Consider the following 57,671-nt stretch of genomic DNA (forward strand, 5'->3'; position numbering starts at 1 on the left):
CGTTACCGCAGAAACGGATATGCACACAAAATCAGGGCGCCGGCACCCAGGGTCAGGCCATTGGCGATATGCCGTTGCCGGGCATCCTGTGCGGCGCACAGCGCCAGCCAGATCACCATGACAAAGCTCTGCATTCGGTAAAAAACGTCCGTTTTGCCTGAATGATTCTATGCTGACATTACTCAGTGTTGGTCAGGGTAGACACACTCATGAAAGCCAGCCTCCCCCACAAACAAAAAGGCGCCGCCATCCCGCTCCCGAACCTGCCGGCGACCCTCACGGCCAGTACGAGCCTGCAATTTTGAGTGCCGGCGACAAAAAACTCTTCGGGCGCCTGCTCAACCGCCATCCGCCCCCACCACCGGAGCCGCAAGAGACATTGCGGGTGCACAGTTTCGGCTTGCAGATGCAACTCGATGCCGAGGGGCGTGTCGTTCATCTGAGCGGTCCGCTGCGGCACCTGCTGACTCAGCAAAGTCCCGGAACGCAGGCACCGCATCTGCTCGAATTCCTGTTGCCCCACAGCAGCCTCGTCATCGAAGGTACGCCGGAGGACTGGCAGGGACAAACCCTGGACCTGGACTTCTACAGCCTCCACGGTCCGCCACTGCATTTGCGCGGCTGGGTGCAACCCTTGGCCGATGCCTGGTTGTTGCAGATGCTCGACATCGGCGACTTGCTGCTTGAGCGCCGACAATCGCGCAACCGCGAACAATGCCAGGTGCTGGCGATGCAAATCACCGAGCAGTTGCGCCTGTGCAGCCTGACACGCCTGCCCGAAATGTTCGGCGAACAACTGCAAAGCCTGGCCCAGCGTTTTCAGATTCCGTGCATTGCCCTGGCCTTGCTCGATGAGCAGGGACAGGGTTGGCAGATTCACCAACACTACGCAGCCCTCGATGCACCGCAACTGTGGCAAAACGGCCAACGCCTGGGCACAGGGCTGGACAGTTTGAGCGGCTCGACGCCGCAGCACCTGACCCTGCGCGAACACCCGCGCCTGCAAAAGACCTTCGGCAATACCAATGGCTTCGCCGTGCCCTATCACGATGCGCAAGGGGTGGTTGCCTGGTTGCTGTGCGGTTTCTATACGGCGCACCAACGCGCCCCCGATGTCACTGAGCGCGACTGGCTGCAAATCACCGCTGCGCTCGCCAGCCCCTTGCTCGAACGCCTGCGCGAGCACCGGCATCATCTGCAACTGGAACGCCTGGAATCGCTGCAAGCATTGCTGGGCACAGGCTGGTGGGAAGTTTTCAGCGACAGCGACGAGTTGCAATTGGCACCTTCGCTGGCCACGACCCTGAACCTTGGAGCAACACGTTTATCCGTGCAGGACTTGCTCGACAAGGTGTATCCCAATGACCGCGAAGAGCTGCGCATCCGCCTGCAAGACTTGCAGGCGTCGGGCATGCCGCTGCTGTTGTGCGTGCGCCTGTATCGCCCCGACGGTGCGCCCGAACCGATCTGGTATCGCCTGCAAGGCCAGGCCCTGGGCGTGGGGAAAAAACGTCGGCTGGTGGGCTTCATGCTCGACATCAGCGACATCAAGACCCAGGAACAGAGCGCTGCCGCTGCCCATGCACGCCTGGACAATCTGATCGCCAACTCACCGGCGGTGATTTACGTACAGCGCTATGTCGAAGGTGCGTTGCAACCGGTGTTCTTCAGCGACAGCCTGCTGCCGCTGCTTGGCTGGACCCTCGCCGACTGCGCGCCCGGGACACTGGTGGAGCGGGTGCATCCCGACGACCGCTTGCAGTATTTCGAGCGCACGCGGCAGTTACTGCGTGAAGGCTCGGTGCGCGCCCGCTATCGGATGCGCGACAGTCATGGCGACTATCACTGGCTGCTGGATGAAGCGAAGTTGTTGCGCGACGACCTCGGCTTGCCGGTGGAAGCCGTGGGCCTGTGGCTGGACGTCACCGAAGCGACCCTGGCCACCGAACAGGTCAGACAGCGTGAGGAACGCTATCGGATGCTGGTGGAAGACTCGCCGGCGATGATCTGCCGCTACCAGCCGGACCTGACCCTGACCTTCGGCAATCGTCAGCTGGCCACTTATCTGGAACTGGCGCCCGAGCAACTGCCGGGGGTGAACCTGGGCAGCTGGATGTCCGAGGAACAACGCAATGCGTTCACCCAACGGCTGAACCTGCTGAGCCCCGAGTTTCCGGTCAGTACCGCCGAGATCAACCTGCAGCTGCCCGGCCGCGAACACGCCTGGTGGGGCTGGTCCGATCGCGGGGTATTCGATGAACAGGGCCGGTTGCTCGAAGTTCAGGCCGTGGGACGCGACAACACCGAGATGCGGCGCTCGCAGCAGCAGCTCACGCAAAGCGCGAAAATGGCCACCCTCGGTGAAATGGCCACCGGCCTGGCCCATGAGATCAACCAGCCGTTGAACGTGATGCGCATGGCCATCGTCAATGTGCTCAAGCGTCTCAACAACGGCGACGCACAGGTCGATTACCTGATCGACAAACTCACCCGCATCGACTCCCAGGTGCAGCGCGCCGCGCGGGTGGTGGATCACATGCGGGTGTTCGGCCGCCGCTCGGAAATCGAGCAGCAACCGTTCAACCCGACCCAGGCCATCGAAGGCACGCTGTCGCTGTTGTCCGAGGGCATGCGCAGCGAAGGCGTCGACCTGCGCATCCGCGAGACCGGTTTTGAAGTGCAGGTGCGCGGCTACGTCGATCAGCTTGAACAGGTGCTGATCAACCTGATGGTCAACGCCCGGGACGCGCTGCTCGGCAAGCGCGAAACCCGGCCCGGGTTCAATCCGTGGATTTCGCTGCACGCCGAACGGGATACGCACTGGGTACGCCTGTGGGTCGAGGACAACGGCGGCGGTATCGATCCGCGTTTGCTGGAGCGGATTTTCGAGCCGTTCTTCACCACCAAACCGGCAGGCGTCGGCACCGGCCTGGGGCTCTCGGTGAGCTACGGCATCGTCGAAAACATGGGAGGCAGACTGAGTGTCAGTAACTCCACCGAGGGTGCGCGTTTCTGCATCGAACTGCCGATTGTGCTGCCGGATCAGATCACCAGTGACAACTGAGGTTGGCACCCACCTCGACTTTGCTCATCTCGATCCCCAGGCTCGCCAGCGTCGAGCATAAAAAACCCCTGTGGGTACACAGGGGTCGAGGGGGGCTGGCTGATTCTAGGAGGCGTGAGGTGGATAGTTGGCCAAGATCCGCGTGACCGTTTCCCAGATGGCATCGCGACGATCCGTCGGGTTCGGCGTGCGGCTGAGTAACTGTTCGTCACTGCCGCGCCAAACCAGTTTGCCGTCCTTGCCATCGAGCATGTCGATCTGGATGGTTGCTACCTTGTAGCTGACATTGCGGGTTTCGTTATACATCGGGGCGCCGTAGTAGCCATGCCATGGGTAGCCCCAGCCGCCGTAATTGGTGGTCACCTGTTGTTGCCGCTCTTCGACAATCAGGTAGGTCTGCACATTCAAATCGCCCTTGGCGCCTGCAGCGGCCGGGCGCAAACCGCGCTGATCCAGTTGATCGGCAACCGCCTGACGGATGCGCTGTTCGGTCAGGTCGCTCTTGATTCGTGGATCATCGGGACGGTATTGCAGGGCGGGTTCTTTCCACGTCCAGCTGCGATAGGCAGCAAAATCGCGGCTGGCGTCGAAGTCATGATTGACCTGGTTGGCGGCGCAGGCACTGAGCAGCGCGGCCACTGCCAGTAAAGCAAAACGGCGGAACATGGTGATTCTCCGGTCGAAGGCATGATCCTGTGAAATGCTTCTTATCTACAAGAAGCTAACTAGGAGGATACGCCGACATTGCCCTTTCCACAGCCTCCCGTATCGCGTCGACCCGCTCGCTCTCGCTGCCCCGGTTGCCGGTTTCAGCGCTCGAGCTCCATACCGGCTGGCCGCTCCTGGCGTCAAACATATCCACCTGAACGACCACGACCTGTTCCGAATAGGTGCGCACAATCGGCACGCTACCGTACATGCCGTATCCCGGCCCGTAGCCGCCGTAACCGCCGTAGTAACCGTAATCGTCCCGGACCTGGCGCAAGCGGGTTTCCAGGCGCAGGTCGGCGCTGACAAACAGGTCGGCCGGGCGATTGTCGTGCAACGGGCGCAAGCCGCGTTGATCCAGCGCATTGCTGACCGCTTCGGCGACCTGCGCCGAGTCGGCCCAGGCAGTGCCCGGTGGCAGGTGCCCGTCGAGCCAGGCCCAGCTGCGGTAGCGTCCATAGTCACGCGGTGCTGCCGGGTAAGCGCTGCGGTCAAAGGTGTTGGCCGCCTGGGGCGGTGCCGGTGGCAAAGGGTTGGACGTGGCGACATAGGGGTTGCTGCCCTGACAGGCGGCCAGTCCCAGGCAGAACATCAGCACACCTGAATGACTTTTCATTTCGTGCTCCGATCAGACAGGCCGACAGATCCAGTGCAAGTAACGCCCAAGCCCGGCAAAGCTCGGATGACGACGGTGGGCCAGTTCCATTTCCAGCAGGTCCACCAGCTCGGCGCGGGCCTGGAATTCCACCGGCATGTAATCGTGAAAAACCCGCACTCCACTCTCTGATTCGACCCGCCACAGGCCTTCAAGTTGCGCCGCCAGCTCGCGTGGATCAAGGGGTTGCTGCGGGGTCAGGCTCTGCTTTTCGCCGGCCATGTCGTTCTTGCGCATCTTGCGGAAATGGCCCTTGAGCAAGTTGCGATAAATCAGTGCATCGCGGTTGTAAAACGCCAGGGACAGCCAGCCATCCGCCTTGGTCAGCTGATGCAGCACCGGCAGGATGGCGTGGGGCTCGGCCAGCCATTCCAGCACGGCGTGGCACAGTACCAGGTCGTAGGGTTCGGTGAGCTGCCCGAGCAGCTCCTGCCAGGGTGCCTGTATGAACGTGGCGCTCTGCCCGGCTTCGGCAAAACGCTGGCGGGCCCCTTCGAGCATCGGTTCGGCAGGCTCGGCGAGGGTCACCTGATGGCCACGCTGGGCCAGCCACAACGACATGTGGCCAAGGCCGGCGCCGATGTCCAGAACGCGCAGCGGCCGGTCGGGCAGGATTTCGGCCAGATCGGCCTGCAACACCGCCAGACGGATCGCGCCTTTGGCCCCGCCGTAGATTTTTTCGGCAAAACGGGTCGCCAGTTGATCGAAATGACGGTCGCTCATCAGCTGAACCTCCGTTCGCTGTCCGCCAGCTTGCTACGCACCACGGCCTCCATGTCCAGGCCCAGCTCGCTGCACAACAGCAACAGATAAAGCACGATGTCACCGACCTCCTGCCCGGCGTGGGCGAGTTTGTCCGCCGGCAACTGGCGTGACTGGTCTTCGGTCAGCCACTGGAAAATTTCCACCAGTTCGGACATTTCCACACTCGCGGCCATGGCGAGGTTTTTCGGGCTGTGAAATTGCCGCCAGTCATTGCGGTCACGGATGGCGTGCAGGCGTTCGGTCAGTTCAACAAGGTTCATCGGGCTCTCCTGAAGACGTATAGCTTCGGGGGGATGACCGAGGATGGCAAGTGACAACGTTTTTCGGGTGGGAGCAAGCCCGCTCCCACAGGTACTGTGCAACCCTCTATGCTTGTGGGAACTCGGCAGCATGATCGACAGCCCAAGACTCGATTCTCTTTAATCAGGACTCCCACTCCATGCAGGTAGAAGGTTTTTCCGAATGGCTCGGCCAGGTACTGGGCTCGATCATCCGCTTCATCGTTGATGGCCTCAGTGGGCTGTTCAATCTGTTGGGCAACGCCAGCAGCAATTTTGTCGAAGGTTTGTCCCAGGCGCTGGGCATGGATGCCTCGATCGTCAGCATCGTGACCCTGATCCTCGGGCTGATCCTGCTGTGGTCGGCGATCCGCGCATTTCTCAATGCTTCGTTCATCATGGGGATCATCTGGTTGGTGCTGGGGCTTTGGTTACTCAGCTGGATCATTCACTGACCCCACAATTGATCGCGGCTTGCTCTCGATGTACCGCTACAATGCCCGCTCCTTCAAGGAGCCTGCATGTCCAACCTGACCGCCGACTGGCGCGACCGCCCTACCCATCGCCGGGTCTGGGCGCTCGCCGCGCCGATGATTCTTTCGAACATTTCCGTACCGCTGGTGGCACTGGTCGACAGCACCGTCATCGGTCACCTGCCCCACGCCCATCAACTCGGCGCCGTCGCGGTCGGGGCCAGTCTGTATACCTTCCTTGCCTGGGCCATGGGTTTTCTGCGCATGGGCTCCACCGGGTTCGCCGCCCAAGCCGCCGGGCGCGGGGATGGTGCGGCCTTGCGGCAAATTCTGTTGCAAGGCCTGTTGCTCGCCATCGGCCTGGCCGTGGTGTTGGGTGCCGTGGGCGTACCGTTGAGCGGGGTCGCGTTGCACCTCATGCAACCGTCGGCGGAGCTCGATCAACTGACCCGCGAGTTCTTCCACACCCGCCTGTTTGGCCTGCCGGCGGCGCTCGCCAGTTATGCCTTGGTCGGTTGGTTTCTCGGCACCCAGAATGCCCGCGCGCCGCTGGCGATTTTGCTGAGCACCAACCTGGTCAACATTGCCCTGAACCTGTGGTTCGTCCTCGGCCTGGAATGGGGCGTGGTGGGAGCTGCCCGGGCCTCGGTGATTGCCGAATGGACCGGTGCACTGATCGGTTTGCTGATGACCCGCAAAGCCCTGCGTGCCTACCCCGGGCATATCGTCTGGGCGGCATTGGCGCTGTGGCAGAGCTGGCGGCCATTGCTGGCGGTCAACCGCGACATCTTCATCCGCAGCCTGGCGCTGCAATCGGTGTTTTTCCTGATCACGGTGCAAGGCGCGCGGCTGGGCGACGCCACGGTCGCGGCCAATGCCTTGCTGCTCAATGGTCTGCTGCTCACCGCCCACGCCCTCGATGGCCTGGCCCACGCCGTCGAAGCCCTGTGCGGACATGCACTCGGCGCCCGCGACCGCGATGCCCTGCGCCGTTCATTGGTGGTGGCTGGCGGCTGGTCTTTGCTGGCGAGCCTGGGCTTTGCGGCGCTATTTCTGTTCGCCGGGCATTTGTTCATCGAGATGCAGACGGATATTCAGAGTGTGCGCGACACCGCGTTCATCTACCTGCCCTACCTTGCCGTATTGCCGCTGATTGCCGTCTGGAGTTACCTGCTCGACGGCCTGTTCATCGGCGCCACCCGCGCCAGGGAAATGCGCGACGGCATGCTGCTGACCGTGGCGCTGGTGCTGCCTTTCGGCTGGGCGCTGCAAGGCGGGGGCAATCATGGCCTGTGGATAACCTTTCTATTGTTCATGCTGCTGCGCAGTCTGACCCTCGGCGTGATCGCCTGGCGCCTGCGCCGTCACGATGGCTGGTTTGCCGGCAGCACTCACTGAACGGGCGCCAGTCCACGCAACGGACGGGACAACGTGGCCAGCATCAGGGAGGGTCGTTCTGCCACCGGTGACGCAGGCTATCGAGGCGTTCCTGTTGAGTCCTGCCCGGCAATGGCTGCACGGGCACGGCGTCGGGATACTGCAAGCGTAGCCATATCCAGCCATCAAGCACCGGGCGCTCGCTGAAACCCAGCGCCACCCCCTCCTGCACATGGGCCGACAGGCGGGAGAAATCGACACCGGTGGATTGGCTCCAGCGCCAGGCATGCTGCTCGAGCAGGCAGGTTTGCAGTGTTCTCTGTTGCCCGGCGCTGAGGCTCTCCTCGACTGCCAACGGGCTGACTGCCAGCCCCGGGTTGGACAAGCGTTGCCAGCCCTCACACCCCATCGCGCGATCCGCCCAAGTGCCGCCGAACCAGCGCAATTGGTTGATGGGGCCTAGCCAGCGACTCAGTTCATCCGCATCACAGGCATCAAAAAAATAGCTGGCCGTGATCGGGTTGTAGTAGCTCAAAAGGGCCCGGTACTGGCCAAGCGTGACCGTGAGCATGCGCCGCAAATGCGCCAGCAACGACGAAGCGCTGGCCTCGCTGACCATCAGCAACCCGGGCCAACGCTGCCCGTCGACGATGCATAAATCGGCCAGTACCGGGCAGGTGCGCAGATCAACCAGGACCGGTCCCTGTTCATGCAGCGCATGCCACTGCGTACCTTCGAACAGCCTGGACCACCAGGCTTGCGCAAACATCTGCCGCAGTGTGACGCCCGCCTGGGGCGTGCCCGGTACATCCAGCAACAGCCACTGCGGTGGTGCCTCGGGCGTGCGTGTCACGATCATGCTCCAGAGCTCTGACCAGGCTGTGTCGCCAGACGACAGGTACACAACGCCTGTGCACAGTGATTGAAGCTGCCACCGCCGGGCAGCAGGCACAACACCAGCAATGGCTCTCCCGACCGCAACCATTGCTCCAGGCCCTCGTCATGGGTGCAGGTGGCCTGGGGGGCATCGGTGTCCGTCACCTCGGTCGTTGCCGACACATGCAGCAACCCGGTTATCTGCGGTTGATCGGGATCGCCCTCGACAAAACTCACCACCAGCTCAGTCCCTTCCTGCAATGGCGAGAACGTTTCGGCCTGCAACGACCTGGCCAGGGGTAACCAGCAATGACTGGGCGCTGCCCCTTCGCCCTGATAAAGCCAGTCGAATTGCACCGGTACCACTCTTGCCGGGTCGGGGCTTGGTTCATCGACCTCGACGACCCACGCCCGTTGCAGACTATGCATCTGTGGTTTGACTGCCGCACAGGGCGGCTCGAAGGGTGCAGGCCAGTGCAGGGCACGGACCTGATTGTGGTAGGGCGTCGCCGCATCCTGGCTGCCCCAATGTTCAACGTGGGTCACCAGCCAGAGTCGATTGCAATCGGCAACCGGATGACCGGACAGAGGTATCAGCCAACCGCTGCGCAAGGTCGCCAGGTCTGTCCGGCATTCGGCACATTGGGCTGCAGTTCCATCGCAGCGCTGACGTTCGAACTGCCGCACCGCCGGCCAATCGCCCTCGCTCCGGAACACCGCCGGTTCGCCGGTTGGAAAACGCCGCTGATCATCCCCAAACACCACAGAGTGTCCGCAGGACCGGTGTTCGAAGTAGTAGTGAAGCCGTTCCTGGGCGCACAGTCGCTGGACAAACTGCAGGTCTGATTCTCGATATTGCGTGCAAAAATCCCTGGGCAGGTATTCGCCGCTCAGCTCCAGGCGTCGATCTTTGCCAGTAATGCCATGCTCCTTGAGCACCTGGTCGAGGATTTGCGGCACCGAACGGCCGCTGAAGATTCGTTGGCTGAAGCGCTGGGCCAGGCAAGCCAGTTTTGGCCCCAGGCGCACCTGGCAGAGTCGGGGGCCCGAGGCATGATCGCGCTGGACGAGTTCATGCAATTGTCCATGCACGTGACTTCCAGCTGGCCCGAAATGCAAGGAGGCCGGGCGGTACAGCAAACTGGCAAGGTCAAGCACCGGGTCATCGATCAGCAGCTCCAGGTCGAACACGAACGGCTCGCTGATGGCTTCTCTGCCGGTAAAGGCCAGGACCTCAAAGGAGTCGGGCAGACCTGCTACATCCAGACGAAATGACGGTTCGCTGGCTGGCTTGAACATCGGCGTTTCTCTACAGGAGGGGCGGCCGGGGATTCTCGCCGAGAGACATGGCCGAGTAGAGTGCCGAAGTACAACTTAGGAAATGACCTACGCGAAAAGAAGACCAAATGTGTTGGGTTGTCGAAGATGCTGGAAATTTCGCCTGGAACAAGAGAATTGCCGCACCAGGTCATCTGAAATTTCCGCAGCAAACGGAAAAATTTCAGACAACCTGATCAGCGTGGCGCTTACCTCAGGAAGACAGGTAAGACGAACGGGTCAGCCCCAGACGCAAGGCATCGAGGAACTGCGTGCGCTCGGTTGCGCTGATGCGGGCACTGGCGCACTTGTCGCGGTAGTGGGTCATCAGCTCCTCCGGCGACAGGTGCACGTAACGCAGCATGTCTTCGATGGTGTCGTGGGTTTCGATACCGGCGTGGTACACGCTGCCGTCGGCGTTCTGGTAGATGTTCACCGAGTCGGTGTCACCGAACAGGTTGTGCATGTCGCCAAGGATTTCCTGATAGGCGCCGACCAGGAACACACCCAGCAAATAGTCTTCACCTTCGTTCAGCGCGTGCACCGGCAGGCTGGTTTCGATGCTCTGCTCGTCGACATACTGGTTGATCTTGCCGTCGGAGTCGCAAGTCAGGTCCTGCAACACCGCACGGCGCAGCGGCTCTTCGTCGAGGCGATGCAACGGGATGATCGGCAGGACCTGGTCGATGGCCCAGGTGTCCGGCAGGCTCTGGAACACCGAGAAGTTGCAGATGTATTTGTCCGCCAGCTTGTCGTTGAGTTCGTCCAGCACCTGACGGTGAGAACGCTGGCGCGCCTTCAGCGAGTTGTGCAGGCGACGACACACCGCGAAGTAGCATTGCTCGGCCAGGGCTTTCTCGGCCAGGGTCAGCTTGCCGTCGGCATACTGGGCAGCGACATCGCTCATGTAGTGCGTTGCGCGCCAGTAGGTTTCGGTGACCATCTCGATGTCGGTCGGACCCAGCAGGTCCACCAGCCACTGTACGGTTTCCGGCAGTGCTTCCTTGTTCTCGATCTGCGGAACGTCGTCGTTGTGTTTCTCGACGTCGGTCACTTGCACCACCAGCATGGCGTGGTGGGCGGTCAGGGAGCGGCCGCTTTCGGAGAAGATGTTCGGGTGCGGCAGACTCTGCGCATCGCAGAATTCCTTGAGCATCCCGACCACGACACCGGCGTAATCGTCCATGTCGTAGTTGATCGAACTGGCGTTACGCGAATGCGTACCGTCGTAATCCACACCCAGGCCACCGCCAACGTCGATGTGGTCCACCGGCAGGCCGAGGTTGCGCAACTCGCCGTAGTAACGGATCGCTTCCTTGAAGCCGTGCTGGTAGTCAGCGAGGTTGGCGATCTGCGAGCCCATGTGGAAGTGCAGCAGGCGGATGCCCTGGTCCAGGCTGGCCGCACGGAAACGCTCGACCACCGACAGCAGTTGCGCCGCCGACAGACCGAACTTGGATTTCTCGCCGCCGGTGTCCGCCCACTTGCTCGACGCCAGGGACGACAGGCGTACGCGCAGGCCGACCTGAGGCTTGACCTTGAGCGAGGCCGCTTCTTCGATTACCAGACCGACTTCGGATTCTTTCTCGATCACGATGAACACGTTGTGGCCGAGCTTCTGGCCCATCAGCGCCAGGCGGATGAATTCGCGGTCCTTGTACCCGTTGCAGACGATGGTGCCACCCTTCGGCGCCAGTGCCAGCACTGCCAGCAGTTCGGGCTTGGACCCTGCTTCCAGACCGATGGAAACGTTCTGGGTGGCGATGATGTTCTCGATCACCGCTTCCTGCTGGTTCACCTTGATCGGGTACAGCGCGGTGTACTTGCTCTGATATTCCAGACGCTCGATGTTGGCGTCGAACGCGCCGGTCAGTTGACGCACGCGGTCCTGCAGAATGTCCGGGAAGCGGACCAGCAACGGCAAGGACAGGCCGCTTTTGCGCAGCTGGTCGACTTGCTCGAACAGGTCGATAGGCGAACTGCTCGGACCGTTCGGACGAACTTCGACGCGACCGGCGTCATTGATCGCGAAATACCCGGCCCCCCAATGGCGAATCCCGTAAACACTGCGGCTGTCCGCAACTGTCCATTGGCTGCCATCGTCTTTGCGTGTGCGTCGTACGGACATCGAAGTCCCCTATAAAGAAGTCATAGTGCGTCGCCTGGATTCAGGCCGGCGCAGTCTAAAGAATGAAAATGACGGTTCGTCAACGAGGCAATAGACCCCGCCGACCGCAGTGAGTTTAGAAACCGGTCATGAACAGGCTCTGTGAAAACCATGTAGCTGACGCCAGGCCTGAATGCCATCAGGACCGGATCAAACCGAGGGTGGTTTTCACAGAGGCTGCTAGCCGCCGGATTTCTTCGCTTTGAAACCGAGCTTGATCAGTTCTGCCAAGAGTAGCTCGACATGATCGCCCTGGATTTCGATGACACCGTCTTTCAACGCCCCACCGGTACCGCAACGTTTCTTCAACGTCGTGCCCAGTTCCTTGAGCGCATCTTCAGCCAATGGCACGCCGGTGATGGTGGTCACCGTCTTGCCGCCACGGCCCTTGCTTTCGCGACGCACGCGCGCAATGCCGTCGCCGGCCGGGATAACGGTCTGTTTGCAGATGCAGGCGTCCACCGGTTTACTGCATTCCGGGCAATGACGACCTGCGTCGGTGGAAAATACCAGGCCGCCCAGGGCGGCGAAGGATGCGGCTTTTTTGGCCACCGGCAATCCTCTTTGGAGGACAAAGACTGGTCGCAGCATCTGGGAAGTGCCATCGACCGCGAAGCCCCACTCAGGCAGGGGCAGCGCTACTGAAACGGTACGACATTGCTGAAACGCTACGACTTACGAACGATGACGTCTTCTGTAGGAGCTGGCTTGCCAGCGATGGACGTCAACGATAACGCGCGGCATCAGGCAGCACACGTCGTCCATGCGTTTTTCGCGAGCAGGCTCGCTCCTACAACAACCAGCAATACCGGTTCAGTTTAAAAAGGTCGCGCAGTGTAACGACAAAAACACCGATTGCTAAGAGCCAATCGGCGCCAATTTATAGCCTTTTTGCGACGTCTTGCCCGCGAGACCTCAGATAGCGCTTCAATGCTGCCAAAGAGTCCGGGCAGTAAGGCTTTTCCTCGATTTCCCGCAGCACGTCTTCAATCGGCAAAAAGCGTGCTTCGAGCACCTCTTCCGGTTGCAGGATCAACGGGCCGTCCCACACCGCCGAGAACGCCGAACACCACAGGCGATTGCCAGTGTCTTCGAAGAAAAAATGGTCATGGGCGGTCAGCTCCACGCCACTCACTCCCAGTTCTTCCTCCAGTTCCCGGGCCGCCGACTCGGCGTAGGTTTCACTGGCGAGCACCATGCCACCCGCCGCCACGTCCCAGTAACCGGGATAGATCGCCTTGCTCAGCGTGCGGCGATGCACGCACAGCTCGCCAGCGGAATTGAACAGCATAATGTAGGTGCCGCGCCCGATCAGCCCGCGCTCGCGCAGGTCGGCACGGACCAGGGCGCCGAGCAGGTTGTCCTGCTCGTCGACCCAGGCGATCTGTTCGGCATCGGACGCCGCGCGGTGCGCGGCTTCCCTGGCGTTATCGACCATGACTCAGCCCTGATTGAGCAATTGACGCAAATCGATCACCGCGGCGTTGGCCCGGGAAATGTAGTTGGCCATGACCAGCGAGTGGTTGGCCAGTACGCCAAAGCCACTGCCATTAAGGATCATCGGGCTCCACACAGGCTCCTGCGACGCCTCCAGCTCACGAATGATCTGGCGCACGCTGACCGTGGCGTTCTTCTTGGCCAGCACATCGGCGAAGTCGACTTCGATGGCACGCAACAGGTGCGACAGAGCCCAGGCCTGGCCGCGGGCTTCGTAGAACACGTTGTCGATCTGCAGCCACGGGGTTTCGACGATCTCTTCGTCGACCTGAGGCGCCACACCGGGTGCAACGACTTCTGTTTTCAACGCTGTGTTGAGCTTGACCCGGCCAACGCTGGCCGATAGTCGTTGCGACAGCGACCCCAGACGCGTCCCGACGTCACCCAGCCAGTTGTTCAGGTTGTCGGCACGGGCATAGAACAGTGCGGTCTTCTGATTCGGATCGGACAGGCGCGCCTGATAACGGCTCAGGGAATTGATGCCTTCCTGGTACTCGGACTCACTGGACGGCAGCACCCAGCTCTTGTTGTCGAAGTTGAAGCGCGGCTCGGCCTTGGCCAGGTCGGCGTCCTCAGCGGACTGCGACTGCGAGCGGGCGAAGTCTTTACGCAATGCACGGCTCAGGTCGCGGACCTGCACCAGCACGCCGTATTCCCAACTCGGCATGTTGTCCATCCACAGGCCTGGCGGGAATCGGTCGTTGGAAATATAGCCGCCCGGCTTGGTCAGCAAAGTGCCGGCGACGGTCTTGAGGGTTTCCACCGTGGTGTAGCCGACCACCATCTGCTTGCCTTCTTTCTCGGCCGCCAGTTGAGCGGTTTGCTGGACCGGGAACAACGCCGGTTCCTGGCTCCAGTACCAGCCCAGAACACTCGCCACCAACAGGTAGATGCCCAGCAAAGTGGCCAGCGCCCGGCTGAACAACAGCCCCCCCAGATAACTACGGGCCTCCGACTTCGGTTCAGCGGCACGTTCAGGCGCACTGCCCGTGCGGTTCTTCCAGTCCAGCATGGCGATATCCTTTCAATCTCTTGGGTTCGACGGTTCGACCACAACCATACAACAACGTGCCTTGGCCCGGCACCCGCCATTGCATTGAAGGAGAAAATTACCGAGCTCGGGATGAAAAGTGTTCCTGTCCACCCGAGGACGCTGCCGCCCTCGAAGTTCACCTAATGGTTCGGATTGCCCCCATAAGGGAATCCCCTACCCCCTGAACCCCAAAAAACCGAACCGACCAGCACTCGAAAAAAATCATCAATGGCCGAATGCCTGTCACTCGCCAATGGCCACCCCACACCCGTCAAGTGCCCTGATTAATGCACTTCGCCCTCCGTACACCGCGACTTCAAAGGCCAGAACCAGACCGACCGGTCATAAACTGAATGGGGTCACATTGCAGATTATTGACGTACAGCACTCATGTAATGGAAAAGTGGTGCTAGCATAGAGCCATCAGTCGACCTCAGTGTGCGCCCTAACTAGTAGTCAGGATATGACCGAGCCAGAAGACCCCAGCCGCGAGCGCCTCAAGCACCACTTTGCCCAGCGGGTAATTCATCAGGCTCGTCAGATTCTTGAGATATGGCAGCGCCTGCAACGCAGTGAGTGGTCCACCGCCGACCTATCGGAACTGAGCGAGGCCAACCTGCGTCTGCTGCGTTTCGCCGAGCGTTTCGAGCAACCGGAACACACGCAACTGGCACACCATATCGGTCGGTCCCTGGAGGCGGTCGATGCCAACCGCGGACGCCTGAGCAGCGGCCTGATCACCGACCTCAATCGCTTGATGCAGCGCCTGTCACGCACCGGCCTGCGCCATGGCGACCAACTCGATCAAACCTTCCTGCCACCACTGCGCAAGCCCATCTATGTGATGTTGCAGGACCACGACCGCGCCGAGCGCCTGGCCAAGCAACTGGAGTTTTTCGGGCTCAGCGCCCAGTCCCTGGACAGCGTAGACGCGTTTCGCTCATCGATGGTTGAGCGCTCGCCGGCGGCGATTGTCATGGACGTGGATTTCAGTGGCCCCGGCGTCGGCCTGAAGCTGGCCGCCGAAGCCCAGGAAGGCCTGGAACAGCGTTTGCCGCTGCTATTTTTCAGCCTGCACGAAACCGACACCCCGACCCGCCTGGCCGCCGTGCGTGCCGGTGGGCAGGAGTTCCTCACCGGCACCCTCGAAGCGTCGAGCCTGCTGGAGAAAATCGAAGTCCTGACCTGTGTAGCCCAGTACGAACCTTATAAAGTGCTGATCATCGACGACTCCCGCGCCCAGGCCCTGCACACCGAGCGCCTGCTCAACAGCGCAGGGATCGTTACCCGGACGTTGATCGAGCCGATCCAGGCCATGGCCGAACTGGCGGATTTCCAGCCGGACCTGATCATCCTCGACATGTACATGCCGGCCTGCACCGGTACGGAACTGGCCAAGGTGATCCGCCATAACGACCGTTACGTCAGCGTACCGATCATTTACCTGTCGGCGGAAGACGACCTGGACAAACAGCTCGACGCCATGAGCGAGGGCGGCGACGACTTCCTGACCAAACCGATCAAGCCCCGGCACCTGATCACCACCGTGCGCAACCGCGCGGCGCGGGCCCGCAACCTCAAGGCACGGATGGTCCGTGACAGCCTCACCGGCCTGTACAACCACACGCACATCCTGCAACTGCTCGAAGACTGCTCGTTTCGCGCCCGTCGCGAGAACAAGCCGCTGAGCTTTGCCATGCTCGACATCGACCACTTCAAACGGGTCAACGACAGCCACGGCCACCCCATGGGCGATCGGGTGATCAAGAGCCTGGCGCTGTTTCTCAAACAACGCCTGCGCAAAACCGACTTCATCGGCCGCTACGGTGGCGAAGAGTTCGCCATCGTCATGCCGGACACCGATATCGAAGCGGCTTACAACGTGCTCGATGAAATCCGTCAGCGTTTTGCCGAGATTCACTACCCCGCTCAACCCCAGGATCTGTGGTGCACCTTCAGTGCAGGGGTGGTGGAGTTATGCGAAAGCTCCGACGGCCTGATGATGGCCAGTCAGGCCGATGAGGCGCTGTATCGCGCCAAAAACGGTGGACGCAATCGCGTACAGGCCGCCCGCACATCAAAGCAAAGTGCCACTTTTTTATCGGAATCGACCGATACGGTCATAACCCTGTAACAGAAACGCAATAACTTCAGACACTTACCATTTCTGCCGTTGGTAGTCCGTAATGCGCCTGAAGCTGCTGACCAATCTCAATACCCTCCTTCTGGTGGCCGTGTGCGTGGCCCTCGGCGCTACGCTGTGGTGGTCGCAGAAAGCCCTTGAGCGTCCGTATCTATTAATGGAGCGCTACCTGGGCCTGTCGCAGCAATTTCAGAATGAAGTCGCCCGCAGCGTCGACGATTACCTTGGCAGCGGCGATGCGCTACGCCTGAGCAGTGCCGCCCAGGGCATCGACAGCCTGCAAAAACAACTCGGCGAATTGCCACCGGCCCTGGCCGAAACCTTGCGCCCCAGCCTGTCGACCCTTGAAGAATTCAGCAAAACCGACCTGTTGGCCGCCGGCAAACTGGCCGGCGATCCGCAGGCGCTGCTGCTGCAGGCCGAGCGGGAACTGGGCGCCAGTCTCGACCAGCTCAGCCAGTACGCCAGCGGCAACGCGGCCTACCTGACGCCGCTGCTCACCGCATCGCAGCACCTGGGCAAACTGTCCCTGGCGCGGGACAAACTGGTCAGCAGCGGCCGCAGTGAGCTGGCCGCCGATGTCGATCGCGAAGTGGCCAACATCCGCACCCAGGCGGAGAAGCTCGACGCCCTGCCGCTGCTGGGCGTGACCACCAGCAGCGAGTCGAACACCGATGATTTCGCCTCGATGATGGGCCTTGAAAACAAGGAAAAAACCGTCGCCGAAGATGCCGGCGTTGGCCTCAAGCGCGAGCTCAACAGCCTGCTCACCCGCTACCCGGCCGAGCTCTCGCGCACTCGCGAGCAAATCAGCAAACGCGCCGACCTCAGCACCGCGACTCACTTGAAAATCGCCGACGTGCAACAGGCCATTGACGGGCTGGAACCGGCGGTACGCGCCCAGCACGGGCAGATCCAGGGCGAAGTGCGGTTGATGCAAGGCGTGATGATCGGTTTGATTCTGTTGATCGCGCTGCTGATCGACACCCTGCAGCGCAAACTGGCCCGAACCCTGACCAACCTCGCCCCGGCCCTGTCGACCTGGGCCGAAGGCGACTTCAGCCGCGACATTCAACTGGGCAACACCAACCGCGAATTGCATGACATTGAAGCGTCGCTCAACCGCTTGCGTGCGTATCTGGTGGACCTGGTGGGGACCATTCGCCGCAACGCCGAACAGGTGGCTGGCAGCAGCCGCACCCTGGCCGAGCTGAGCAATGACTTGCACAGCGGTGCCGAGCACCAGGCCGGCGACACAGCGCTGATCCGCGACTCCCTCAGCGAACTGGAAGCGACCATTCAACAAGTCGCCGGTGATGCCAGTCAGGCTGCCGACGCCAGCCGCCACGCTGGCCTGGCTGTGGAGCATGGACAGAAAGTCATCGGCCTGAGCCTGACCGGTCTCCATGCACTGGTGGACGAAGTGCAGGGCAACGCGCAAATGATCGAACACCTGGCCGAAGAGTCGGCCACCATCGGTGGCGTGTTGACGGTGATCCGCTCGATTGCCGACCAGACCAACCTGCTGGCCTTGAACGCGGCCATTGAGGCGGCCCGGGCCGGGGAAATGGGCCGAGGCTTTGCCGTAGTGGCGGAAGAGGTGCGTTCACTGGCGCAACGTACCGCCGGGGCCACGGCAGAAATCCAGACGCTGATCGCAGGGCTGCAAACCGCCGCGCGGCAATCGGTGGAAGGCATGCGCGCCCAGGTCGAACACGCCGAAGCCACGGCCAGCCAGGCCCAGGCCGCCGATGGTGCGCTGGATAAGATCGTCGGGGCAATCCAGACCATTTCCGACACGGCAGTGCGCATCGCCGATGTCACCGCCCAGCAAAGCGGTGCGGTCAGCGAGATCCGCGACCACAGCGAGCGGATTCACCAGTTGGGAGGGGATAACCTGCTGCGCATTGGCCAAGGGCGTGAGCAGGGGGAAAACCTTTTGGTGCTCGGTGGACGATTGCACACGGCCGTTCAAGCCTTCCGCGTCTGACCCACCGCTATCGCGGGCAAGCCCGCTCCCACAGGGTTGGGGGAGTTCCCAGATCTTGTGGGCACCATCAATACTTGTGGGAGCTGGCTTGCCAGCGATGGCGTCGGAACATTCACCATCGAAATGCCCGCACTGCACACCCCATCAACGTCCGCTATCATCCCCCCCAATTCCGATACGCGAGATCGTCATGCGCCGTTTGCTCTGCCTGCTGTTTTTAGTGTTCGCCCTGCCGGCCAGTGCCACTGGCTTGCTGGAGAATCGCCCCAGCTCTACCCTGGGCTCGATCAACAACAGCGCCGACTTCCTGCCGGTGCGTGAAGCCTTCCAGCTGAGCCTGGTTGAAAGCACGCCGCAATCGATCAAGCTGCGCTTCGTCGCCACAGAAGGTTATTACCTCTACCGCCACCGTTTCCAGTTTCGCGCCGATCCGGCCGATGTCGTTCTCGGCACCGCGAAACTGCCAGATGGCCAGAAAAAGCACGATGAATACTTCGGCGATGTCGAGGTCTACCACGGCATTCTAGACGTCGAGGTGCCGCGCACCGACCAGCGCGCCTTCACCCTGGCCGTGACCTATCAGGGGTGCGCCGACAAAGGCCTGTGCTATCCGCCGGAAACCGAGCGCTTGAGCATCGACGGCAGCGGCGCTCCGGCGACGGCCTATCAATGGAACTGGCGCGAACTGGCGTTGTTCTTCCTTGCAGGCCTTGGCCTGACGTTCACGCCCTGCGTACTGCCCATGCTGCCGATCCTGTCCGGCGTGGTGTTGCGCGGCCAGGTCGGCGGCTGGCGCGGTTTCAATCTGTCACTGGCCTACGTGCTGCCGATGGCCGCCTGCTTTGCCCTGCTCGGTGCGCTGATGGGCCTGTTCGGTGCCCAGCTCAATCTGCAGGCGCGGCTGCAATCGGCCTGGGTGCTGGTGCCTTTCGCGATGTTTTTTGCGCTGTTTGCGCTGGCGATGTTCGGCGTCTTCGAACTGAAACTGCCGCACGCCATCAGCAGTCGCCTGGACCGCATCGCCGGTCGCACCAAAGGCGGGTCACTGTGGGGGGCTGCAGTGTTGGGCGTGGTTTCCAGTCTGCTGGTTTCACCCTGTGTTTCGGCGCCGTTGGCCGGCGCGCTGCTGTACATCAGCGCCAGTGGCGACGCACTGGGTGGCGGCTTGAAACTGTTCATGCTCGGCCTCGGCATGGGCGCACCGCTGTTGTTGGTGGCCACCGGTGGCGCAGCCTGGTTGCCGAAAAGCGGCCCGTGGCTGGTCTACGTGAAAAACGCAATTGGCGTGTTGTTGCTCGGGCTGGCCGTCGGCCTGCTCAGCCGCGTCCTGCCAGGTCAGGTCACCTTGCTGCTGATCGGTTTGCTGGCGGGCGGCGTCGGCCTGTTCATGGGTGCATTGGAGTTCGTCTATAAACCGCCGCGCAAACGCCTCGGCCAATTGCTCGGCATGTTCCTGCTGTTTTACGCATTGGCCTGCTGGTATGGCGCCTTCAGCGGCCAGACCGACCCGCTCAACCCGATTGGCCAGCCCCGTTTCGTTGCCAACAGCGGACCTGCGCAAAACACCAGCAGCTGGCAAACCATCAGCACACCGGCCGATCTGGATCGCGCACTCGCCGACGCACGGTCATCCGGCACACCACTGCTGCTCGACTGGTACGCCGACTGGTGCATCAGCTGCAAAGTCATCGAACATGAGGTGCTGAACGACCCGGTCGTCGTCGAGCGTCTCAAGGGTTACCGGCTGATCCGCTTCGACATCACCGCCAGCAACGCCGAACAACGCGCCCTGCTCGACCGTTACCGGTTGTTCGGCCCTCCGGCCCTGATGTTTTTCGGCAAGGACGGCGTCGAACGCGCCGATGTACGGGTGATCGGCGAGATCAACGCCAAAGACTTCGCCGAACGTGTTACCAGGGCTAATGACCAATTTTAATCAAGCAGTCATATATTTCGCGCAAACATCGGTCATCGTGCTGGCTATTGCAGAGAACTGGACAGTCACAAAGGCTTTGCGGCATAGTCGCCGGGTTCTGACAATTGCTCACGGATAACAAAGGAACCGCCGATGGCGACACTACTCGTATTGCACGGACCCAACCTGAACCTGCTCGGCACTCGCGAACCGGGTACCTATGGCGCCACGACGCTGGCGCAGATCAACCAGGACCTGGAACGCCGTGCCCGCGAAGCCGGTCACCATTTGCTGCACCTGCAAAGCAATGCCGAGTACGAATTGATCGACCGTATTCACGCTGCCCGCAGCGAAGGCGTGGACTTCATTTTGATCAATCCGGCAGCATTTACACATACAAGTGTCGCATTACGTGACGCGCTGCTGGCGGTGAGCATCCCATTCATCGAAGTGCATTTGTCTAACGTGCACAAACGCGAACCTTTCCGCCATCACTCTTACTTCTCCGACGTAGCGGTGGGAGTGATCTGCGGCCTTGGCGCCAGCGGTTACCGACTGGCCCTGGAGGCCGCCCTGGAACAGCTTGAACAACAAGTTAACCGCCCCTGACCGACCCTTGGGAGTTGATGATTCATGGATATCCGTAAAGTTAAGAAACTGATCGAACTGCTGGAAGAGTCCGGCATCGACGAGCTCGAGATCAAGGAAGGCGAAGAGTCCGTACGCATCAGCCGTCATAGCAAGACCCCGGCTCAGCAGTACTACGCGCCGGCTCCAATGCCTGCTCCGGTTGCCGCGCCTGCCGCTGCCGCCGCTCCGGCTGCCGCTGCTGCACCTGCTGCCGCCGCCGCTCCGGCACTGAACGGTGCCGTTGCCCGTTCGCCGATGGTCGGTACTTTCTATCGCAAGTCTTCGCCAACCTCGCCGTCCTTCGTTGAAGTCGGCCAGACCGTGAAGAAAGGCGACACCCTGTGCATCGTTGAAGCCATGAAGATGATGAACCACATCGAAGCTGAAACCAGCGGTGTGATCGAATCCATCCTCGTCGAAGACGGCCAGCCGGTTGAGTACGACCAACCGCTGTTCACCATCGTTTGAACCGCGGAGAGCCTTTGATGACTGCGAAGTTGGAAAAAGTTCTGATCGCCAACCGCGGTGAGATCGCCCTGCGGATCCTGCGCGCCTGCAAAGAGATGGGCATCAAGACCGTCGCCGTTTACTCCAAGGCTGACAAGGAACTGATGCACCTGGGCCTGGCAGACGAATCCGTCTGCATCGGTCCGGCATCGGCCGCCCATTCCTACCTGCACATTCCGGCAATCATTGCCGCAGCCGAAGTGACTGGCGCCACCGCCATTCACCCGGGCTACGGCTTCCTTGCGGAAAACGCCGACTTCGCCGAGCAGGTCGAGAAATCCGGCTTCGCGTTCATTGGCCCGAAAGCCGAAACCATTCGCCTGATGGGCGACAAGGTATCGGCCAAGCACGCCATGATCGCCGCCGGTGTACCGACTGTTCCGGGCTCTGACGGCCCGCTGCCGGAAGACGAAGAAACCGCTCTGCGCATCGGTCGCGAAGTCGGTTACCCGGTGATCATCAAGGCCGCTGGCGGCGGCGGTGGTCGCGGCATGCGCGTTGTGCACAAAGAAGAAGACCTGATTGCCTCGGCCAAACTGACCCGCTCCGAAGCAGGCGCGGCGTTCGGCAACCCGATGGTCTATCTGGAAAAATTCCTGACCAACCCACGTCACGTGGAAGTCCAGGTCCTTTCCGATGGCCAGGGTCATGCCATCCATCTGGGCGACCGCGACTGCTCGTTGCAACGTCGTCACCAGAAAGTTCTCGAAGAAGCGCCGGCACCGGGCATCGACGAGAACGCGCGCGAGGAAGTCCTCGCCCGCTGCGTCAGGGCGTGCATCGACATCGGTTACCGTGGCGCAGGCACTTTCGAGTTCCTGTACGAGAACGGTCGCTTCTACTTCATCGAGATGAACACTCGTGTCCAGGTAGAGCACCCGGTATCGGAAATGGTCACCGGCATCGACATCGTCAAGGAGATGCTCAGCATCGCCGCCGGCAACAAGCTGTCGTTCACCCAGGATGACGTCGTCATCCGCGGTCACGCACTGGAATGCCGGATCAACGCCGAAGACCCGAAAACCTTCATGCCGAGCCCGGGCACGGTCAAGCATTACCACGCTCCAGGCGGCAATGGCGTTCGCGTCGATTCGCACCTGTACAGTGGCTATGCCGTTCCGCCGAACTACGATTCGTTGATCGGCAAGCTGATCACCTACGGTGCAACCCGTGACGAAGCCATGGCGCGCATGCGCAATGCGCTGGACGAAATCGTAGTCGACGGGATCAAGACCAACATCCCGCTGCACCGCGACCTGACCCGCGATGAAGGCTTCTGCAAAGGGGGCGTGAATATTCACTACCTCGAGCACAAGCTGGCTGGCGAGAAGCACTAAGCTTCGAACCCATCAACAAAGCCGCCCTCGGGCGGCTTTGTTGTATCTGGACGCATCCTCAGATAGGCGACTTCGCACATTCCCTGTGGGAGCGGCGGTGCGACGATTCGACTTGCCCGCGAAGGCGTCTGCACATCCAACATCAATGTGACAGGCAGTCCGCTTTCGCGAGCAAGCCCGCTCCTACAGGTACAGTGGACTCCCACAAAAGCCTCGCGCTCGCGTAAACTTGCGCGCTTCTCGCAGCCCGCTAGGCTGCAATCAACATTTTTCAAAGGTGCCCGCCATGCCTTGGCTGCAAGTACGTCTCGCCATCAGCCCAGAACAAGCCGAAACCTATGAAGACGCTTTCCTTGAAGTGGGCGCCGTGTCGGTGACCTTCATGGACGCCGAAGATCAGCCGATCTTCGAGCCGGAACTCAACACCACGCCACTGTGGTCGCACACACACCTGCTGGCCCTGTTCGAAGGCGGTACCGAGCCCGGCCCGGTACTGGCCCATCTGGAGCTGTTGACCGGCAGCCCGCTGCCTGAACACCACAGCGAAGTGATCGAAGACCAGGACTGGGAACGCAGCTGGATGGACAACTTCCAGCCGATGCGTTTCGGCCAGCGCCTGTGGATCGTGCCAAGCTGGCACGCCGCGCCAGAGCCTGATGCCGTGAATCTGCTGCTGGACCCGGGCCTGGCATTCGGCACCGGTACCCACCCGACTACCGCACTGTGCCTGGAATGGCTCGACGGTCAGGACCTGAAGGACTGCAACGTGCTGGACTTCGGCTGCGGCTCGGGGATTCTGGCGATTGCCGCCCTGTTGCTGGGCGCCAAACAGGCCGTCGGCACCGATATCGACGTGCAGGCGCTGGAGGCCTCCCGCGACAACGCCGGACGCAACAACATTGCCGAAGAGCTGTTCCCACTGTACCTGCCGCAAGACCTGCCGCAGGTTCAAGCCGACGTACTGGTGGCCAACATTCTCGCCGGCCCGCTGGTGTCCCTGGCGCCGCAGTTGTCCGGCCTGGTCAAGTCGGGTGGTCGTCTGGCGCTGTCGGGCATCCTTGCCGAACAGGGCGACGAAGTCGCTGCCGCCTACGCCAAAGACTTCGATCTGGACCCGATCGCCAATCGCGATGGCTGGGTGCGCATCACTGGCCGTCGGCGCTAGAATGACCGCCTGCATAATCCGGATCGCCGCATGACCGATAGCTTCGTCACCCAGTGCCCGCATTGCCAAACCAGCTTCCGCGTCAGCCATGCCCAATTGAGCGTGGCGCGTGGCGTGGTTCGTTGCGGCTCCTGCCTGCAGGTGTTCAATGCCGCCAGGCAGTTGCTTGAACAGGCCGGCAAGGAACCACCGGTAGTGACGCCGATCCCGCCCGTGCAGCCTGCGGAGCCTGTGGAGCCCCTCGAACCCTCGCCGCCGCGCGCCATCAACCAAAAGCATTGGAGCGCGACCGAACTGGACCTGGACAGCCTCGACCTCGACGAAGAGCTCGCCCGGCTCGAACAGCGGGAGATCCAGCCAGCCACCGAACTCGGTCGCCATCGCGACGACTCGCTGAGCGCCCGTCGCGACAGCACCGGGCCGGATGACGAAGAGCCGTGGTCCGGCAGTCTGTTCAGTGAATCGGCGGCCGATCGTGCGCAAGCCGACGAACCGCTCGACAGCCCTGAAACGCCAGAGCCCACGGTCGAACCGGGCAAGGCCTCACGTACCGAACCGTCACTATCCCTGGAACCGGTTGATCTGGACGACGAGCCGCAGCCACCCCAGTTGCGATTGCACGACCCTCTCGATGCACCGTTGAACAACGACCGCCTGTCGGCCAGCGACGAAAAAGAAATCGACGACAACCTGCCCTCGATCGAACCGCTGCGCAAACGACGCGAACGCAGTGAGCCGGGCGTGCGCGCCGAAGTGCTGCAGGACCTGACCGACGATCCGCTGCAACTGGATTGGCAAAAACGCCGCTCACCCTGGGGCCGACGGCTGTTGTGGGCGCTGCTGGTGCTGATTGCCGCTGGCGCCCTCGCCGGCCAGTACATCGCCTACCATTTCGACGAACTGGCGCGACAGGATCAATATCGTCCGTGGTTCCAGCAACTTTGCCCGCAAATCGGCTGCACCGTACCTTCCAAGGTCGACATCGCGAAAATCAAAAGCAGCAACCTGGTGGTGCGCAGCCATCCCGAGTTCAATGGCGCTCTGGTGGTCGATGCGATCATCTATAACCGTGCGCCCTTCTCCCAGCCTTTCCCGCTGCTGGAACTGCGCTTCGCCGACCTCAATGGCCACCTGATCGCCAGCCGCCGCTTCAAACCCGGCGAGTACCTCAATGGCGATCTCGAAGGCATGGCGGAAATGCCTCCGCAAACGCCGATCCACATCGCCCTGGACATTCTCGACCCCGGCGCCAAGGCCGTGAACTACAGTTTGAGCTTTCACTCTCCGGAGTGAAACGCTTCATCGACCCCGGGTTGATGTCGGCTTTTTGACTCCGCCCGGCAAACCAAACCACGGGTAATAACAGAATAACTGTTCAGATTTTGTTCAATTCAGCCTTTATCCAGTCATCGAGAGCGGGTATCATGCCAACCCTTTTTCGAACTCTCATGATCCGGCCCCACAACAGGGAAGTCCTATGTCGGCGGTACGCATCGGCCCATACACATTACATAACAGCTTGATTCTCGCCCCCATGGCGGGCGTCACCGACCAGCCCTTTCGTCAGCTGTGCAAGCGCTTGGGCGCGGGACTGGTTGTCTCGGAAATGGTCACCAGCGACATGAGCCTGTGGAACACCCGCAAGTCGCGCATGCGCATGATCCACGAAGGTGATCCCGAGCCACGCTCGGTACAGATCGCCGGTGGGGACGCGCAGATGCTGGCGGACGCCGCCCGTGCCAACGTTGAAATGGGCGCGCAGATTATTGATATCAACATGGGCTGTCCGGCAAAAAAAGTCTGCAACAAGGCTGCCGGTTCCGCACTGTTGAAGGATGAACCCCTGGTAACCGAGATCCTGCAGGCTGTCGTGGCCGCGGTCGATGTGCCGGTTACCCTGAAGATCCGGACCGGTTGGGACCGGGACAACAAGAACGGCCTGACGGTGGCGAAAATCGCCGAACAGGCAGGCATTACGGCGCTGGCGGTGCATGGCCGCACCCGTGCCGACCTGTACACCGGTGAAGCCGAGTACGACACCATTGCCGCGATCAAGCAGGCGGTGTCGATTCCGGTCTTCGCCAACGGCGATATCGACTCGCCGGAAAAAGCCCGGTACGTGCTCGACGCGACCGGTGCCGATGGCCTGCTGATTGGCCGGGCCGCCCAGGGGCGGCCGTGGATTTTTCGCGAGATCGACCATTTCCTGCGTACCGGCGAGAAGCTCCCGGCGCTGGAACTGATCGAGGTGGAACGCATTCTGCTAGAGCATCTGGCCGCCCTGCACGCCTTCTATGGCGATGTCATGGGTGTGCGCATTGCTCGAAAGCATGTGGGCTGGTATCTCGCAACCCTGCCGGGCGCCAGGGAGTTTCGCGCCCACTTCAATCGTTTGGATGGTACGGATACACAATGCGCCAACGTTCGGGCATTTTTCGCCGAGCGTTACAAGAGCCTGACAGGGGACGGAGAGTGGGTGGCCGCATGACGATGATGACCGAGACTTTAGTGAGTGGAACAACACCCGTGAGCGACAACGTAAATTTGAAACAGCACCTCAATACGCCAAGCGAAGAAGGCCAGACCCTTCGCGGGAGTGTCGAGAAGGCGCTGCACAATTATTTCGCCCACCTTGAGGGCGCTGCCGTCACGGATGTGTACAACCTGGTGCTCTCCGAAGTCGAGGCTCCCCTGCTCGAATGCGTGATGAACTATGTCAAGGGCAACCAGACCAAGGCCAGCGAGATGCTCGGACTGAACCGGGGCACGCTGCGCAAGAAACTCAAGCAATACGACTTGTTGTAAGCATTCAATCAAACCAGAAAGGCGCCCGCGTAAAACCGGTCGCCTTTTTTGCTGACTTCCTTTGCTTTTGATGGAAATTGAGATGACCGACCAGACTACCCGCCTGCCGATCCGCCGCGCCTTGATCAGCGTTTCCGACAAGACCGGGATCCTCGAATTCGCCAAGGAGCTTGAAGCCCTGGGCGTCGAGATCCTCTCCACCGGCGGAACGTTCAAGCTGCTGCAGGACAACGGCGTTGCCGCAGTGGAAGTCGCTGATTACACCGGTTTTGCGGAAATGATGGACGGCCGGGTGAAGACCCTGCACCCGAAAATCCACGGCGGGATCCTCGGTCGTCGCGGTATCGACGACGCCATCATGAACGAGCACGGCATCAAGCCGATCGACCTGGTAGCAGTCAACCTGTACCCGTTCGAAGCCACCATCAGCAAGCCAGGCTGCGACCTGCCGACGGCGATCGAGAACATCGACATCGGCGGCCCGACCATGGTCCGTTCCGCCGCCAAGAACCACAAGGACGTGGCCATCGTGGTCAATGCCAGCGATTACGCCAGCGTCCTGGAAAACCTCAAGGCCGGCGGCCTGACCTATGCCCAGCGTTTCGACCTGATGCTCAAGGCCTTCGAACACACCGCCGCCTACGACGGCATGATCGCCAACTACATGGGCACCGTGAACCAGGCTGCTGACACTCTGAGCACAGAAGGTCGCAGCGAATTCCCGCGCACCTTCAACAGCCAGTTCATCAAGGCTCAGGAAATGCGCTACGGCGAGAACCCGCACCAGAGCGCGGCGTTCTACGTTGAAGCCAAGCCTGCCGAAGTCGGCATCGCCACCGCGACCCAACTGCAAGGCAAGGAACTGTCGTACAACAACGTGGCCGACACCGACGCCGCGCTGGAATGCGTGAAGAGCTTCGTCAAGCCGGCTTGCGTGATCGTCAAGCACGCCAACCCGTGCGGCGTGGCGGTCAGCCCGGACGCCGAAGGCGGCATCCGCAAGGCCTACGACCTGGCCTACGCCACCGACACCGAGTCCGCTTTCGGCGGCATCATCGCCTTCAACCGTGAACTGGATGCCGAGACCGCCAAGGCGATCGTCGAACGTCAGTTCGTCGAAGTGATCATCGCGCCTTCGGTCAGCGAAGAAGCCCGCGCCATTGTCGCTGCCAAAGCCAACGTACGCCTGCTGGCCTGCGGTGAGTGGTCGGCTGACCGCGCGGCAGCGTGGGACTACAAGCGCGTCAACGGTGGCCTGCTGGTACAAAGCCGCGACATCGGCATGATCGGCGCCGATGACCTCAAGGTCGTGACCAAACGCGCACCGAGCGAGCAGGAAATCAACGACCTGATCTTCGCCTGGAAAGTCGCCAAGTACGTGAAGTCCAACGCCATTGTCTACGCCAAGAATCGCCAGACCATCGGTGTCGGCGCTGGCCAGATGAGCCGCGTGAACTCCGCGCGTATTGCTGCGATCAAGGCTGAACATGCTGGCTTGCAGGTAGCGGGCTCGGTGATGGCTTCCGACGCCTTCTTCCCGTTCCGCGACGGCCTGGACAATGCGGCCAAGGCGGGCGTGACTGCTGTGATCCAGCCAGGCGGCTCGATGCGTGACGCAGAAGTGATTGCTGCTGCCGACGAAGCCGGTATCGCAATGGTCTTTACTGGCATGCGCCACTTCCGTCACTAAGCACACGTCCACTGTAGGAGCCGGCTTGCCGGCGAAGGGGCCCCGTCAGACACACCGCGGCGCTCCTTTCGCTGGCAAGCCAGCTCCTACAAGAGCATTCAGCAGGATGCTTCCCCGAATTTGCGTCATCCGAGGTTTTTGAAATGAATGTTTTGATCATTGGCAGCGGTGGCCGTGAACACGCCCTGGCCTGGAAAGTGGCTCAGGATCCGCGCGTGCAGAAGGTGTTCGTGGCTCCGGGCAACGCCGGTACCGCCATCGAAGCCAAGTGTGAGAACGTCGCCATCGACGTACTGGCGCTTGAGCAACTGGCAGACTTTGCCGAGAAAAACGTTTCCCTGACCATCGTCGGCCCTGAAGTGCCGCTGGTTGCCGGTGTTGTGGATCTGTTCCGCAGCCGCGGCCTCGACTGCTTCGGTCCGACCGCTGGCGCTGCGCAACTGGAAGGTTCGAAAGCCTTCACCAAGGATTTCCTGGCTCGCCACAAGATCCCGACTGCCGACTACCAGAACTTCACCGAAATCGAGCCGGCCCTCGCTTACCTGCGTGAAAAAGGCGCTCCGATCGTGATCAAGGCCGACGGCCTGGCCGCCGGTAAAGGCGTGATCGTCGCCATGACCCTGGCCGAAGCCGAAGACGCCGTGCGCGACATGCTGGCGGGCAATGCCTTTGGCGATGCGGGTTCGCGCGTGGTCATCGAAGAGTTCCTGGACGGCGAAGAAGCCAGCTTCATCGTCATGGTCGACGGCAAGAACGTGCTGCCGATGGCCACCAGCCAAGACCACAAACGCGTCGGCGACGGCGACACCGGTCCAAACACCGGCGGCATGGGTGCTTACTCCCCGGCGCCAGTGGTCACCGCAGAGGTGCACAAGCGCGTCATGGACCTGGTGATCTGGCCGACCGTGCGCGGCATGGCCGAGGAAGGCAACGTCTACACTGGCTTCCTGTACGCCGGTCTGATGATCGACAAGGCTGGTAACCCAAAAGTCATCGAATTCAACTGCCGTTTCGGCGACCCTGAGACCCAACCGGTGATGCTGCGCCTGCAGTCGAGCCTGGTACTGCTGGTCGAAGCCGCCTTGGCCCAGGCGCTGGATAAAGTAGAAGCACAATGGGATCCACGCCCGAGCGTCGGCATCGTCCTGGCCGCTGGCGGCTATCCTGGTGACTACGCCAAAGGCGCAGCCATCAAGGGGCTGGATGCAGCCTCTGCACTGGAAGGCAAGGTTTTCCACGCCGGCACTGCGCTCAAGGATGGTCAGGTAGTGACGGCCGGTGGTCGTGTATTGTGCGCCACAGCCATGGGTGCCAGCGTCGACGCCGCACAACAGCAGGCCTACAAGCTGGCGGCAGCGATTGACTGGGAAGGCTGCTTCTATCGCAAGGACATTGGCTACCGCGCCATTGCCCGCGAGCGTGGCGAGAACCAGGAATAAGGTAAATACCGCGCCAGGCAATGAACACGGTTTATTGCCTGGCTATTCCGGCGCCGCGCATCGTTATATTCTGGCATCAACCTAACGAAGGGATTTCGCCGTGCGCTGGCTCAGGATTGCCATAAGCTTAACCGTCACGTTGCTGACCTTGCTCTGCATGCTACCGGCCCAAGCCGTGCAAGGCAGTGGCTGGGCGGTATTGCTCGACGAACAGGGCGACCTGCAACTGAGCGACATCCGCTCCGCACGCTACACCAATCAATTCAGCCCTATCGAACTCGACCGCATTACCGCGGCCGAACCCGATGGCGCGTTATGGTTGCGATTCAGGCTGGCACCGGGCAAACACGAACAGTTGCTGCGGGTGTTCGCGCCTGACCTGCACCAGTTCAACATGTACGTACTGGACGGCGACAAGCTGATCGATCAATCCAGCACGGGCAACGAACAGCCCCAATCCGAGCGGCCATTGCCCAGCAGCGACTTCATGCTGGCCCTGCCGCAAAGCGACAACCCCCTCGATGTATACCTGCGACTGGCCTCCGACCACCAGTTACGGCCCTATATCACCCTGCAATCGGCGATCATCGCAGCTGCCAACCAGAACCAGACGCTGATCTATGGCCTGCTGTTCGGTTGCATCGTCATGTTGATCCTGCACAATCTCATCCGCTACGCCTACACCCGCTCGCGCAGTGCCCTCTGGCTGGCGGCGTGCGAAGGGCTGTTGATGCTCAGCCTGCTGCTGTTGCTGAACCTCGCCGGCCCCTGGCTACCCGACTGGCATGCACTGCAAACGCCGGGGGCTTACCTGGCACTGCTACTGACTGCGCCCTGCGGTCTGATGCTTGCCTATCGCTTTTTCTCCCCGCTCGGGCCGCACCCGCTGAATCGGTTGCTGCTGGGCGAGGTCCTGCTCATCACCGCCTGCGGCCTGATGCTGCTGTTCGTCAATACCTTGCCACTGAACTTCATAACCTACGGCCTGGTTGCCCTGGCAGGCCTGACCATGCTGTTCATCAGCGCCTATCACTGGCAAAAAGGTTATCGCCCGGCTCGCCTCTTCGTGGCGGCCATGGTGGTGTTCAATCTCGGGGCACTGGTCATCCTGCCCGCGCTGCTGGGGCTGACCCTGATCGAACCCCATGGCCTGATCACCACATTGCTGGCGTTCATCTGTATCAGCGGCCTGCTGATGAGCATTGCGTTGAGCGAGCGCCAGCGCCGCATTACAGAAGACCGTTTCAGCATCAGTCGCGACCTGGCGGCCAGCAACGCCGAAATCAACGCCAAGGCCGAATTCCTGGCGAAGATCAGCCATGAGATCCGTACCCCGATGAACGGCGTCCTCGGTATGACCGAACTGCTGCTGGGCACACCGCTTTCGGTCAAGCAACGCGACTATGTGCAGACGATCCACAGCGCCGGCAACGAGTTGCTGACACTGATCAACGAAATTCTCGACATTTCCAAACTCGAGTCCGGGCAGATCGAACTGGACGACGTGCAGTTCGACCTCAACGCACTGATCGAAGACTGCCTGAGCATCTTCCGCGCCAAGGCCGAGCAGCAAAACGTCGAGTTGATCAGCTTCATCCAGCCACAAGTGCCGCGGGTGATCAGCGGTGACCCGACGCGACTGCGCCAGACCCTGTTGAGCCTGTTGGAAAACGCCCTGAAAAAAACCGACGAAGGCGAAATCCTGATCGTCGTGGCGCTCGACGAGCGCAGCGCCAAACCGCGCCTGCGTATTGCCGTGCAGGACAGCGGCGAGCCCATGGATGCCGAAGAGCGCGACGCCCTGATGCACGCCGAACTGCATAGCCGGCATTTCCTTTCGGCCACCCACCTGGGTGGCAACCTGGGTCTGGTGATTGCCCGGCAACTGATTCGCTTGATGCAAGGGGAATTTGGAATCAAGAGTGGCAGCAACCAGGGCAGCACCCTGTGGCTGACCCTGCCGCTGGACCCGGATCGCCTCGAACACCCAACCTCAGACCTCGACGGCCCGTTGCAGGGTGCACGGGTATTGGTGGTGGACGACAACGACACCTGTCGCAAGGTGCTGGTGCAACAATGCAGCGCCTGGGGCCTGAACGTCAGCGCCGCGCCTTCCGGCAAGGAAGCGCTGGCACTGTTGCGCACCAAGGCTCATTTGCGCGATTACTTCGATGTGGTCCTGCTGGACCAGAACATGCCCGGCATGACCGGCATGCAACTGGCGGCCAAGATCAAGGAAGACCCGAGCCTGAACCATGACATCCTGCTGATCATGCTCACCGGCATCAGCAATGCGCCGAGCAAGATCATTGCGCGCAACTCCGGGATCAAGCGCATCCTCGCCAAGCCGGTGGCCGGCTACACCCTCAAGACCACCCTGGCCGATGAACTGTCCCAACGCAACAAAGGCCTGGTTATCACGCAGCCACTGCCAAACGGCCCTGCCCTGCCGGTCAAGGTCCCCTGCGACTTCCGCATTCTGGTGGCCGAAGACAACAGCATCTCGACCAAGGTGATCCGCGGCATGCTGAACAAGCTCAATCTGCAACCGGATACCGCTTGCAACGGCGAAGAAGCCCTGCAGGCGATGAAAGCCCAGCGTTACGACCTGGTCCTGATGGACTGCGAAATGCCGATCCTCGACGGCTTCTCGGCCACCCAGCAATTGCGTGCCTGGGAAGTCGGCAACCAGCGCGTCCGTACCCCCGTGGTGGCATTGACCGCCCATATCCTGGCCGAACACAAAGAGCGTGCGCGACAGGCCGGCATGGATGGGCACATGGCCAAACCGGTCGAACTGTCGCAGCTGCGCGAACTGATCGAGCACTGGGTCGCCCAGCGTGACCAGCACAATCGCGCAACGACCCAAACGTCCTGAGCCGACAGACTGCGCAACCCCTGATAGACTCCCCCTCGACTTCCCTCGCCAGTGAGCCCGGCACCATGCTCCATGTGTTGTTCAGCGTTTACCTGAAGATGCTGGTGCTCTACAGCCCATTCTTCGTATTGTCCTGCTTCATCAGCCTGACCCGTGGTTATTCGCGCAAGGAACAGCGTCGGCTGGCCTGGAAAGTAGCGGTCGCCACACTGGTCTCCAGTGTGCTGCTGTACTTGTTCGGCCGAGTGATTTTCAGTGTTTTCGGCATTACCGTGGACGCCTTCCGCATCGGCGCAGGCAGCGTACTGTTCATTTCGGCACTCGGAATGGCACAAGGCAAATCGGCGGTACAGACCGACAACGTGCAGCAGGATGTGACCATCGTCCCGCTGACCATTCCGCTGACCGTCGGCCCCGGCACCATCGGTGCCTTGCTGGTGATGGGCGTGAGCCAGCCGCACTGGGACGACAAGCTCACCGCCATTGTCAGTATTGCCCTGGCCAGCTTCACCGTGGGGGTGGTGCTTTATCTGTCGAGCCGCATTGAACGCATACTCGGCGATCAGGGCTTGCAGATTGTCAGCCGCTTGATGGGGCTGTTTGTTTGCGCGCTTGCGGCACAGATCATCTTTACCGGCGTGAAAGGCTATCTGGCGCCCTGACACTTGATCGCGGTGGAGCACGGCTGAAAAGCCCGTACTCCACCTGAAAAATCAGGTCAATGGCTTCTCGCCGTACCAGCGTGGTGTGTAGACCCACTCTCCTCCTCCAGCACGTGGAAAAACGCAGGTCAGGGATGAACCGATCAACACCATGGTGCGCATGTCGACCTGATCCGGGGTCAATTGGCCAAGGGTGGTGATCCGCAGTGTTTGCCCCGGGCGCCCGATGTCCCGGCCCAACACCACAGGAGTCTCAGGCACACGGTGCCGGGCGACGATTTCAAGCGCCTGGCCCAGTTGCCATGGCCGCGAACGAGAAATCGGGTTGTAGAACGCCAGGGCCAGATCGGCTTGAGCGGCCAGGTCCAGCCGTTTCTCGATGATTGCCCATGGCTTGAGGTTATCCGACAGCGACAGCACACAGAAGTCATGGCCCAGTGGTGCACCGGCCTGGGCGGCTGTCGCCAGCGAGGCCGAAACCCCCGGCAGAATCTCGAGATCAACATTATGCCAGTGGGCATCGGTGGATTCATGCAGCGCTTCCAGCACCGCCGCAGCCATGGCAAAAACCCCCGGATCCCCTGAAGAAACCACCACTACCGAACGCCCTTGGGCGGCCAGTTCGAAAGCGTGTCGGGCGCGTTGCATCTCTTCGCGGTTGTCGGTGCAATGCAGCACCTGATCGGCGCGAAACGGCCCAGCCATGCGCACGTAGGTTTCGTAACCCAGCACGTCGGTTGCGCGGGCCAGTTCCGCCTTCACGGCCGGCACCATCAGTTCCGCGGCACCCGGCCCCAGACCGATCACGGCCAGGCGTCCACGAGGCCGGCCAACCTGCAACGGATCCAGCGGTTGACCGGCAACCGCGATGGTCAGCGTATCGTCGCCATGGAGGCTGACAGGCTCGCCGATCGCCAAGCGCAGGCACTCGCCGAGATTCCCCCTGGCGCTGGCGAAACGCAGCGGCACACCCAATTCAAGCGCCGCTTCGCGCAACCCGGGACTGGCCATTTCTGTGTCGGCGACCAACAGGCAAGCCAACGACTGCAAGGCAATTTTGGCCCGATGCAATGCCTGGCGCACAGCCCCCGCGACGTTCACCAGGCCAGCATCCACTGCGACCACCACATTGCGCGGATAGATCAACAGCTCATTGGCCGCGGGTGTCCGTTCGGCATGACTGACATGCACCGCCAATCGGGCCTGGGCATCTTCGGGCAACTGCGCCTGCGCCAGCCACGGGGCCTCACCCTCAATGCGCACCGTTTCCCCCGCGAGCAAATCGGAAACGAAACGCTTGCCCAGTTCCAGATCGCCAAGGGCATAACCGCTGGGCGGGTTGAGCAGGCACGTGCCAAAACGCAATTCGCCGCTGGTGGTGATCGCAGCAGCGACTTCAAGCCCGGCGGCAATCTCCCGAGCCATCACATTCACCCCGCCGAGACCACCCAGCAGTGGAACCACGGCGCTGCCGTCTTCGGCCACCGCCAGTACCGGTGGTTCGGCGCCCTTTTCCAGCAACAGGGGCGCCAGCGTGCGAATCACGATCCCGGCCGCGCACAGGGCAATGATCGGTGTGCCCTGTTGGTAGAGCTCGCGCAGGGTCGCGCCAAATTCGTGATAGACCCGATCCGCGCCGTCGACCCGTTCGGCCAGGCCGTGGATCACTGCGTCGGGGTACACCTGCTGAATGCTGCGTGCGGTAGCGAGGCTGCCATTGCCAAGTATGACAATCGCCGGAACTGGACGAGTCATCAGCCTTGCCACCTTTCACCGGGAACGATGATCAACGAGAAGTACGGCGAGGACATCGGCTCGACCTGATCCAGCGGCACGATCTTCTGATTGGCCATGGTCGCGCGTTCAACGTACAGCGCACGCTCGGCCAGACCGAGCTCTTCCAGCACCTGGCGGACCTTGGGAAAGTTGCGGCCCAGTTTCATGATCACCGCCGCATCGGCATCGGCCAGGCGGCGCTTGAGTTCGTCGTGCGGCAGCACACCGGACAACACCGACAGGCTCTGATTGCGATACACCAGTGGTGCACCGAGCACCGAGGCACCGCCGAGCATCGAGCACACACCGGGCACGACTTCAGCCTGATAACGCTGGGCGAGCCGGTCGTGCAAGTACATGTAGGAGCCGTAGAAGAACGGATCGCCCTCGCAGATCACCGCCACGTCACGGCCCGCGTCGAGATGCGTGGCCAGTTCTGCGGCAGCGTCATCGTAGAAGTCACTGATCACTTGCTCGTAGGACAAAGGAGCCGGCAAGGCTTCGGTGGTCACCGGGTACACCAGTGGCAACAGGTTCTGGGCATCTTGCAGGTGCGCTTCGATGATGCCGAAGGCATTGCCCTTCTTGCCCTTGGCGACAAAGTACGCCACTACAGGCGACTCGCGCAGCAAACGCAGAGCCTTGACGGTAATCAGTTCCGGATCACCGGGACCGACGCCGAGGCCGATCAAACGTCCAGGTTGCTGCATCATTCGATCTCCGTGGCGAGGGCATTGACAGCGGCGGCGGCCATGGCGCTACCGCCCAGGCGACCCTGCATGATGACAAAAGGCACGCCACGGCTGTCGGCCGCCAGCGCTGCCTTGGATTCGGCAGCACCGACAAAGCCCACCGGAAAGCCGAGGATCAACGCCGGTTTCGGCGCGCCGGCGTCGAGCATTTCCAGCAAATAAAACAGTGCCGTCGGGGCGTTGCCGATGACCACCACGCTGCCTTCGAGGTGCGGACGCCACAATTCCAGCGCAGCGGCTGAACGGGTATTGCCCAATTCACGGGCCAGTTCCGGAACGCTCTCATCGCGCAAGGTGCAGATCACCGGATTGTTCGCCGGCAACCGCGCGCGGGTCACGCCCTCGGAGACCATCCGCGCATCGCACAAGATCGGCGCGCCAGCTGCCAGCGCGTCACGCCCGGCCTTGCCCGCCCCTTCGGAAAACTGCAAACCGTCGATAGCCTCGACCATGCCGCAGGCGTGAATCACACGGACCGCGAGTTTCTCCAGATCGGCCGGGATTCGGTCGAGGTTGGCCTCGGCGCGAATGATCGCGAAGGAGTTGCGATAGATCTCCTGACCGTCGCGGATGTAATCAAGCATCAAGTGGGCTCCGTGAGCGGGCGTCGAGCAGGGCCGCGACCGCTTCAATAGTAAGGTTGCGTGCGTGCAGTGCGCCGAAACCCGGCTGCACTGCATCGCGAAAATAGAGATCGTAGTGACCGGGGGCGACGGCCAGCAAGGTGACGGGCGCCGTATGCGCGGCGGCGCAGGAACGCGCGCATCCGCTCAAATGCACGCTTGGCGTTTGACCCTGACGCTGCAGCAGTGAGGCCAGTTGCCGGGCATCGCCCTTGGTCTCGGCCAGGCCTTTACCACAGCCATTTGAACCGGTGCAGGCGATCAACCGCGACAAGGGCTGATCGGCTTCGCACTGCAAGCCCAGACATTGCAATTGCCGAATGACCTCAGCGGCGTTTTGCGCGCGGACATTGGGCAGCAGCAGGCTTTGCCAGGGTGTGAAGCGCAGACTGGAATCACCGAACTCCCGTGCAAGTTGTGCCACACCCCGCAGCATCGCCGGATCGAGTCGCCCCAGCGGCGGGACAGCCCCCACATAGACAACACCGGACTCGACCTGGGGATGGGCGCCGATGTGCAAATCACTTGAGCCCGAAACCCGTTGCCAGTCGACAACGGCTTGCATCGGCACTCGCTCAGCCAGCCGAAGCAGTAAGGCCTCGACCGAGCACTCGGTCAGCAAATGGCGCATCCGCGTCTGCTCGGGGCGCGCCAGTTCAAGGAACAACTCAAGGACCGCGACCACCAGCGCGTGCCCGTCATCGAGTGCAACCGAACCGGCGGGGCTGTCCGTCGGGCATCCCGCCAGACCGAACGCCAGCCGTTGCTCACCGTCTCGCACAAACGCGGAGAGCCACAGGTCATGGGGATGTTCGAGCATCGCCAGGTCTTCACCGCCATCAAGCAGCACGGCGAACTTGGCACTGAGGTCGTGAAAAACCGCGTGGCTTTGCAGTGTGGCGAGGATCTGCCCGGCCAGCGGGCGAGTGTCGAACAGCATGCACCGATCGATCCCGGCGCCGGGGCTGAGCATCAGGTTGCGCACATCGTCGCCAGCCGCCGTGCGCGGTCCCAGATCGGCGGCCAGCAGGCTGTCGATCAACGCCGATTGCTCGTTGCCGACGCCGCGGATCTGCAGGTTGGCCCGGTTGGTCGCCTCGATCGCTCCGCTGGCGAAACGCTCGGCCGCAGCCGCCACCGCCTCGGCCTGGACGCAGCTGATCGAACCGCCGTTCAACTTGATCCGGCAGATGCCGCCATCCAGTGCCGGCACGATACGCAGCAACCCCGGACAAGCCGAGGGGCGTAAGGCAGCGGACAGCGGACGTTCGTTCAAGGCGGACCCGTTCAGGTGGCGAGGCGATTCACGGCGAAAGTGCGCGGTATTATGCCTGCTTTACTTCGCTGCATGAAAAGACTCCGGTCGGGAAGAGAAGGCAGTCAGCTCAAGGAACCCGCGCTATCATGCCGCCCAACAACGTTGAACGCGTGATTGAGGAACGGCATGACACCCTGGCTGACGGTAGTAGGCATCGGCGAAGACGGTTTCAAGGGCCTGGGCAAGAACGCCCGGCATGCGCTGTTGCGCGCCGCGAAAATCATCGGCGGCCAGCGGCACCTGGATTTGCTCCCGCCGTGCATACGCGGCGAGCGCCAGCCGTGGCCGAGCCCCTTCTGCCTTGAGTCGCTGCTGGCGCACCGTGGCGAACCCGTTTGCGTTCTGGCCAGTGGCGATCCGATGTTCTTCGGCGTCGGCGCCAGCCTTGCCCGACAACTCCCCGCAGCCGAGATGCTGACGCTTCCCGCGCCCTCCTCCTGCTCACTGGCCGCAGCGCGAATGGGTTGGCCGTTGCAGGAGGTGGTGACACTGTCGGTGGTGGCCCGGCCTGTCGCCGCACTCAACGCCCACCTGTCCAGCGGCGTGCGCTTGCTGGTATTGAGCAACGACGGCCGCAGCCCCGCCGCCATCGCTGCACTGTTGCGCGAACGTGGCTTCGGCCCTAGCCGTCTCACCGTGCTGGAACATCTGGGAGGCGACGCCGAACGACGCATCGACGGTATCGCCAGCGACTGGATCCATTCGCCGATCGCCGACCTGAACCTGATCGCCATCGAGTGCATCGCCGAGCCGAACACGTTGCGGTTGTCGCGACTGGCTGGCCTGCCGGACTCGGCGTTCCGGCACGACGGCCAACTGACCAAACGCGATGTGCGCGCCATCACCCTCGCGCGCCTGGCTCCGACTCCCGGCGAACTGTTGTGGGACGTCGGCGCCGGCAGCGGCTCGATCGGCATCGAATGGATGCGCGCTCACCCCAGTTGCCGCGCACTGGCCATCGAAGCAGATGCGGGCCGCCAATCGTTGATCGAACACAACCGCGATGCCCTCGGCGTACCTGGTCTGCAGCTGGTTCGCGGCAGCGCGCCCCAGGCCTTGGCCGGGCTCGAGCGACCCGATGCGATTTTCATCGGCGGCGGTGTCACCCGCGAAGGCGTGCTTGATGCCTGTTGGGCCGAACTCAAACCCGGGGGCCGGCTGATTGCCAACGCAGTCACCCTGCAAAGTGAAATGACCCTGATGGCCTGGCGCGAGCAACACGGCGGGGAGTTGACCCGCATTCATATCGCCCAGGCACAACCGCTCGGCGACTTCGACACCTGGCGCCAGGCCTTGCCGATTACCTTGCTCGACGTGACGAAACCCTTCGATGCGTGATGAAACCGCCGAACAACCTGCCCCCCTGCGCAGCGGCCTGACCACCGGCAGTTGCGCCACGGCTACCAGCCTCGCCGCCGCGCGCCTGCTGCTGGATGGCACATTGACCGATGCGGTGGAAATCGTGCTGCCCAAGGGCAAACAGGTGCAGATGCGCCTGGAGTTCTGCCGCCTCACCGAGGACGGCGCCGAAGCGGGAACCCTCAAGGATGCCGGTGACGATCCCGACGTGACCCACGGAGCCCTGCTGTACTCCCAGGTGCGCCTGAGCGCCGAACCGGGGACTCGCTTCAAGGCCGGACTTGGCGTCGGCACCGTGACCCGGCCGGGACTGGTGCTGGGTGTCGGCGAGCCCGCGATCAATCCGGTGCCTCGCAAAATGATCAGCGAGCACTTGGCCCGACTGGCCGACGAACTCGGCTACAGCGGTGGTTTCGACGTCACGGTCAATGTCGAGAACGGCGAAGCACTGGCACTGAAAACCATGAACCCGCGCCTGGGCATTCTTGGCGGCCTGTCGATACTCGGTACCAGTGGCATCGTCCGGCCGTTTTCCTGCGCGGCCTACATCGCCTCGATCCACCAGGGCATCGACGTGGCGAAAACCAACGGTTACCTGCACATCGCCGCCTGCACCGGCAACGCCAGCGAAGACACCATGCGCAGGGTCTACAACCTGCCGGAAATCGCCCTGATCGAAATGGGCGACTTCGTGGGCGCCGTGCTCAAGCACCTGCGCAAAGTACCTGTGGATAAACTCAGCCTGTGCGGTGGTTTCGGCAAGATCAGCAAACTGGCGGCCGGGCATATGGACCTGCACAGTCGTCATTCGAGCATCGACCTACCGCAACTGGCGTTATGGGCAGCGCAAGTTGGCGCCGATGCGGCCTTGCAGCAGAGCATCCGCGAGGCCAACACCAGCCAGCAGGCACTGGCCATGGCCGCCGCCGCCGGGGTAGCCCTGGGAGATGCGGTCTGTCAGCACGCCCTGGAGTTTGCCCGCAGCGTGGTGCCGGCGCAGGTTCAGGTGGAAGTCTTTGCCATCGATCGCCAGGGCGGGATCGTTGGCCATGCGGGAGCCTTTCAATGAAACGCATCCTGTTGCTCGGCGGCGTGACCGAAGCCATGGTCATTGCCCGCACGCTGGGCCCACAGCATATCTACAGCCTGGCCGGGATCGGTCGGGTGCCGACCGATCTGCAATGCCAGGTTCGCGTCGGCGGCTACGGTGGTGCCGAGGGCCTGGCGCAATTCATTCGCGATGAAGGGATCGATCTGCTGCTCGACGCCACTCACCCCTACGCCGCCCAAATCAGCCAGAACGCCGCGACCGCCGCACGCTTGAGCTGCGTTCCCTGCTGGGCGCTAAGGCGTCCAGCCTGGCAAGCCCAGGCGGGTGATGACTGGCGGGAAGTCGCCGATTGGGCCGAACTGATCGAAGCCCTCAAGCCCTTCCGTCGACCGCTGTTCACCCTCGGTCGCGAGCCCCTGCAACACCTGGATGACATTCCCGCGGAGCAATTCTGGACCCTGCGCGCACTGGACGTGTATCCGGGCAACGAACGCTGCGAAGTGATCGGCGCCCGAGGCCCCTTCCTGATCGACGATGAACGCGAGTTGTTCGAGCGGCGAAACATCGACGTGCTGATCAGCAAGAACAGCGGCAGCACGGCGACCGAGCCGAAACTGGAAGTCGCCCGTGAGCGGGGGGTGCCGGTGATTGTTTTGAAGCGGCCGGTGTTATCGGGGGTTGATCGGGAGTTCCTGACGCCTGAGGAAACACTTGGCGCGTTGTCGGTCTTCGTTCATTAGGTCAGGATCATTGGCTTGCATGATAAGTAACCTATTTGTTACCGTCAGGGCCGCCTGTGATCACACTCGAAGAATACGTACAGGACAACGAAACCAGCCCCTTTGGTCGCTGGTTTTCCAACTTGAATGCGCAGGCAGCGCTTAAGGTATCCACCGCGCTGCTGCGCCTCGAGTTAGGAAACACATCAAACATCAAGTGGTTCGATGGGCTCGGCGAGTACCGGATAGATTGGGGCCCGGGCTATAGAATCTATCTCGTTCAAGAAGGGAAACACCTGATCATCCTTTTTGGTGGCGGTGACAAGTCCACACAAAAAACTGACATCAAACAAGCGAAAGTACTGATAGCCGAGTTTCGATCCCGAAAAAAGACTGAACGACACCGGAGATAACGTCATGGCGCTCACCCGAAGCTACAAACACACCATTGCCGAGCGTGCCCAACGTGATCCCGAGTTCGCCCAGGCACTGTTGGATGAGGCTGCTACTCTGTTTCTTAATGGCGAACCCGAAATGGCCCGGATCATCCTGCGCGACCTCATCAACGCCACCGTTGGTTTTGAGGAACTGGCAAAGGAAACGGCAAAGCCCAGCAAAAGCCTCCATCGAATGTTGTCCGCCAAAGGCAACCCAAGCATGGACAACCTGGCTGCAATATTCGCCGTAATTCGCGCTACGCTTGGAGTAGAAATACAAGTACATGCGGTACGTGCGCACTGAGCCAATATCTTTTTACTGCGACACCAAACCGCACGCTGCCTTTTTACTTATCGGCCCTGATCAGGCTAAATAGCCCGCGCCTGATCGCCCACCCAAACGGATTTGTCCCATGTCCCGACACCGGCTCGCAATTGCCTGGATAGCCTGCTTCGCAGTGCTGTTCAACATGCTCGCCATGCCGATGTCCGGAGCGATGGCGCAAACGGTGAAGTCACCGGCCGAACAGTTGTTGTGGGGCAGTTTCTGCAGCTCCGGCGGCACCAGGATGGTGGCGATTTCCATCGGGGACCTGGAACAGAAAGCCCCGCAAGGCGACAATCATTCCAACATGCAGCATTGCTGGTGCTGCTCGGGTTCTGCGCCATTGGTGGCGTTGCCGGGGCATACGCCACAGCTGTATTTCGCGCACTTCGAGTCCAACCGAAGCCTGCCTGCGACCTCTCTCGAAAGCCCGACACCGCGCCAGCAATGGCCGAGTCTCAACCCCCGCGCATCCCCTCTGGTGTGATTTTTTTCGCAATTGACCTGCGTATCTAATCGCTCTGGAGAACTGCCATGTTGAACAAACTCATCGTTCTGGCCGCGTTGCTGCTGCCTGCCTGCTTTGCCAATGCCCACGAATACAAGGTTGGCGAACTGGAAATCGCTCATCCGTGGTCCCAGGAGTTGCCACCCAATGCGCCCACCGTTGCGGCGTATTTCGTGATCAACAACGAAGGCAAGACCGCCGACCGCCTGCTCAGCGTCGACACCCCCATTGCCGGCGAAGCGCAATTGCATGAACACGTGATGCAAGGCGACGTGATGAAAATGCAGCACGTGCCGAGCGTGGAAGTGCCCGCCGGTGGCGAGGTTACGTTCGCACCGATGGCCTATCACGTGATGTTGCTGGGCCTCAAGGACCGCAGCCTGCTGGTTGACGGCAAGCGCTTCCCGATGACGCTGCACTTCGAGAAGTCCGGTGACGTGACGGTCGAAGTCGCGGTACAGAAGCAGGCGCCGGACAGCCTGCAAGCGCATGTGCACACGCCGTAATCGCCTGAGCTGAAAACGCCCATGCGCTCGCTTAGCGCCAGGTCATCCAGGTCGCGAAATCAGGCATTGAGCCTGACACGCGGCAGCTGGATCAGCCTGTTCGCCATGCTGATGATCTTTATCGGTCCGCTGATTTCTCAGTCGATGCCGATGGATTCGCGCGCCATGTCGATGAGCATGCCTGCGGGTATGAGCATGGACATGTCGGCGATGGAGCATGCCGAGCATGGCACGCAAGCCACCGCCGAACACTGCCCGCCTGCCCCGGGGCACCATGTGCTGTGGGAAAAGTGCGGCTATTGCAGCCTGCTGTTCAATTGCCCGGCGCTGACCGGTGGCGTGTCCTTCGCCAACTTCGTCATTCCACCCGTCAACACCTTCACCACACCCTCTGCGCGCCAGGGCCATGCCCGGCAAACCTACTTTCCCGGCGCCCGCACCCGCGCTCCTCCCGTCGTCGCGTAAACACTCACTTCTGATTTCACACGGTCCGCAAGACAGCCAAAGCAACCTGTGGGAGCGAGCTTGCTCGCGAACGCGGTGTGCCAGGCGACATCAATGTTGACTGGCACTCCCTCTTCGCGAGCAAGCCCGCTCCTACAGGGATTGCGCAGGCTGCCGGCCGTGTCGTTTACGACTGTTCGATGGAAATTGTCATGTCCAGGTTTTCTGCTGTCCCGTGCTTGAGCCCTGCCCAAGCCTCTTTTGCCCTGAACGAATCCGCCGTTCGTTTCAGGCACGCCACCGCCATCCTGTGCGGTGCTTTGCTGGCGCCTTCTGCGCTGGCCGATGAGCATGCCGGTCACAATGAAGAACTGAGCCCGACGGTGATTACCGCCGTTGCCCCCAGTTCGCCACTGACCATCGTCACCAACCCCAAGGAGCCGCGCCAACCGGTGCCGGCCAGCGACGGCGCCGATTACCTGAAAACCATCCCGGGCTTCGCCCTGGTGCGCAATGGCGGCACTAATGGCGACCCGGTGCTGCGTGGCATGTTCGGTTCACGACTGAACATTCTCACCAATGGCGGCATGATGCTCGGTGCCTGCCCGGGCCGGATGGACGCCCCGACCTCCTACATCTCGCCGCAAACCTACGACAAGCTCACCGTGATCAAAGGCCCGCAAACCGTGCTGTGGGGGCCGGGCTCGTCGGCCGGGACGATTCTGTTCGACCGCGAACCGGAACACTTCGGCGAGCTCGGCACACGGGTCAATGCCAGCGTGCTGGCCGGCTCCTGGGGCCGCTTCGACAAACTGCTGGACGCCGCAGCCGGTGGCCAGTCGGGTTACGTGCGGGTCATCGGCAACACCGCGCACTCCGACGACTACCAGGACGGCAATAACGACACCGTGCCGTCGCGCTATGAAAAATGGAACGGCGATGTGGCAGTGGGCTGGACGCCAAACGCCGACACCCTGCTGGAGCTGACCGCCGGCCGTGGCGATGGCGAGGCCCGGTACGCCGGGCGCGGCATGGACGGTTCGCAGTTCCTGCGCGAGAGCCTCGGTCTGCGCTTCGAACAGTCCAACATCGGCGACGTACTGGATAAGGTCGAAGCACAGGTCTACTACAACTACGCCGATCACGTGATGGACAACTACACCCTGCGCACGCCATCCGGCACCGGGATGATGGCCGGCCCCATGGCCTCCAACGTCGACCGTCGCACCCTCGGCGCACGGATCAAGGCCACCTGGCGCTGGGCTGATGTGCAACTGATCAGCGGCATCGACGCGCAGACCAACGAACATCGCCAGCGCAGCGCCATGGGCATCGACACCTACAAGGACCTGCCGTACACCAAGGATGCAGACTTCCACAACTACGGCATGTTCGGCGAACTGACCTGGTACGCCGCCGACCGTGACCGCCTGATCAGCGGCGCACGCCTGGACCGCGCCTCGGCCAAGGACTTTCGGCAGACCACCGGCTCGGGAATGATGACCCGCCCGAACCCGACCGCCGATGACACCCGCGCCGACACCCTGCCGAGCGGTTTCATCCGCTACGAACACGACCTGGCCGACAGCCCGACAACCTTGTATGCCGGCCTCGGTCACACTCAGCGGTTCCCGGATTATTGGGAGCTGTTTTCACCCAAGTTCGGCCCCGCCGGCTCGGTGAATGCCTTCGACTCGATCAAGCCGGAAAAAACCACCCAGCTCGACTTCGGCCTGCAATACAAGACCGAAGCACTCGAAGCCTGGGCCTCGGCTTACGTCGGGCAGGTGCGCGATTACATCCTGTTCAACTACACCCCGACAATGATGGGTACAACCTCGCAAGCCGAGAACATCGACGCGCGAATCATGGGCGGTGAACTGGGCGCCGCTTACAACCTCACCGACAACTGGAAAGCCGACGCGACCCTGGCCTACGCCTGGGGCAAGAACAGCAGCGATGGCACTGCGTTGCCGCAGATGCCGCCACTGGATACCCGTTTCGGCCTGACCTACAGCGAAGACAACTGGAGCGCCGGCGCACTGTGGAGAGTGGTCGCCGCGCAAAACCGCATCGACCAGAACAAGGGCAACGTGGTCGGCAAGGACTTCGACAAGACGCCAGGCTTCGGCGTGTTTTCCCTCAACGGTGCCTATCGGATCAACAGCCACTGGAAGGTCAGCAGCGGCGTCGACAACCTGTTCGGCAAGGCTTACGCCGAGCACTTGAACCTGGCCGGCAACGCCGGTTTCGGCTTCCCCGCCAATGACCCGCAAGCCATCAAGGAACCGGGGCGCACGCTCTGGACCAAGGTGGACATGAGCTTTTAAGAGCATCGCTGTAGGAGCGAGCTTGCTCGCGATCGGTTGCGCAGCAACCGCCAACACACAACTAAAAGATCCAGCCAAGCGGAGCACATGTGATGAAACAGCCCAAAGTGAATTTCTACAACCTGGCCTGGCGCTGGCATTTCTATGCCGGATTGTTCGTGGCGCCTTTCATGGTGATGCTGGCCCTGACCGGCACCATTTACCTGTTCAAACCACAACTCGACTCGCTGATGTACAGCAGTTGGCTCAACGTCCCTGCCGGCCATCACACCCTGGCGGCCGACGACCTGCTCAACCGGGTGAAAGGCGCTTATCCACAAGGCACGATCAAGCAATACCTGCCACCGGTGAACGCCGAACGCAGTGCTCAGTTTGTCGTGCTCGACAGCGGCAAGGAGCTGAATGTATTCATCGACCCGTACCACGGCGACATCCTTGGCGAGCAAGACGCCAAGAAGAATCTGCAAGCCATCGCGCGGGCGATTCACGGCGAATTGATGATCGGTACCGTCGGTGACCGGCTGGTGGAACTGGCCGCCGGCTGGGGCGTGGTGCTGGTGGTTTCCGGGGTGTTCCTGTGGTGGCCACGGGGCCAGGCCGCCGGCATTCTGTGGCCACGCCTGAGCAGTCGCGGCCGGGTGCTGTGGCGTGACTTGCACGCCGTCACCGGGTTCTGGGGTGCTTCGCTGTTGCTGGTGATGCTGCTCAGCGGCATGACCTGGACCGGGTTCTGGGGCGAAAAATTTGCAGGCGTGTGGAACGTGTTCCCTGCCGCGATGTGGGATGACGTGCCGAAGTCCGACGTCGAGGCACGCAGCCTCAACAGCGCCACGCGCCAGACCGTGCCATGGGCCATGGAAAACACGCCGATGCCGATGTCCGGTGACCACGCCGAGCACATGGCCCACGACGGAGCGCATGCTGGCCCGGCGGCGCCGATCATCAGCCTGCAAGACGTACAAGACATCGCCACGCAGAGCAAGGTCGAGCCGGGCTACAGCATCACCTTGCCGAAATCCGCAACCGGCGTGTTCACCATCTCGGTGTTCGCCGATGACCCGCGCAACGACGCCACCCTGCATGTCGATCAGTACAGCGGCAAGGTCCTGGCTGATGTTCGTTTCGAGCACTACGGCACCGTCGCCCGCGCCACGGAAATCGGCGTGATGCTGCACGAAGGCAAGATGTTCGGCGTGTTCAACCAGATCATCGTGCTGCTGATCTGCCTGATGATTTTGCTCAGTGCCGTCAGCGGCGTGGTGATCTGGTGGAAGCGCCGCCCGCAAGGAAAACTTGGCGTGCCGCCGCTGCGCCACGACCTGCCGAAATGGAAAACCGCGATGGTGATCATGTTCGTTCTGGCGGCGGCCTTTCCATTGGTGGGCGCTTCGCTGGTGGCGGTGTGGTTGCTGGATCGCCTGCTGCTGTCGCGTTTTACCCGACCGACTGAAAGCGCCTCATCTTCATCATGAAACAGACGAGATGCACGAGGGCAATAGCAATGTAGACTTCCCCCGCGCATCACCCGGGTAATAGCGGATTTCCTTTCGGGCCTCATCGCTGGCAAGCCAGCTCCTACAGAATGTGCACAAACCTTGTAGGAGCTGGCTTGCCAGCGATGGGGCCATTAGCAACACCTCAAGAGTCACTGCATGACCTCGCTGAACCTCGCAAACATTTCCTGGACACCCCTGGGCCACGGCCATTGCCATCACCAGTTCCAGCTGCGTGATGCTTCTGTGCACGTGGCCACCGGTGAGTTCGTCGGGCTGATCGGCCCTAACGGCAGCGGCAAGACCAGCCTCTTGCGTTGTGCCTGGCGCTTCAGCAAACCGGAGCACGGCGAGGTCAGGCTCGATCACCAGAATGTCTGGAAGCAATCCTCGCGCTGGTGCGCGCAACGCATCGCCGTGGTGTTGCAGGAATTCCCTGATGCCTTCGGCCTGACCGTTTTTGAGGTGGTCGCCATGGGCCGTACGCCGCACAAAGGCCTGTTCGATGGCGACACGCTTGAAGACTCGAATCTCATCAACCAGGCCTTGGCATTGGTCGGTCTCAAGGGCTTCGAAGACCACGGGTTCGCCAGCCTCTCCGGTGGCGAAAAACAGCGAGTCATCCTCGCCCGCGCCCTGGCCCAGCAACCACAGTTGCTGATCCTCGACGAGCCGACCAACCACCTCGACCCGCGATATCAGCTTGAGCTTTTGAAGTTGGTCAAACGCTTGAACATCGGCACCCTGGCAAGCATCCATGACCTCAACCTGGCTGCAGCTTTTTGTGATCGGCTGTACGTGATCAATCATGGCCGTATTCTCGCCAGCGGCACGCCGAAAGAAGTCCTGACAGCTGCGCTGCTGCGCAATGTGTTTGGCGTCGAAGCGCTGATCGATGAACATCCGCTGCACGGCTACCCACGAATTACCTGGATAACCCAACCATGACTTTGCGTTCCCTGCTGCGCTCCGGCCTCTCTCTCGCGTTGCTGTTGGGCAGCGCCCAGGCATTGGCGGAAGCCACCCATTACCCGCTGACGATCAAAAGCTGCAACCGCGAAGTGACCTTCAAGCAGGCACCGCAACACGCCCTCAGCCACGATATCAACATGACCCAAATGATGCTCGCCCTCGACCTCAAGCCACAGATGGCCGGTTACAGCGGCATCAGTGGCTGGAAGGCCGTGACACCCGAGATGCAGACCATTCTCGAAGGCCTGCCGGAGCTGGCGGCCAAGTACCCGTCGGTGGAAACCCTGCTCGACGCCAACGTCGATTTCCTCTTCGCCGGTTGGGACTACGGCATGCGCGTCGGTGGCGATCTCACGCCGCAAACCCTGCAACCGCTGGGCATCAATGTGTATGAGCTGACCGAGTCCTGCGCCTTCGTGATGAAGCGCCCTGCCGCGACCCTGGAAGACACTTACAACGACCTGCGCAACCTCGGCAAAATCTTCGACGTGCAGGATCGTGCCAACGCGCTCATCGCCGACATGCAGAATCAGGTTGCAGAGATCGGCAAGGACCTGCCGGCGGAAAAACCCCGGGTTTTCCTCTACGACAGCGGCGAAGACCGCGCCATGACGTCCGGTCGCCTCGGCATGCCGCAAGCGCTGATCGACGCCGCTGGCGGGCGCAACATCCTCGATGACGTCGACGCGAGCTGGACCCGAGTCAATTGGGAGACCGTGGTCGAGCGCAATCCGCAGGTGATCGTGATCGTTGACTACAGCGAAATCACCGCAGAGCAGAAGATCCGGTTCCTGCTCAATAACAAGGCGCTGCAATCGGTGGACGCGATCAGGAACCAGCGCTTCATCGTCATCCCTTACGTGCAGGCCACGCCGGGTATCGACAATGTGCTGGCAGTGGCGACCCTCGCCAAAGGTTTCCACGGCGAATGATCAATCGTCGTTTTGCGCTGCTGCTGATCGCCCTGGGCGCCGTGTTGCTGATGTCGTGCGTGGTGTCCCTGGGCTTTGGCCCGGCTCGGGTACCGGTGGACGTGGTGTGGCGGATCCTGCTGCACAAACTGTTCGGCATCGGCGTGCAGGACTGGAGCGCCGGCCAGGAACACATCGTCTGGCTGATCCGCGTGCCGCGCATGTTGCTCGGCGCACTGGTGGGCGCCGGGCTGGCACTGATCGGCGCGGTGCTGCAAGCGGTGACGCGCAACCCGCTGGCGGATCCGCACCTGCTCGGCGTCACCTCCGGCGCCACCCTCGGTGCGGTGATTGTGGTGTTGCATGTCGGCGAAATCGTCGGCCTGCTGACGTTGCCGATTGCCGCGTTCATCGGTGCGTTGCTGAGCATGCTGGTGGTGCTGATGATCGCCAGTCGCCACGGCCGCCTGGACAGTGATCGGTTGCTGCTGTGCGGCGTGGCGGTCTCGTTCGTGATGATGGCGATCGCCAATTTGCTGCTGTTCATGGGCGACCATCGCGCCAGTTCCGCCGTGATGTTCTGGATGCTCGGCGGGCTCGGGTTGGCGCGTTGGGAGCTGCTTGCGGTGCCGGCACTGAGTGTGTTGCTCGGGCTGGTTCTGTTGCTCGGCATGGCACGACCGCTGAACGCATTGATGGCCGGTGAACAGACCGCTGTCACCCTCGGCCTGAATGCCCGTGCGGTGCGCCTGCGAGTGTTCGTGATCGCTTCACTGATGACCGGAGTGCTGGTGTCGATCAGCGGCTCCATCGGGTTTGTCGGGCTGATGGTGCCGCACATTGCCCGGCGTCTGGTCGGGGCTGAACATCGACGGTTGCTGCCGGTGTGTGTATTGCTCGGCAGCGTATTCCTGGTCTGGGTCGATGTCGCCGCACGGACGATGATCGCGCCTGAAGACTTGCCCATCGGCGTCGCCACCGCAGCTATCGGCGGCCTGTTCTTCGTCGGCCTGATGCGTCGTCGCTGATTCACCGCTCCCACAAGTGATCACTATTACTCGCCCCAATGTGACGCAGCTCAACGCACCAGACCACTGACATTGTCCTTTCATGGTGCGTTCGAGAGCCACGCAACCGCTCTAAACCGTCATCCCCCGCCTTTTCCAAACCGGGCACAGCCCTTGCAAAACAGCCTTCAGTCGTCCGCATCTGCCAACCATAAAAACTCAATGTTCATGGAGATCGCACAATGAAGCGTCGCAGTTTGATCAAGGCTTTCACACTCTCGGCATCCATTGCCGCGATGGGCATGACCTGGACCGTCCAGGCCGCCGAGACCATCAAGGTCGGTATTCTGCATTCGTTGTCCGGGACCATGGCGATTTCCGAAACGTCGTTGAAAGACATGGCGCTGATGACCATCGACGAGATCAATGCCAAGGGTGGCGTGAACGGCAAGATGCTCGAGCCTGTGGTGGTCGACCCCGCGTCGAACTGGCCACTGTTCGCCGAGAAGGGGCGTCAACTGCTGACCCAGGACAAGGTCGCCGTGGTGTTCGGTTGCTGGACATCGGTGTCGCGCAAATCGGTGCTGCCGGTGTTCGAAGAACTCAACGGCCTGTTGTTCTACCCGGTGCAATACGAAGGCGAAGAGATGTCGCCGAACGTGTTCTACACTGGCGCTGCGCCGAACCAGCAGGCGATCCCTGCGGTGGAATACCTGATGAGCGAAGAAGGCGGCAGCGCCAAGCGCTACTTCCTGCTCGGCACCGACTACGTCTACCCGCGCACCACCAACAAGATCCTGCGTTCGTTCCTGCACGCCAAAGGCGTGGCCGACAAGGACATAGAAGAGGTCTACACCCCGTTCGGTCATAGCGACTACCAGACCATCGTCGCCAACATCAAAAAGTTCTCGTCGGGTGGCAAGACGGCCGTTATCTCCACCGTCAACGGCGACTCCAACGTGCCGTTCTACAAAGAACTGGCCAACCAGGGTCTGAAAGCCACCGACGTTCCGGTCGTGGCGTTCTCGGTCGGTGAAGAAGAACTGCGCGGCATCGACACCAAGCCACTGGTGGGCAACCTCGCGGCGTGGAACTACTTCGAATCGGTGGAGAACCCGGTGAACAAGAAGTTCGTCGATGACTGGAAGGCCTACGCGAAGAAACACAACCTGCCAGGCGCCGACAAGGCCGTGACCAACGACCCGATGGAAGCCACTTACGTCGGCATCCACATGTGGGCGCAAGCGGCGGAAAAAGCCAAGTCCACCGACGTCGACAAAGTCCGCGAAGCCCTGGCCGGCCAGACCTTTGCCGCGCCGTCCGGGTACACGCTCACCATGGACAAGACCAATCATCACCTGCACAAGCCGGTGATGATCGGCGAGATCCAGTCTGACGGTCAGTTCAACGTGGTGTGGCAGACCGAAGGACCGATCCGCGCCCAGCCGTGGAGCCCGTTCATCCCGGGCAATGACAAGAAGCCGGAATATGCGGTGAAGAGTAACTGAGCCATTGGATGTCGGGCCTGAGCATGGAGCTTGGGCCTGACACAACACCTGTAGGAGCTGGCTTGCCAGCGAAGCTTTTGGTGTCAGTCAATCCGCTTTCGCTGGCAAGCCAGCTCCTACAGGGTCCGCGCATGACCAGGACATTTGCTATGCCCACCGCCCTTTACCGCCTCATCGTTGCCATCGCCCTGCTGTTGCCGATGGCAACTTTCGCCAGCGACGCCGAAGACTTCGTCGCCGCCAATCCCTTGCAGCAAGCCAGGCTTCTAGAAGCATGGGCCGCGCAGCCCGATGCGGCGCGCATTGAACTGATCAACGCCCTGCAACAAGGCGAGTTGAACCTCGACGGGCAGCCGAAAAACCTGCGCCTGAACAACCGCCTGCGGGGTCTCATCGACACGGCCCTGGCCAGTCATCATTTGCTCGCCGCCGACGCCAGAACCCGTCTGGCCGCCGCGCAGCAATTGCAGAAAAGCGCCAAACCCGCACAGCTTGCATTCCTCGACCAGCAACTGAAGGGCGAGAAGGACGAGAGCGTTCATGCCGCCCTCAGCCTGGCCCTGGCCAATCTGCAACTGGTCGACGCCGATCCGGCCGTGCGCCTCGCCGCCGTGCGATTGCTCGGCGAAACCGGCGATCCGCTGGCCCGCACCCGCCTCGAAAGCCTGCTGGAACCGAGCGTTGAAACCGACGCGAATGTGCGCACCGCCGCCGAGACCAGCCTCGCCCAGGTCAAACGCAAACTGCTGGTCGGCGAGATGCTCGGCCAGGCATTCAGCGGTATGTCGCTGGGCTCGATACTGCTGCTCGCCGCCCTCGGTCTGGCAATCACCTTCGGCCTGCTCGGCGTGATCAACATGGCCCACGGCGAGATGCTGATGCTCGGCGCCTACTCGACCTATGTGGTGCAACTGATGTTCCAGCGTTTCGCCCCGCAGGCGATCGAGTTCTATCCACTAATCGCGCTGCCCGTGGCGTTTTTCGTCACCGCGGCCATCGGCATGGCGCTGGAGCGCACGGTGATTCGTCACCTCTACGGCCGCCCGCTGGAAACCCTGCTCGCCACCTGGGGTATCAGCCTCATGCTGATTCAACTGGTTCGCCTGGTGTTCGGCGCGCAGAACGTCGAAGTGGCCAACCCCGCGTGGCTGTCAGGCGGGGTTCAAGTGCTGCCCAATCTCGTGCTGCCGTACAACCGCATCGTCATCATTGCCTTTGCGCTGTTCGTGGTGGTGCTCACATGGCTGCTGCTGAACAAGACACGCCTGGGTCTCAACGTGCGTGCCGTCACCCAGAACCGCAACATGGCCGCCTGTTGCGGCGTGCCCACCGGGCGCGTGGACATGCTCGCCTTCGGCCTCGGCTCGGGCATCGCCGGCCTCGGCGGCGTAGCCCTGAGCCAGATCGGCAACGTCGGCCCGGACCTCGGCCAGAGCTACATCATCGACTCGTTTCTGGTGGTGGTGCTCGGCGGTGTCGGCCAGTTGGCCGGTAGCGTGCTGGCCGCATTCGGCTTAGGGGTAGCCAACAAGATTCTCGAACCACAGATCGGTGCCGTGCTCGGCAAGATCCTCATCCTCGCGCTGATCATTCTGTTCATCCAGAAACGTCCGCAAGGCCTCTTCGCACTCAAAGGACGGGTGATCGACTGATGAACCAGCCCCTGATGCTCAAGGCCACACAAAAGGCCGGCCCGAAAATCACGATTACCGTCGGCGCGGTGATCCTCGTTCTGCTGTTGGCGTTACCGCTACTGTCGCTGTTATCGCCGGACAGCACGCTGCACGTTTCGGCTTACACGCTGACGCTGGTGGGCAAGATTCTTTGCTATGCAATCGTCGCACTGGCGCTCGATCTGGTGTGGGGTTACGCCGGCCTGCTGTCCCTCGGCCACGGCTTGTTCTTCGCCCTCGGCGGCTATGCCATGGGCATGTACCTGATGCGCCAGGCCTCGGGCGATGGTTTGCCGGCGTTCATGACGTTCCTGTCGTGGACCGACATGCCGTGGTTCTGGACCGGCACCAGCAGCTTCCTCTGGACCATGTGCCTGGTGGTACTGGCGCCGGGGCTGCTGGCGTTGGTGTTCGGCTTCTTCGCCTTCCGTTCGCGGATCAAGGGCGTGTACTTCTCGATCATGACCCAGGCCCTGACCTTCGCCGGCATGCTGTTGTTCTTCCGCAATGAAACCGGCTTTGGCGGCAACAACGGCTTCACCAACTTCCGCACGATTCTTGGCTTTGGCATCACTGAACCGGGCACCCGCGCGGTGCTGTTTTTCGCCACGGTGCTGTTGCTGGTGGCGAGCCTGTACATCGGCTGGCGCCTGGCGCAGAGCAAGTTCGGCCGGGTGCTGACTGCGCTGCGCGATGCGGAGAACCGCCTGATGTTCTGCGGCTACGATCCGCGCGGGTTCAAGTTGTTCGTCTGGGTGTTGAGCGCGGTGTTGTGTGGCCTGGCCGGTGCGCTGTACGTACCGCAAGTGGGGATCATCAACCCGAGCGAAATGTCGCCGACCAACTCCATCGAAGCTGCAGTGTGGGTGGCTTTGGGCGGGCGCGGCACCTTGATCGGTCCGTTGCTCGGCGCTGGTGTGGTCAACGGCATGAAGAGCTGGTTCACCGTGGCGTTCCCCGAGTACTGGCTGTTCTTCCTTGGCGCGCTGTTCATCGTCGTGACCCTGTACCTGCCCAAGGGTGTGATCGGTCTGTTGAAGAAAAGAGGTGAATCATGAGAGTCACTGCGACGGCTGAATTCATGCTTGAGCCAGCCTTTTTCCCCGTGGAGCCCAACAAGGACGCCGGCACCAGCCGCGACACGATCGGTCTCGGCCAGCGCGCCGGCAAAGGCCTCAATACGCGCCACGGCACCCTCCTGACCCTGGAAGACATCAGTGTCAGCTTCGACGGCTTCCGCGCGCTGAACAATCTGAACCTGTACATCGGCGTTGGTGAACTGCGCTGCATCATCGGCCCCAACGGCGCGGGCAAGACCACACTGATGGACGTGATCACCGGCAAGACCCGCCCCAGTCACGGCAAGGCCTGGTTCGGCGAAACCCTGGACCTGACGCAGATGAGCGAAGTGCAGATCGCCCAGGCCGGTATCGGTCGCAAATTCCAGAAGCCGACAGTGTTCGAAGCCTTGAGCGTGTTTGAAAACCTTGAGCTGGCGCAGAACACCGACAAGTCGGTGTGGGCCAGCCTGCGGGCGCGTTTGAGCGGTGAGCAGAAAGACCGCATTGCCGACGTACTGGAGACCATTCGCCTGACCAGCTCGGTCAATCGCCCGGCCGGCTTGCTGTCCCACGGCCAGAAGCAGTTCCTGGAGATCGGCATGTTGCTCATGCAGGACCCGCAATTGCTGCTGCTCGACGAACCGGTCGCGGGCATGACTGACGCCGAAACCGAATTCACCGCCGAGCTGTTCAAGCGCCTGGCCGGCAAGCACTCGCTGATGGTGGTGGAACACGACATGGGCTTCGTCGGCTCGATTGCCGACCACGTCACGGTGTTGCATCAGGGCAGCGTGCTGGCCGAAGGGTCGCTGGAGCAGGTGCAGGACAACGAGCGGGTGATCGAGGTGTATCTCGGTCGCTGACCTGCAAATACAAACCCCGTAGGAGCTGGCTTGCCAGCGAAGGCGTACTGGCAGACGCCAAAAGCTTCGCTGGCAAGCCAGCTCCTACAAGGGATTTGAGGAGAGTTTGAACATGCTGCAAGTCGACAAGCTGCACCAATACTACGGCGGGAGCCACATCCTGCGCGGCCTGACGTTTGATGTGAGGGTCGGCGAAGTCACCTGCCTGCTGGGCCGTAACGGCGTGGGCAAGACCACCCTGCTCAAATGCCTGATGGGCCTGCTGCCGGCCAAAGAAGGCGCAGTGAACTGGGAAGGCAAGCCAATCACCACATTCAAGCCGCACCAGCGGGTGCATGCCGGCATCGCCTACGTGCCGCAGGGCCGGGAGATCTTCGGCCGCCTCACCGTGGAAGAAAACCTGCTGATGGGGCTGTCGCGGTTTCCCGGCAGCGAAGCCAGGGAAGTCCCGGCGTTTATCTACGAGCTATTCCCGGTGTTGCTGCAAATGAAGCAACGGCGCGGCGGCGACCTGTCCGGTGGCCAGCAACAGCAATTGGCCATTGGCCGTGCGCTGGCCAGCCGCCCTCGCCTGCTGATCCTCGACGAACCCACCGAAGGCATCCAGCCGTCGGTGATCAAGGAGATCGGTGCCGTGATCAAAAAACTCGCCGCCCGGGGTGACATGGCGATTTTGCTGGTGGAGCAGTTCTACGATTTCGCCGCTGAACTGGCCGATCAATACCTGGTGATGTCCCGGGGCGAAATCGTGCAACAGGGGCGCGGAGAAAATATGGAAGCAGAAGGTGTACGCGGGCTCGTCACCATCTGAGCCGTCACGCTCCGCACTCACCTGGCCGAAACCTCCCAAGCGGACCGCTTCGGGAGGCAAGGCACCAATTTGTCGCACCAAACCTCCGGTCGCGCACACCATTGGTGCGCCACGACATTCAACAGCCGCCTCCTGCCTGCAATACCTTGCGGCACAGCCTTTGCAACATCCTGATGACCTCACGATAAGCACTGACCATGACTCTTCCCGCTTCCGGTGCCTTGTTTACCCCCAGTTGGCACGCCGAACTGGAACTGGGCTACGCCCGATTCGACAACACCACTCGCCCGGTCCAGCGCCGACACAAAGGTCCGTTGCGGGTGCAAAAACACCTGTATGCCGAAGGGCCGGAAGTCTGTCAGCACATCATCGTCCACCCCCCCGGCGGAATTGCCGGGGGGGATCGGCTGGACATCTCGGCCAGCGTCGAGGGCGATGCCTGGGCGCAAATCACCAGCCCCGGCGCGGCCAAGTGGTATCGCGCCGCCGGTCCCGCTTATCAACACCTGAAGTTGCAGGTAGCGGCCGGTGCGACACTGGAATGGCTGCCCCAGGAAACGATCATTTTCAGCGCAGCCCAGGCTGAACTCAGCACGTCCATCGACCTCGAAGGCGATGCGCGGCTGTTCTACTGGGACGTCGTGGCTCTGGGCCGCCCGGCCAGTGGCGAACGCTTCGAATTTGGGCACTTCCAGGCACATCTGGACATCCGCCGCGACGGCCAGTTGCTCTGGCATGAACGCCAGCGCATTGTCGGGGCGGACGGTCTGCTGGATTCGCCCATCGGGCTGGATGGGCAACCGGTGTTTGCGACGTTGCTGGTGACGGGTGAAATTGATAGCGAGCTGCTGGAGAAGTGCCGTTCGCTGGCCAACGACGTGCGCGGTGATTTGACCCAATTGCCGGGGTTGCTGGTTGCCCGATGCCTGGCCAGTGAGGCGCTGTTGGCGCGAGGTTGGCTGATTGAACTGTGGAAGTTGTTACGCCCAGCCCTGCTGGATCGCGAGGCCATACCACCCAGAATATGGAACACCTGACACACAGTCCCCTGTAGGAGCTGGCTTGCCAGCGAAGCCTTTGGCGTCAGTCAGTACGCCTTCGCTGGCAAGCCAGCTCCTACAGGTTATGTATTTACAGATCCGAATATTTTTTATCTGCCCGGATGGATTCTCAACGATGGACCTGACCCCACGCGAAAAAGACAAGCTGCTGATCTTCACTGCCGGCCTGGTGGCCGAGCGGCGTTTGGCTCGCGGTGTGAAGCTCAATTACCCGGAGGCCATGGCCTACATTTCCGCCGCGCTGCTTGAGGGTGCCCGCGACGGCCAGACCGTGGCCGACCTGATGCACTTGGGCACCACCCTGTTGACCCGCGAGCAAGTGATGGAAGGCATCCCGGAAATGATCCCGGAAATCCAGGTCGAGGCCACTTTCCCCGACGGCACCAAACTGGTCACCGTCCACCAACCCATCGCCTGAGGCCACGCCATGACTTACCACATCCGCGATGCCGTGCATGCCGACCTGCCGGCCATCCGCGACATCTACAACGACGCGGTGCTCAACACCACCGCGATCTGGAACGAGCAGGCAGTCGACCTCGGCAACCGCCAGGCCTGGTTCAGCGCCCGGCAATCCCAGGCTTATCCGATTCTGGTGATCGTCGATGCCGACAACACCGTGCTCGGGTATGCATCGTTCGGTGACTGGCGGCCATTCGACGGTTTCCGCCATACCGTCGAGCACTCGGTCTACGTGCGCAGCGACCAGCGCGGTAACGGCCTCGGCCCGCAATTGATGGAAGCGCTGATCGAACGTGCCAAAGGCTGCGGCAAGCATGTGATGGTCGCCGC

52 protein-coding genes and 1 pseudogene (1 of these 53 running past the window's edge) are annotated in these 57,671 nt (G+C 61.6%); 38 read left to right on the plus strand and 15 right to left on the minus strand.

Annotated elements, in window-relative coordinates:
* Positions 1-26: 26 nt before the first annotated feature.
* A pseudogene (locus PMI31_RS29720) lies at positions 27-134 on the minus strand (prepilin peptidase); the annotation flags it as partial.
* A 167-nt stretch (positions 135-301) separates the two neighbouring features.
* Between PMI31_RS29720 and PMI31_RS05575 the strand changes: the two are divergent.
* Positions 302-3,064, plus strand: coding sequence for an ATP-binding protein (locus tag PMI31_RS05575; protein WP_008016767.1), 2,763 nt, complete (start codon positions 302-304; stop codon positions 3,062-3,064).
* Between the two features lie 105 nt (positions 3,065-3,169).
* Here PMI31_RS05575 and PMI31_RS05580 read toward each other — a convergent pair whose 3' ends face one another.
* From PMI31_RS05580 to PMI31_RS05595, 4 genes are read right to left on the minus strand one after another with little or no spacing between them, the layout of a single operon-like run.
* On the minus strand, positions 3,170-3,730 hold the full coding sequence (locus PMI31_RS05580) for a DUF4136 domain-containing protein (RefSeq protein WP_008016768.1): 561 nt from the start codon (positions 3,728-3,730) through the stop codon (positions 3,170-3,172).
* Positions 3,731-3,785: 55 nt separating this feature from the next.
* On the minus strand, positions 3,786-4,388 hold the full coding sequence (locus tag PMI31_RS05585; protein ID WP_008016769.1) for a DUF4136 domain-containing protein: 603 nt from the start codon (positions 4,386-4,388) through the stop codon (positions 3,786-3,788).
* Positions 4,389-4,400: 12 nt separating this feature from the next.
* On the minus strand, positions 4,401-5,150 hold the full coding sequence (locus PMI31_RS05590; protein WP_008016770.1) for a methyltransferase domain-containing protein: 750 nt from the start codon (positions 5,148-5,150) through the stop codon (positions 4,401-4,403).
* Entirely contained in the window at positions 5,150-5,452 is a 303-nt protein-coding gene (locus PMI31_RS05595) for a MazG-like family protein (protein ID WP_007971343.1), read from the minus strand. Before PMI31_RS05595 ends, PMI31_RS05590 begins: the two co-directional genes overlap by 1 nt.
* Before the next feature lie 179 nt (positions 5,453-5,631).
* On the opposite strand from PMI31_RS05595, the gene PMI31_RS05600 reads away from it, so the two are divergent.
* Positions 5,632-5,925 (plus strand): hypothetical protein, encoded by a 294-nt coding sequence (locus PMI31_RS05600; protein WP_008016771.1) that lies wholly within the window; start codon positions 5,632-5,634, stop codon positions 5,923-5,925.
* 66 nt (positions 5,926-5,991) lie between these two features.
* Positions 5,992-7,341: an MATE family efflux transporter gene (locus PMI31_RS05605; protein ID WP_008016772.1), complete on the plus strand. Its 1,350-nt coding sequence runs from the start codon at positions 5,992-5,994 to the stop codon at positions 7,339-7,341.
* 43 nt (positions 7,342-7,384) lie between these two features.
* Here PMI31_RS05605 and PMI31_RS05610 read toward each other — a convergent pair whose 3' ends face one another.
* The 6 genes from PMI31_RS05610 to PMI31_RS05635 all read right to left on the minus strand — a co-directional run bounded on the left by PMI31_RS05610 (position 7,385) and on the right by PMI31_RS05635 (position 14,189).
* A complete protein-coding gene (locus tag PMI31_RS05610; protein ID WP_008016773.1) occupies positions 7,385-8,179 on the minus strand; it encodes a DUF4123 domain-containing protein in 795 nt (264 codons plus the stop codon).
* Positions 8,176-9,495, minus strand: coding sequence for a contractile injection system protein, VgrG/Pvc8 family (locus PMI31_RS05615; protein WP_008016774.1), 1,320 nt, complete (start codon positions 9,493-9,495; stop codon positions 8,176-8,178). The genes PMI31_RS05610 and PMI31_RS05615 overlap by 4 nt, the downstream gene beginning before the upstream one ends.
* 232 nt (positions 9,496-9,727) lie before the next feature.
* Positions 9,728-11,641: an arginine decarboxylase gene (speA, locus tag PMI31_RS05620; protein WP_008016776.1), complete on the minus strand. Its 1,914-nt coding sequence runs from the start codon at positions 11,639-11,641 to the stop codon at positions 9,728-9,730.
* A 219-nt stretch (positions 11,642-11,860) separates the two neighbouring features.
* The gene (locus PMI31_RS05625; protein WP_008016777.1) at positions 11,861-12,232 is read right to left on the minus strand and encodes a translation initiation factor Sui1; all 372 of its coding nucleotides are present in this window, start codon (positions 12,230-12,232) and stop codon (positions 11,861-11,863) included.
* A gap of 328 nt (positions 12,233-12,560) precedes the next feature.
* Positions 12,561-13,118: an NUDIX hydrolase gene (locus PMI31_RS05630; protein ID WP_008016778.1), complete on the minus strand. Its 558-nt coding sequence runs from the start codon at positions 13,116-13,118 to the stop codon at positions 12,561-12,563.
* Positions 13,119-13,121: 3 nt separating this feature from the next.
* Positions 13,122-14,189, minus strand: coding sequence for a DUF2333 family protein (locus PMI31_RS05635; protein ID WP_008016779.1), 1,068 nt, complete (start codon positions 14,187-14,189; stop codon positions 13,122-13,124).
* 484 nt (positions 14,190-14,673) lie between these two features.
* On the opposite strand from PMI31_RS05635, the gene gcbA reads away from it, so the two are divergent.
* The 14 genes from gcbA to PMI31_RS05705 all read left to right on the plus strand — a co-directional run bounded on the left by gcbA (position 14,674) and on the right by PMI31_RS05705 (position 33,371).
* Positions 14,674-16,344 (plus strand): diguanylate cyclase GcbA, encoded by a 1,671-nt coding sequence (gene gcbA / locus PMI31_RS05640; protein WP_008016781.1) that lies wholly within the window; start codon positions 14,674-14,676, stop codon positions 16,342-16,344.
* A gap of 955 nt (positions 16,345-17,299) precedes the next feature.
* Entirely contained in the window at positions 17,300-18,343 is a 1,044-nt protein-coding gene (locus PMI31_RS31805) for a methyl-accepting chemotaxis protein (protein WP_443216985.1), read from the plus strand.
* Between the two features lie 190 nt (positions 18,344-18,533).
* A complete protein-coding gene (locus PMI31_RS05650; RefSeq protein ID WP_008016784.1) occupies positions 18,534-20,279 on the plus strand; it encodes a protein-disulfide reductase DsbD in 1,746 nt (581 codons plus the stop codon).
* 132 nt (positions 20,280-20,411) lie between these two features.
* Positions 20,412-20,867 (plus strand): type II 3-dehydroquinate dehydratase, encoded by a 456-nt coding sequence (gene aroQ / locus PMI31_RS05655; protein ID WP_007971361.1) that lies wholly within the window; start codon positions 20,412-20,414, stop codon positions 20,865-20,867.
* 24 nt (positions 20,868-20,891) lie between these two features.
* Positions 20,892-21,356 (plus strand): acetyl-CoA carboxylase biotin carboxyl carrier protein, encoded by a 465-nt coding sequence (accB, locus tag PMI31_RS05660; protein WP_007994227.1) that lies wholly within the window; start codon positions 20,892-20,894, stop codon positions 21,354-21,356.
* Between the two features lie 17 nt (positions 21,357-21,373).
* Entirely contained in the window at positions 21,374-22,732 is a 1,359-nt protein-coding gene (accC, locus tag PMI31_RS05665) for an acetyl-CoA carboxylase biotin carboxylase subunit (RefSeq protein ID WP_008016786.1), read from the plus strand.
* Positions 22,733-23,018: 286 nt separating this feature from the next.
* Positions 23,019-23,897, plus strand: coding sequence for a 50S ribosomal protein L11 methyltransferase (prmA, locus tag PMI31_RS05670; RefSeq protein WP_008016788.1), 879 nt, complete (start codon positions 23,019-23,021; stop codon positions 23,895-23,897).
* Positions 23,898-23,927: 30 nt separating this feature from the next.
* Positions 23,928-25,190 (plus strand): DUF3426 domain-containing protein, encoded by a 1,263-nt coding sequence (locus tag PMI31_RS05675; protein ID WP_008016789.1) that lies wholly within the window; start codon positions 23,928-23,930, stop codon positions 25,188-25,190.
* Between the two features lie 184 nt (positions 25,191-25,374).
* Positions 25,375-26,385: a tRNA dihydrouridine synthase DusB gene (gene dusB / locus PMI31_RS05680; protein ID WP_008016791.1), complete on the plus strand. Its 1,011-nt coding sequence runs from the start codon at positions 25,375-25,377 to the stop codon at positions 26,383-26,385.
* Complete coding sequence (gene fis, locus PMI31_RS05685) at positions 26,382-26,702, plus strand: DNA-binding transcriptional regulator Fis (protein ID WP_015093301.1); 321 nt, start codon at positions 26,382-26,384, stop codon at positions 26,700-26,702. Before dusB ends, fis begins: the two co-directional genes overlap by 4 nt.
* Before the next feature lie 82 nt (positions 26,703-26,784).
* A complete protein-coding gene (gene purH / locus PMI31_RS05690; RefSeq protein ID WP_008016793.1) occupies positions 26,785-28,392 on the plus strand; it encodes a bifunctional phosphoribosylaminoimidazolecarboxamide formyltransferase/IMP cyclohydrolase in 1,608 nt (535 codons plus the stop codon).
* Between the two features lie 143 nt (positions 28,393-28,535).
* The gene (gene purD, locus PMI31_RS05695) at positions 28,536-29,831 is read left to right on the plus strand and encodes a phosphoribosylamine--glycine ligase (RefSeq protein ID WP_008016794.1); all 1,296 of its coding nucleotides are present in this window, start codon (positions 28,536-28,538) and stop codon (positions 29,829-29,831) included.
* 100 nt (positions 29,832-29,931) lie between these two features.
* Positions 29,932-32,709 (plus strand): hybrid sensor histidine kinase/response regulator, encoded by a 2,778-nt coding sequence (locus tag PMI31_RS05700; protein ID WP_008016796.1) that lies wholly within the window; start codon positions 29,932-29,934, stop codon positions 32,707-32,709.
* Positions 32,710-32,774: 65 nt separating this feature from the next.
* A complete protein-coding gene (locus PMI31_RS05705) occupies positions 32,775-33,371 on the plus strand; it encodes a MarC family protein (RefSeq protein ID WP_008016797.1) in 597 nt (198 codons plus the stop codon).
* A 51-nt stretch (positions 33,372-33,422) separates the two neighbouring features.
* On the opposite strand, the gene cobJ is transcribed toward PMI31_RS05705, so the two are convergent.
* The 4 genes from cobJ to cobG are packed head-to-tail and all read right to left on the minus strand — an operon-like array spanning position 33,423 to position 37,798.
* Positions 33,423-35,126, minus strand: coding sequence for a precorrin-3B C(17)-methyltransferase (cobJ, locus tag PMI31_RS05710; RefSeq protein ID WP_008016799.1), 1,704 nt, complete (start codon positions 35,124-35,126; stop codon positions 33,423-33,425).
* Positions 35,126-35,857, minus strand: coding sequence for a precorrin-2 C(20)-methyltransferase (locus PMI31_RS05715; RefSeq protein ID WP_043302239.1), 732 nt, complete (start codon positions 35,855-35,857; stop codon positions 35,126-35,128). The genes cobJ and PMI31_RS05715 overlap by 1 nt, the downstream gene beginning before the upstream one ends.
* Positions 35,857-36,483 carry a precorrin-8X methylmutase gene (locus PMI31_RS05720; protein WP_007979603.1) on the minus strand — a complete coding sequence of 209 codons (627 nt, stop codon included), beginning with the start codon at positions 36,481-36,483 and terminating at the stop codon, positions 35,857-35,859. Before PMI31_RS05720 ends, PMI31_RS05715 begins: the two co-directional genes overlap by 1 nt.
* On the minus strand, positions 36,476-37,798 hold the full coding sequence (gene cobG / locus PMI31_RS05725) for a precorrin-3B synthase (RefSeq protein WP_008016801.1): 1,323 nt from the start codon (positions 37,796-37,798) through the stop codon (positions 36,476-36,478). Before cobG ends, PMI31_RS05720 begins: the two co-directional genes overlap by 8 nt.
* A 168-nt stretch (positions 37,799-37,966) precedes the next feature.
* Here cobG and PMI31_RS05730 point away from each other — a divergent pair, with 168 nt between their 5' ends.
* The 21 genes from PMI31_RS05730 to PMI31_RS05830 all read left to right on the plus strand — a co-directional run.
* Entirely contained in the window at positions 37,967-39,178 is a 1,212-nt protein-coding gene (locus PMI31_RS05730; protein WP_008016802.1) for a bifunctional cobalt-precorrin-7 (C(5))-methyltransferase/cobalt-precorrin-6B (C(15))-methyltransferase, read from the plus strand.
* Positions 39,171-40,268: a cobalt-precorrin-5B (C(1))-methyltransferase gene (locus PMI31_RS05735; protein WP_008016804.1), complete on the plus strand. Its 1,098-nt coding sequence runs from the start codon at positions 39,171-39,173 to the stop codon at positions 40,266-40,268. Before PMI31_RS05730 ends, PMI31_RS05735 begins: the two co-directional genes overlap by 8 nt.
* Positions 40,265-40,990, plus strand: a complete 726-nt coding sequence (locus tag PMI31_RS05740) for a cobalt-precorrin-6A reductase (protein WP_008016806.1) — start codon at positions 40,265-40,267, stop codon at positions 40,988-40,990. The genes PMI31_RS05735 and PMI31_RS05740 overlap by 4 nt, the downstream gene beginning before the upstream one ends.
* A gap of 56 nt (positions 40,991-41,046) precedes the next feature.
* Positions 41,047-41,382: a type II toxin-antitoxin system RelE/ParE family toxin gene (locus PMI31_RS05745; protein WP_008016807.1), complete on the plus strand. Its 336-nt coding sequence runs from the start codon at positions 41,047-41,049 to the stop codon at positions 41,380-41,382.
* Positions 41,383-41,386: 4 nt separating this feature from the next.
* Entirely contained in the window at positions 41,387-41,710 is a 324-nt protein-coding gene (locus tag PMI31_RS05750; protein WP_008016808.1) for a helix-turn-helix domain-containing transcriptional regulator, read from the plus strand.
* Positions 41,711-41,819: 109 nt separating this feature from the next.
* A complete protein-coding gene (locus PMI31_RS05755; RefSeq protein WP_008016809.1) occupies positions 41,820-42,218 on the plus strand; it encodes a DUF2946 domain-containing protein in 399 nt (132 codons plus the stop codon).
* Positions 42,219-42,265: 47 nt separating this feature from the next.
* Entirely contained in the window at positions 42,266-42,745 is a 480-nt protein-coding gene (locus PMI31_RS05760; RefSeq protein WP_008016810.1) for a copper chaperone PCu(A)C, read from the plus strand.
* A 21-nt stretch (positions 42,746-42,766) separates the two neighbouring features.
* Positions 42,767-43,210: a DUF2946 domain-containing protein gene (locus PMI31_RS05765; RefSeq protein ID WP_008016811.1), complete on the plus strand. Its 444-nt coding sequence runs from the start codon at positions 42,767-42,769 to the stop codon at positions 43,208-43,210.
* 191 nt (positions 43,211-43,401) lie between these two features.
* Positions 43,402-45,519, plus strand: coding sequence for a TonB-dependent copper receptor (locus PMI31_RS05770; protein WP_008016812.1), 2,118 nt, complete (start codon positions 43,402-43,404; stop codon positions 45,517-45,519).
* A gap of 92 nt (positions 45,520-45,611) precedes the next feature.
* A complete protein-coding gene (locus PMI31_RS05775; RefSeq protein ID WP_008016813.1) occupies positions 45,612-46,991 on the plus strand; it encodes a PepSY-associated TM helix domain-containing protein in 1,380 nt (459 codons plus the stop codon).
* Positions 46,992-47,171: 180 nt separating this feature from the next.
* Complete coding sequence (locus tag PMI31_RS05780) at positions 47,172-47,960, plus strand: ABC transporter ATP-binding protein (protein ID WP_008016814.1); 789 nt, start codon at positions 47,172-47,174, stop codon at positions 47,958-47,960.
* Positions 47,957-48,916, plus strand: coding sequence for an ABC transporter substrate-binding protein (locus tag PMI31_RS05785; RefSeq protein ID WP_008016815.1), 960 nt, complete (start codon positions 47,957-47,959; stop codon positions 48,914-48,916). The genes PMI31_RS05780 and PMI31_RS05785 overlap by 4 nt, the downstream gene beginning before the upstream one ends.
* Complete coding sequence (locus PMI31_RS05790; protein WP_008016816.1) at positions 48,913-49,923, plus strand: FecCD family ABC transporter permease; 1,011 nt, start codon at positions 48,913-48,915, stop codon at positions 49,921-49,923. The genes PMI31_RS05785 and PMI31_RS05790 overlap by 4 nt, the downstream gene beginning before the upstream one ends.
* Positions 49,924-50,144: 221 nt before the next feature.
* A complete protein-coding gene (gene urtA, locus PMI31_RS05795) occupies positions 50,145-51,410 on the plus strand; it encodes an urea ABC transporter substrate-binding protein (RefSeq protein ID WP_008016817.1) in 1,266 nt (421 codons plus the stop codon).
* A gap of 149 nt (positions 51,411-51,559) precedes the next feature.
* Positions 51,560-53,062, plus strand: coding sequence for an urea ABC transporter permease subunit UrtB (urtB, locus tag PMI31_RS05800; protein WP_008016818.1), 1,503 nt, complete (start codon positions 51,560-51,562; stop codon positions 53,060-53,062).
* A complete protein-coding gene (gene urtC, locus PMI31_RS05805) occupies positions 53,062-54,141 on the plus strand; it encodes an urea ABC transporter permease subunit UrtC (protein ID WP_008016820.1) in 1,080 nt (359 codons plus the stop codon). Before urtB ends, urtC begins: the two co-directional genes overlap by 1 nt.
* On the plus strand, positions 54,138-55,007 hold the full coding sequence (gene urtD, locus PMI31_RS05810; protein ID WP_008016823.1) for an urea ABC transporter ATP-binding protein UrtD: 870 nt from the start codon (positions 54,138-54,140) through the stop codon (positions 55,005-55,007). Before urtC ends, urtD begins: the two co-directional genes overlap by 4 nt.
* Positions 55,008-55,119: 112 nt before the next feature.
* Entirely contained in the window at positions 55,120-55,818 is a 699-nt protein-coding gene (urtE, locus tag PMI31_RS05815) for an urea ABC transporter ATP-binding subunit UrtE (RefSeq protein WP_008016825.1), read from the plus strand.
* 197 nt (positions 55,819-56,015) lie between these two features.
* Positions 56,016-56,855 carry an urease accessory protein UreD gene (locus PMI31_RS05820; protein ID WP_008016826.1) on the plus strand — a complete coding sequence of 280 codons (840 nt, stop codon included), beginning with the start codon at positions 56,016-56,018 and terminating at the stop codon, positions 56,853-56,855.
* A gap of 139 nt (positions 56,856-56,994) precedes the next feature.
* A complete protein-coding gene (locus PMI31_RS05825; protein WP_007999380.1) occupies positions 56,995-57,297 on the plus strand; it encodes an urease subunit gamma in 303 nt (100 codons plus the stop codon).
* A 9-nt stretch (positions 57,298-57,306) separates the two neighbouring features.
* Positions 57,307-57,671, plus strand: partial view of a GNAT family N-acetyltransferase gene (locus PMI31_RS05830; RefSeq protein ID WP_008016828.1) — the 5' portion only. It continues 169 nt past the right edge of the window; 365 of the gene's 534 nt are visible here — the first part of the coding sequence; its start codon is at positions 57,307-57,309; its stop codon lies beyond the right edge, outside the window.

The sequence above is a fragment of the Pseudomonas sp. GM55 genome, from assembly GCF_000282395.1.
Lineage (GTDB): Bacteria > Pseudomonadota > Gammaproteobacteria > Pseudomonadales > Pseudomonadaceae > Aquipseudomonas > Aquipseudomonas fluorescens_CC.

Coding starts and splice junctions, on each gene's coding strand:
- PMI31_RS05580 (WP_008016768.1), bottom strand. CDS start 3,730: ATGTTCCGCCGTTTTGCTTTACTGGCAGTGGCCGCGCTGCTCAGTGCC.
- PMI31_RS05585 (WP_008016769.1), bottom strand. CDS start 4,388: ATGAAAAGTCATTCAGGTGTGCTGATGTTCTGCCTGGGACTGGCCGCC.
- PMI31_RS05590 (WP_008016770.1), bottom strand. CDS start 5,150: ATGAGCGACCGTCATTTCGATCAACTGGCGACCCGTTTTGCCGAAAAA.
- PMI31_RS05595 (WP_007971343.1), bottom strand. CDS start 5,452: ATGAACCTTGTTGAACTGACCGAACGCCTGCACGCCATCCGTGACCGC.
- PMI31_RS05600 (WP_008016771.1), top strand. CDS start 5,632: ATGCAGGTAGAAGGTTTTTCCGAATGGCTCGGCCAGGTACTGGGCTCG.
- PMI31_RS05605 (WP_008016772.1), top strand. CDS start 5,992: ATGTCCAACCTGACCGCCGACTGGCGCGACCGCCCTACCCATCGCCGG.
- PMI31_RS05610 (WP_008016773.1), bottom strand. CDS start 8,179: ATGATCGTGACACGCACGCCCGAGGCACCACCGCAGTGGCTGTTGCTG.
- PMI31_RS05615 (WP_008016774.1), bottom strand. CDS start 9,495: ATGTTCAAGCCAGCCAGCGAACCGTCATTTCGTCTGGATGTAGCAGGT.
- speA (WP_008016776.1), bottom strand. CDS start 11,641: ATGTCCGTACGACGCACACGCAAAGACGATGGCAGCCAATGGACAGTT.
- PMI31_RS05630 (WP_008016778.1), bottom strand. CDS start 13,118: ATGGTCGATAACGCCAGGGAAGCCGCGCACCGCGCGGCGTCCGATGCC.
- PMI31_RS05635 (WP_008016779.1), bottom strand. CDS start 14,189: ATGCTGGACTGGAAGAACCGCACGGGCAGTGCGCCTGAACGTGCCGCT.
- gcbA (WP_008016781.1), top strand. CDS start 14,674: ATGACCGAGCCAGAAGACCCCAGCCGCGAGCGCCTCAAGCACCACTTT.
- PMI31_RS31805 (WP_443216985.1), top strand. CDS start 17,300: ATGATCGGTTTGATTCTGTTGATCGCGCTGCTGATCGACACCCTGCAG.
- PMI31_RS05650 (WP_008016784.1), top strand. CDS start 18,534: ATGCGCCGTTTGCTCTGCCTGCTGTTTTTAGTGTTCGCCCTGCCGGCC.
- aroQ (WP_007971361.1), top strand. CDS start 20,412: ATGGCGACACTACTCGTATTGCACGGACCCAACCTGAACCTGCTCGGC.
- accB (WP_007994227.1), top strand. CDS start 20,892: ATGGATATCCGTAAAGTTAAGAAACTGATCGAACTGCTGGAAGAGTCC.
- accC (WP_008016786.1), top strand. CDS start 21,374: ATGACTGCGAAGTTGGAAAAAGTTCTGATCGCCAACCGCGGTGAGATC.
- prmA (WP_008016788.1), top strand. CDS start 23,019: ATGCCTTGGCTGCAAGTACGTCTCGCCATCAGCCCAGAACAAGCCGAA.
- PMI31_RS05675 (WP_008016789.1), top strand. CDS start 23,928: ATGACCGATAGCTTCGTCACCCAGTGCCCGCATTGCCAAACCAGCTTC.
- dusB (WP_008016791.1), top strand. CDS start 25,375: ATGTCGGCGGTACGCATCGGCCCATACACATTACATAACAGCTTGATT.
- fis (WP_015093301.1), top strand. CDS start 26,382: ATGACGATGATGACCGAGACTTTAGTGAGTGGAACAACACCCGTGAGC.
- purH (WP_008016793.1), top strand. CDS start 26,785: ATGACCGACCAGACTACCCGCCTGCCGATCCGCCGCGCCTTGATCAGC.
- purD (WP_008016794.1), top strand. CDS start 28,536: ATGAATGTTTTGATCATTGGCAGCGGTGGCCGTGAACACGCCCTGGCC.
- PMI31_RS05705 (WP_008016797.1), top strand. CDS start 32,775: ATGCTCCATGTGTTGTTCAGCGTTTACCTGAAGATGCTGGTGCTCTAC.
- cobJ (WP_008016799.1), bottom strand. CDS start 35,126: ATGACTCGTCCAGTTCCGGCGATTGTCATACTTGGCAATGGCAGCCTC.
- PMI31_RS05715 (WP_043302239.1), bottom strand. CDS start 35,857: ATGCAGCAACCTGGACGTTTGATCGGCCTCGGCGTCGGTCCCGGTGAT.
- PMI31_RS05720 (WP_007979603.1), bottom strand. CDS start 36,483: ATGCTTGATTACATCCGCGACGGTCAGGAGATCTATCGCAACTCCTTC.
- PMI31_RS05730 (WP_008016802.1), top strand. CDS start 37,967: ATGACACCCTGGCTGACGGTAGTAGGCATCGGCGAAGACGGTTTCAAG.
- PMI31_RS05735 (WP_008016804.1), top strand. CDS start 39,171: ATGCGTGATGAAACCGCCGAACAACCTGCCCCCCTGCGCAGCGGCCTG.
- PMI31_RS05740 (WP_008016806.1), top strand. CDS start 40,265: ATGAAACGCATCCTGTTGCTCGGCGGCGTGACCGAAGCCATGGTCATT.
- PMI31_RS05750 (WP_008016808.1), top strand. CDS start 41,387: ATGGCGCTCACCCGAAGCTACAAACACACCATTGCCGAGCGTGCCCAA.
- PMI31_RS05755 (WP_008016809.1), top strand. CDS start 41,820: ATGTCCCGACACCGGCTCGCAATTGCCTGGATAGCCTGCTTCGCAGTG.
- PMI31_RS05760 (WP_008016810.1), top strand. CDS start 42,266: ATGTTGAACAAACTCATCGTTCTGGCCGCGTTGCTGCTGCCTGCCTGC.
- PMI31_RS05765 (WP_008016811.1), top strand. CDS start 42,767: ATGCGCTCGCTTAGCGCCAGGTCATCCAGGTCGCGAAATCAGGCATTG.
- PMI31_RS05770 (WP_008016812.1), top strand. CDS start 43,402: ATGTCCAGGTTTTCTGCTGTCCCGTGCTTGAGCCCTGCCCAAGCCTCT.
- PMI31_RS05775 (WP_008016813.1), top strand. CDS start 45,612: ATGAAACAGCCCAAAGTGAATTTCTACAACCTGGCCTGGCGCTGGCAT.
- PMI31_RS05780 (WP_008016814.1), top strand. CDS start 47,172: ATGACCTCGCTGAACCTCGCAAACATTTCCTGGACACCCCTGGGCCAC.
- PMI31_RS05785 (WP_008016815.1), top strand. CDS start 47,957: ATGACTTTGCGTTCCCTGCTGCGCTCCGGCCTCTCTCTCGCGTTGCTG.
- PMI31_RS05790 (WP_008016816.1), top strand. CDS start 48,913: ATGATCAATCGTCGTTTTGCGCTGCTGCTGATCGCCCTGGGCGCCGTG.
- urtA (WP_008016817.1), top strand. CDS start 50,145: ATGAAGCGTCGCAGTTTGATCAAGGCTTTCACACTCTCGGCATCCATT.
- urtB (WP_008016818.1), top strand. CDS start 51,560: ATGCCCACCGCCCTTTACCGCCTCATCGTTGCCATCGCCCTGCTGTTG.
- urtC (WP_008016820.1), top strand. CDS start 53,062: ATGAACCAGCCCCTGATGCTCAAGGCCACACAAAAGGCCGGCCCGAAA.
- urtD (WP_008016823.1), top strand. CDS start 54,138: ATGAGAGTCACTGCGACGGCTGAATTCATGCTTGAGCCAGCCTTTTTC.
- urtE (WP_008016825.1), top strand. CDS start 55,120: ATGCTGCAAGTCGACAAGCTGCACCAATACTACGGCGGGAGCCACATC.
- PMI31_RS05820 (WP_008016826.1), top strand. CDS start 56,016: ATGACTCTTCCCGCTTCCGGTGCCTTGTTTACCCCCAGTTGGCACGCC.
- PMI31_RS05825 (WP_007999380.1), top strand. CDS start 56,995: ATGGACCTGACCCCACGCGAAAAAGACAAGCTGCTGATCTTCACTGCC.